Origin of the sequence: Thioalkalivibrio versutus (assembly GCF_001999325.1) — a bacterium.
GTDB classification, from domain to species: Bacteria; Pseudomonadota; Gammaproteobacteria; order Ectothiorhodospirales; family Ectothiorhodospiraceae; genus Thioalkalivibrio; species Thioalkalivibrio versutus.
In genome coordinates, this window is sequence record NZ_MVAR01000031.1 from 1 (window position 1) to 57,671 (window position 57,671).

The 57,671-nt window shown below is 65.2% G+C and carries 51 protein-coding genes, 2 tRNA genes and 2 pseudogenes (1 of these 55 running past the window's edge); 47 read left to right on the top strand and 8 right to left on the bottom strand.

All coding sequences use genetic code 11. From position 1 onward, the window contains the following. Positions 1-197: 197 nt before the first annotated feature. From carA to greA, 3 genes are read left to right on the top strand one after another with little or no spacing between them, the layout of a single operon-like run. Complete coding sequence (gene carA, locus B0684_RS10935) at positions 198-1,331, top strand: glutamine-hydrolyzing carbamoyl-phosphate synthase small subunit (protein ID WP_018176464.1); 1,134 nt, start codon at positions 198-200, stop codon at positions 1,329-1,331. Between the two features lie 60 nt (positions 1,332-1,391). Beyond that, positions 1,392-4,625 carry a carbamoyl-phosphate synthase large subunit gene (gene carB / locus B0684_RS10940; RefSeq protein WP_018146245.1) on the top strand — a complete coding sequence of 1,078 codons (3,234 nt, stop codon included), beginning with the start codon at positions 1,392-1,394 and terminating at the stop codon, positions 4,623-4,625. Beyond that, positions 4,622-5,101 carry a transcription elongation factor GreA gene (greA, locus tag B0684_RS10945; RefSeq protein ID WP_018146244.1) on the top strand — a complete coding sequence of 160 codons (480 nt, stop codon included), beginning with the start codon at positions 4,622-4,624 and terminating at the stop codon, positions 5,099-5,101. Before carB ends, greA begins: the two co-directional genes overlap by 4 nt. A gap of 49 nt (positions 5,102-5,150) precedes the next feature. On the opposite strand, the gene yhbY is transcribed toward greA, so the two are convergent. Beyond that, entirely contained in the window at positions 5,151-5,450 is a 300-nt protein-coding gene (gene yhbY / locus B0684_RS10950; protein WP_018146243.1) for a ribosome assembly RNA-binding protein YhbY, read from the bottom strand. A 68-nt stretch (positions 5,451-5,518) separates the two neighbouring features. On the opposite strand from yhbY, the gene rlmE reads away from it, so the two are divergent. From rlmE to B0684_RS11105, 31 genes are all read left to right on the top strand, one after another. After that, positions 5,519-6,145 (top strand): 23S rRNA (uridine(2552)-2'-O)-methyltransferase RlmE, encoded by a 627-nt coding sequence (gene rlmE, locus B0684_RS10955; protein WP_018167907.1) that lies wholly within the window; start codon positions 5,519-5,521, stop codon positions 6,143-6,145. Between the two features lie 43 nt (positions 6,146-6,188). Beyond that, positions 6,189-8,168 (top strand): ATP-dependent zinc metalloprotease FtsH, encoded by a 1,980-nt coding sequence (gene ftsH, locus B0684_RS10960; protein ID WP_018146241.1) that lies wholly within the window; start codon positions 6,189-6,191, stop codon positions 8,166-8,168. A 104-nt stretch (positions 8,169-8,272) separates the two neighbouring features. Then, entirely contained in the window at positions 8,273-9,160 is an 888-nt protein-coding gene (gene folP, locus B0684_RS10965) for a dihydropteroate synthase (RefSeq protein WP_026305865.1), read from the top strand. Further along, positions 9,160-10,500: a phosphoglucosamine mutase gene (gene glmM, locus B0684_RS10970; RefSeq protein ID WP_018167905.1), complete on the top strand. Its 1,341-nt coding sequence runs from the start codon at positions 9,160-9,162 to the stop codon at positions 10,498-10,500. Before folP ends, glmM begins: the two co-directional genes overlap by 1 nt. A gap of 145 nt (positions 10,501-10,645) precedes the next feature. Then, on the top strand, positions 10,646-11,413 hold the full coding sequence (gene tpiA, locus B0684_RS10975) for a triose-phosphate isomerase (RefSeq protein ID WP_018167904.1): 768 nt from the start codon (positions 10,646-10,648) through the stop codon (positions 11,411-11,413). After that, on the top strand, positions 11,410-11,793 hold the full coding sequence (gene secG / locus B0684_RS10980; protein WP_018167903.1) for a preprotein translocase subunit SecG: 384 nt from the start codon (positions 11,410-11,412) through the stop codon (positions 11,791-11,793). The genes tpiA and secG overlap by 4 nt, the downstream gene beginning before the upstream one ends. Positions 11,794-11,815: 22 nt before the next feature. Continuing rightward, a tRNA-Leu gene (locus B0684_RS10985) sits at positions 11,816-11,900 on the top strand. Between the two features lie 265 nt (positions 11,901-12,165). Then, entirely contained in the window at positions 12,166-12,522 is a 357-nt protein-coding gene (locus tag B0684_RS10990; protein ID WP_018146236.1) for an NADH-quinone oxidoreductase subunit A, read from the top strand. Further along, positions 12,513-12,989: a NuoB/complex I 20 kDa subunit family protein gene (locus B0684_RS10995; protein ID WP_012982122.1), complete on the top strand. Its 477-nt coding sequence runs from the start codon at positions 12,513-12,515 to the stop codon at positions 12,987-12,989. Before B0684_RS10990 ends, B0684_RS10995 begins: the two co-directional genes overlap by 10 nt. Before the next feature lie 17 nt (positions 12,990-13,006). Continuing rightward, complete coding sequence (locus B0684_RS11000) at positions 13,007-13,726, top strand: NADH-quinone oxidoreductase subunit C (RefSeq protein WP_018146235.1); 720 nt, start codon at positions 13,007-13,009, stop codon at positions 13,724-13,726. Continuing rightward, on the top strand, positions 13,719-14,972 hold the full coding sequence (locus B0684_RS11005) for an NADH-quinone oxidoreductase subunit D (RefSeq protein WP_018146234.1): 1,254 nt from the start codon (positions 13,719-13,721) through the stop codon (positions 14,970-14,972). Before B0684_RS11000 ends, B0684_RS11005 begins: the two co-directional genes overlap by 8 nt. Beyond that, positions 14,972-15,502, top strand: coding sequence for an NADH-quinone oxidoreductase subunit NuoE family protein (locus B0684_RS11010; protein ID WP_018167902.1), 531 nt, complete (start codon positions 14,972-14,974; stop codon positions 15,500-15,502). The genes B0684_RS11005 and B0684_RS11010 overlap by 1 nt, the downstream gene beginning before the upstream one ends. A gap of 1 nt (position 15,503) precedes the next feature. After that, positions 15,504-16,784 (top strand): NADH-quinone oxidoreductase subunit NuoF, encoded by a 1,281-nt coding sequence (nuoF, locus tag B0684_RS11015; RefSeq protein WP_018650400.1) that lies wholly within the window; start codon positions 15,504-15,506, stop codon positions 16,782-16,784. A gap of 33 nt (positions 16,785-16,817) precedes the next feature. Beyond that, entirely contained in the window at positions 16,818-19,217 is a 2,400-nt protein-coding gene (nuoG, locus tag B0684_RS11020; protein ID WP_018176460.1) for an NADH-quinone oxidoreductase subunit NuoG, read from the top strand. A 12-nt stretch (positions 19,218-19,229) separates the two neighbouring features. Next, complete coding sequence (gene nuoH / locus B0684_RS11025; RefSeq protein WP_018650399.1) at positions 19,230-20,294, top strand: NADH-quinone oxidoreductase subunit NuoH; 1,065 nt, start codon at positions 19,230-19,232, stop codon at positions 20,292-20,294. Positions 20,295-20,304: 10 nt separating this feature from the next. Then, positions 20,305-20,793, top strand: coding sequence for an NADH-quinone oxidoreductase subunit NuoI (gene nuoI / locus B0684_RS11030; protein ID WP_018146229.1), 489 nt, complete (start codon positions 20,305-20,307; stop codon positions 20,791-20,793). Between the two features lie 15 nt (positions 20,794-20,808). Further along, positions 20,809-21,465 (top strand): NADH-quinone oxidoreductase subunit J, encoded by a 657-nt coding sequence (locus B0684_RS11035; RefSeq protein WP_018146228.1) that lies wholly within the window; start codon positions 20,809-20,811, stop codon positions 21,463-21,465. 89 nt (positions 21,466-21,554) lie between these two features. After that, positions 21,555-21,860, top strand: coding sequence for an NADH-quinone oxidoreductase subunit NuoK (gene nuoK / locus B0684_RS11040; RefSeq protein WP_018141813.1), 306 nt, complete (start codon positions 21,555-21,557; stop codon positions 21,858-21,860). A gap of 6 nt (positions 21,861-21,866) precedes the next feature. After that, positions 21,867-23,876 carry an NADH-quinone oxidoreductase subunit L gene (nuoL, locus tag B0684_RS11045; RefSeq protein ID WP_018146227.1) on the top strand — a complete coding sequence of 670 codons (2,010 nt, stop codon included), beginning with the start codon at positions 21,867-21,869 and terminating at the stop codon, positions 23,874-23,876. 52 nt (positions 23,877-23,928) lie between these two features. Beyond that, a complete protein-coding gene (locus tag B0684_RS11050; RefSeq protein ID WP_018167897.1) occupies positions 23,929-25,443 on the top strand; it encodes an NADH-quinone oxidoreductase subunit M in 1,515 nt (504 codons plus the stop codon). Between the two features lie 13 nt (positions 25,444-25,456). After that, positions 25,457-26,905 carry an NADH-quinone oxidoreductase subunit NuoN gene (gene nuoN, locus B0684_RS11055; protein WP_018167896.1) on the top strand — a complete coding sequence of 483 codons (1,449 nt, stop codon included), beginning with the start codon at positions 25,457-25,459 and terminating at the stop codon, positions 26,903-26,905. A 3-nt stretch (positions 26,906-26,908) separates the two neighbouring features. Beyond that, positions 26,909-27,253, top strand: coding sequence for a DUF2818 family protein (locus B0684_RS11060; RefSeq protein WP_026287928.1), 345 nt, complete (start codon positions 26,909-26,911; stop codon positions 27,251-27,253). A gap of 63 nt (positions 27,254-27,316) precedes the next feature. Continuing rightward, a tRNA-Met gene (locus B0684_RS11065) sits at positions 27,317-27,393 on the top strand. 197 nt (positions 27,394-27,590) lie between these two features. Continuing rightward, on the top strand, positions 27,591-28,046 hold the full coding sequence (gene rimP / locus B0684_RS11070; RefSeq protein WP_018167894.1) for a ribosome maturation factor RimP: 456 nt from the start codon (positions 27,591-27,593) through the stop codon (positions 28,044-28,046). Positions 28,047-28,123: 77 nt separating this feature from the next. Further along, on the top strand, positions 28,124-29,617 hold the full coding sequence (gene nusA / locus B0684_RS11075) for a transcription termination factor NusA (protein WP_018146222.1): 1,494 nt from the start codon (positions 28,124-28,126) through the stop codon (positions 29,615-29,617). Between the two features lie 64 nt (positions 29,618-29,681). Next, on the top strand, positions 29,682-32,447 hold the full coding sequence (gene infB / locus B0684_RS11080) for a translation initiation factor IF-2 (RefSeq protein ID WP_018650398.1): 2,766 nt from the start codon (positions 29,682-29,684) through the stop codon (positions 32,445-32,447). Next, entirely contained in the window at positions 32,447-32,914 is a 468-nt protein-coding gene (rbfA, locus tag B0684_RS11085; protein WP_018167892.1) for a 30S ribosome-binding factor RbfA, read from the top strand. The genes infB and rbfA overlap by 1 nt, the downstream gene beginning before the upstream one ends. 31 nt (positions 32,915-32,945) lie before the next feature. Continuing rightward, positions 32,946-33,917, top strand: a complete 972-nt coding sequence (gene truB, locus B0684_RS11090; protein ID WP_018167891.1) for a tRNA pseudouridine(55) synthase TruB — start codon at positions 32,946-32,948, stop codon at positions 33,915-33,917. A 114-nt stretch (positions 33,918-34,031) separates the two neighbouring features. Next, the gene (rpsO, locus tag B0684_RS11095; RefSeq protein WP_018146218.1) at positions 34,032-34,301 is read left to right on the top strand and encodes a 30S ribosomal protein S15; all 270 of its coding nucleotides are present in this window, start codon (positions 34,032-34,034) and stop codon (positions 34,299-34,301) included. A gap of 122 nt (positions 34,302-34,423) precedes the next feature. Then, a complete protein-coding gene (pnp, locus tag B0684_RS11100; RefSeq protein ID WP_018167890.1) occupies positions 34,424-36,511 on the top strand; it encodes a polyribonucleotide nucleotidyltransferase in 2,088 nt (695 codons plus the stop codon). A 69-nt stretch (positions 36,512-36,580) separates the two neighbouring features. Next, complete coding sequence (locus tag B0684_RS11105; protein WP_018167889.1) at positions 36,581-37,198, top strand: class I SAM-dependent methyltransferase; 618 nt, start codon at positions 36,581-36,583, stop codon at positions 37,196-37,198. Between the two features lie 182 nt (positions 37,199-37,380). Here B0684_RS11105 and B0684_RS11110 read toward each other — a convergent pair whose 3' ends face one another. After that, complete coding sequence (locus B0684_RS11110; RefSeq protein ID WP_018146215.1) at positions 37,381-37,659, bottom strand: hypothetical protein; 279 nt, start codon at positions 37,657-37,659, stop codon at positions 37,381-37,383. 111 nt (positions 37,660-37,770) lie between these two features. On the opposite strand from B0684_RS11110, the gene B0684_RS11115 reads away from it, so the two are divergent. Together B0684_RS11115 and B0684_RS11120 are read left to right on the top strand one after the other, a co-directional pair. Then, entirely contained in the window at positions 37,771-39,219 is a 1,449-nt protein-coding gene (locus B0684_RS11115; RefSeq protein WP_018146214.1) for a circularly permuted type 2 ATP-grasp protein, read from the top strand. Position 39,220: 1 nt separating this feature from the next. Then, complete coding sequence (locus tag B0684_RS11120; RefSeq protein WP_026313083.1) at positions 39,221-40,180, top strand: alpha-E domain-containing protein; 960 nt, start codon at positions 39,221-39,223, stop codon at positions 40,178-40,180. 19 nt (positions 40,181-40,199) lie between these two features. Here B0684_RS11120 and B0684_RS11125 read toward each other — a convergent pair whose 3' ends face one another. Then, complete coding sequence (locus tag B0684_RS11125) at positions 40,200-41,024, bottom strand: proteasome-type protease (RefSeq protein ID WP_018167887.1); 825 nt, start codon at positions 41,022-41,024, stop codon at positions 40,200-40,202. 162 nt (positions 41,025-41,186) lie between these two features. On the opposite strand from B0684_RS11125, the gene B0684_RS11130 reads away from it, so the two are divergent. Then, positions 41,187-41,783 (top strand): histidine phosphatase family protein, encoded by a 597-nt coding sequence (locus B0684_RS11130; protein ID WP_018650397.1) that lies wholly within the window; start codon positions 41,187-41,189, stop codon positions 41,781-41,783. A 107-nt stretch (positions 41,784-41,890) separates the two neighbouring features. After that, a complete protein-coding gene (locus B0684_RS11135; protein ID WP_018176454.1) occupies positions 41,891-42,490 on the top strand; it encodes a histidine phosphatase family protein in 600 nt (199 codons plus the stop codon). 63 nt (positions 42,491-42,553) lie between these two features. Here B0684_RS11135 and B0684_RS11140 read toward each other — a convergent pair whose 3' ends face one another. Next, the gene (locus B0684_RS11140; protein ID WP_018146209.1) at positions 42,554-43,003 is read right to left on the bottom strand and encodes a host attachment protein; all 450 of its coding nucleotides are present in this window, start codon (positions 43,001-43,003) and stop codon (positions 42,554-42,556) included. Positions 43,004-43,238: 235 nt separating this feature from the next. On the opposite strand from B0684_RS11140, the gene B0684_RS11145 reads away from it, so the two are divergent. The 3 genes and pseudogenes from B0684_RS11145 (at position 43,239) to B0684_RS11160 (ending at position 45,178) form a co-directional block, all read left to right on the top strand. Next, positions 43,239-44,276 (top strand): DUF21 domain-containing protein, encoded by a 1,038-nt coding sequence (locus B0684_RS11145; RefSeq protein ID WP_018167884.1) that lies wholly within the window; start codon positions 43,239-43,241, stop codon positions 44,274-44,276. Positions 44,277-44,297: 21 nt separating this feature from the next. Beyond that, positions 44,298-44,627 (top strand): annotated as a pseudogene (locus B0684_RS11150) (hypothetical protein); the annotation flags it as partial. 8 nt (positions 44,628-44,635) lie between these two features. Next, on the top strand, positions 44,636-45,178 hold the full coding sequence (locus tag B0684_RS11160) for a hypothetical protein (protein WP_231362617.1): 543 nt from the start codon (positions 44,636-44,638) through the stop codon (positions 45,176-45,178). 30 nt (positions 45,179-45,208) lie between these two features. Here B0684_RS11160 and B0684_RS11165 read toward each other — a convergent pair whose 3' ends face one another. From B0684_RS11165 to B0684_RS11175, 3 genes are all read right to left on the bottom strand, one after another. Further along, on the bottom strand, positions 45,209-45,595 hold the full coding sequence (locus B0684_RS11165) for a YajD family HNH nuclease (protein ID WP_018650396.1): 387 nt from the start codon (positions 45,593-45,595) through the stop codon (positions 45,209-45,211). A gap of 70 nt (positions 45,596-45,665) precedes the next feature. Continuing rightward, entirely contained in the window at positions 45,666-46,700 is a 1,035-nt protein-coding gene (locus B0684_RS11170; protein ID WP_026313082.1) for an alpha/beta fold hydrolase, read from the bottom strand. Further along, positions 46,690-48,711: a site-specific recombinase gene (locus tag B0684_RS11175; RefSeq protein ID WP_018176448.1), complete on the bottom strand. Its 2,022-nt coding sequence runs from the start codon at positions 48,709-48,711 to the stop codon at positions 46,690-46,692. The genes B0684_RS11170 and B0684_RS11175 overlap by 11 nt, the downstream gene beginning before the upstream one ends. A 266-nt stretch (positions 48,712-48,977) precedes the next feature. Between B0684_RS11175 and B0684_RS11180 the strand changes: the two genes are divergently transcribed. The 3 genes from B0684_RS11180 to B0684_RS11190 all read left to right on the top strand — a co-directional run bounded on the left by B0684_RS11180 (position 48,978) and on the right by B0684_RS11190 (position 51,534). Then, on the top strand, positions 48,978-49,592 hold the full coding sequence (locus B0684_RS11180) for a BMC domain-containing protein (RefSeq protein ID WP_018167879.1): 615 nt from the start codon (positions 48,978-48,980) through the stop codon (positions 49,590-49,592). A 1-nt stretch (position 49,593) separates the two neighbouring features. Continuing rightward, positions 49,594-50,166: an NUDIX hydrolase gene (locus tag B0684_RS11185; RefSeq protein ID WP_018167878.1), complete on the top strand. Its 573-nt coding sequence runs from the start codon at positions 49,594-49,596 to the stop codon at positions 50,164-50,166. Between the two features lie 78 nt (positions 50,167-50,244). Then, positions 50,245-51,534, top strand: coding sequence for a TlpA family protein disulfide reductase (locus tag B0684_RS11190; protein WP_018176447.1), 1,290 nt, complete (start codon positions 50,245-50,247; stop codon positions 51,532-51,534). A gap of 144 nt (positions 51,535-51,678) precedes the next feature. Here the strand turns inward: B0684_RS11190 and B0684_RS13770 are convergent. Beyond that, positions 51,679-51,783, bottom strand: a pseudogene (locus tag B0684_RS13770) (rhodanese-like domain-containing protein); the annotation flags it as partial. A gap of 178 nt (positions 51,784-51,961) precedes the next feature. Between B0684_RS13770 and pgaA the strand changes: the two are divergent. The 3 genes in view from pgaA to pgaC are tightly spaced (at most 9 nt apart) and all read left to right on the top strand, a layout consistent with a single transcriptional unit that may run on beyond the window. Next, entirely contained in the window at positions 51,962-54,358 is a 2,397-nt protein-coding gene (gene pgaA / locus B0684_RS11195; protein WP_018650394.1) for a poly-beta-1,6 N-acetyl-D-glucosamine export porin PgaA, read from the top strand. Beyond that, positions 54,358-56,412: a poly-beta-1,6-N-acetyl-D-glucosamine N-deacetylase PgaB gene (gene pgaB / locus B0684_RS11200; RefSeq protein ID WP_018650393.1), complete on the top strand. Its 2,055-nt coding sequence runs from the start codon at positions 54,358-54,360 to the stop codon at positions 56,410-56,412. Before pgaA ends, pgaB begins: the two co-directional genes overlap by 1 nt. A 9-nt stretch (positions 56,413-56,421) precedes the next feature. Further along, positions 56,422-57,671 carry the 5' portion of a poly-beta-1,6-N-acetyl-D-glucosamine synthase gene (gene pgaC, locus B0684_RS11205; protein WP_018167874.1) on the top strand. Its footprint extends 13 nt past the window's final position, so only the first 1,250 of its 1,263 coding nucleotides appear in the window; the start codon lies at positions 56,422-56,424; its stop codon lies beyond the right edge, outside the window.

A 57,671-nucleotide genomic window follows, 5' to 3' on the forward strand; every position in this document is an offset into this window, starting at 1 on the left:
CGCCGCGCGCGGCGCTCGCGTACACTTGAAGGCGTAATCGTATCCGTCCTCCGAGCACCGAATCGTTGCCGAAAAAGGGGTTCACACCCCGGTAGAGTGGTGCGGACGAGGGCGGGTCGCAGATCCCGAACGAATCGCAGTACCGCCGCCGGCGAATCGCCTGGCGGCCCCGACCCAGACCACCTGGAGGTCCCCCTGTGTCCGCGCCTGCTCTGCTCGTCCTGGAAGATGGCACTGTGTTTCATGGTCAGGCGATTGGCGCCCTGGGCCAGACGGTTGGCGAGGTGGTGTTCAACACCGCGATGACCGGGTACCAGGAGATCCTCACCGATCCGTCCTATCACCGGCAGATGGTCACGCTGACCTATCCGCATATCGGCAACACCGGAACGAACCCGGAGGACGACGAGTCCTCGCGGGCCCATGCCGCGGGCTTGATTATCCGTGATCTGCCGCCGCTGGTGTCCAACTGGCGCTCGCGCGAGTCGCTGCCGGACTACCTGCTGCGTCATGGCATTGTGGCGATCAGCGGGATCGATACCCGCAAGCTGACCCGCATCCTGCGCGAGAAGGGCGCGCTGAACGGCTGCATTCAGGCCGGCGACGTGGACGAGGCCTCGGCCCTGGCGGCCGCGCGCGAGTTCCCCGGGATCAAGGGCATGGATCTGGCGCGCGAGGTGACCACGCGCAGCCGCTACGAGTGGCTGGAAGGGACTTGGCAGCTGGGCGAGGAGCCGGCGCGGGTCGATGCGAAGGCCGCCGACTATCACGTGGTGGCTTACGACTTTGGCATGAAGCAGAACATCCTGCGCATGCTGGCCGATCGCGGCTGCCGCGTGACCGTGGTCCCGGCCGAGACGCCGGTGGACGAGGTGATGGAGCTGAAGCCCGACGGGGTGTTCCTGTCCAACGGGCCGGGCGATCCCGAGCCCTGCACCTATGCGATCGAGGCGATCCGGGATTTCTGCGAGCGCAAGCTGCCGCTGTTCGGGATCTGCCTGGGGCATCAGTTGCTGGGTATCGCCAGTGGCGGCAAGAGCGTGAAGATGAAGTTCGGCCACCACGGGGCGAACCACCCGATCCGGCACGAGGCCAGTGGGCGAGTGATGATCTCGTCGCAGAACCACGGCTTCGCGATCGACGAGGACAACCTGCCGGAGACGCTGACGCCGACGTACCGGTCGCTGTTCGACGGCACGCTGCAGGGCATCGCCCGCACCGACTGCCCGGCGTTCAGCCTGCAGGGCCACCCCGAGGCGAGCCCGGGGCCGCATGACGTGTCCCCGGCGTTCGACGACTTTGTCGAGATGATGCGCACGGCGCGCAGCTAACGCCTTCCCCCCGATTTTCCGACCGAATTTCCGATTTCGACAGCCTGCGAGAGCCGTCACATGCCCAAGCGTACCGACATCCAGAGCATCCTGATCCTCGGGGCCGGCCCGATCGTGATCGGTCAGGCCTGCGAGTTCGATTACTCCGGCGCCCAGGCCTGCAAGGCCCTGCGCGAGGAGGGCTACCGGGTGATCCTGGTGAACTCCAACCCGGCGACCATCATGACCGACCCCGAGATGGCGGATGCCACCTACATCGAGCCGGTGGACTGGCAGACGGTCGCCCAGATCATCGAGAAGGAGCGCCCGGACGCGGTGCTGCCGACCATGGGCGGGCAGACCGCGCTGAACTGCGCGCTGGACCTGTCCCGGGAAGGCGTGCTGGAGAAGTTCGGAGTGGAAATGATCGGTGCCAACGAGGCGGCGATCGATATGGCCGAGGACCGCGACCACTTCAAGGCGGCGATGGCTGATATCGGCCTGGATACGCCGACCGCGATGCTCGCGCACTCCTGGGAGGAGGCGCAGGAGATCCAGCCGAAGATCGGCTTCCCGGTGATCATCCGGCCGTCGTTCACCCTCGGTGGTTCGGGCGGCGGCATCGCCTACAACCGCGAGGAGTTCGAGTACATCGTCAAGAACGGGATCGATCTCTCGCCGGTGAACCAGGTGCTGCTGGAGGAGTCCGCGCTCGGCTGGAAGGAGTTCGAGATGGAGGTGGTCCGTGACAAGGCGGACAACTGCATCATCATCTGCTCGATCGAGAACCTCGATCCGATGGGCATCCACACCGGCGACTCGATCACCGTGGCCCCGGCGCAGACCCTGACCGACAAGGAATACCAGATCATGCGCGACGCCTCGCTGGCGGTACTGCGCAAGATCGGCGTGGAGACCGGTGGCTCCAACGTGCAGTTCGCGATCAACCCGGAGAACGGGCGCATGATCGTGATCGAGATGAACCCGCGGGTGTCGCGTTCCTCCGCGCTGGCCTCCAAGGCGACCGGCTTCCCGATCGCCAAGGTCGCGGCCAAGCTGGCGGTGGGCTACACCCTCGACGAGCTGAAGAACGACATTACCGGTGGTCTGACCCCGGCCTCGTTCGAGCCGTCCATCGATTACGTGGTCACCAAGATCCCGCGCTTCACCTTCGAGAAGTTCCCGCAGGCGGATGCACGCCTGACCACCCAGATGAAGGCGGTGGGTGAGGCCATGGCCATTGGCCGCACCTTCCAGGAGTCGTTCCAGAAGGCGCTGCGCTCGATGGAGACCGGCATGGACGGCCTCGACGAGCGCATCGATCTGACCGCCGATGACGTGACCGATCAGCTGCGCACGAAGCTCGCCAACCCCAGCCCCGAGCAGGTGCTGTACGTGGCCGATGCCTTCCGTGCGGGTTTCTCGATCCAGGATATCTTCGACCTGACCGCGATCGACCCCTGGTTCCTGGCCCAGATCCAGGAGCTGGTGGACGTCGAGAAGGGCGTGAAGGACCGCATCCTGGGCGAGATCAGCGCCGAGGAGATGTACCGTCTGAAACAGCGCGGATTCTCCGACCTGCGCCTGGCGAAGCTTGTGAACGATACCGAGAAGGCGGTGCGCAAACACCGCCATGGACTGGGCGTGCGCCCGGTGTACAAGCGGGTGGATACCTGTGCGGCCGAGTTCGCGACTACCACGGCCTACATGTACTCCTCGTACGAAGAGGAGAACGAGGCGGATCCCACCGACAAGCAGAAGATCATGGTGCTGGGCGGCGGGCCCAACCGCATCGGTCAGGGCATCGAGTTCGACTACTGCTGCGTGCATGCCGCGCTCGCGATGCGCGAGGACGGGTACGAGACCATCATGGTCAACTGCAACCCGGAGACGGTCTCGACCGATTACGACACCTCGGACCGGCTGTATTTCGAGCCGCTGACGCTGGAGGACGTGCTGGAGGTCGTGGCGACCGAGAAGCCGGCCGGCGTGATCGTGCAGTACGGTGGCCAGACGCCACTGAAGCTCGCGCGGGACCTGGAGGCCGCTGGCGTGCCGATCATCGGCACCAGCCCGGACTCCATCGACCTGGCCGAGGACCGCGAGCGCTTCCAGGCCCTGCTGAACAAGCTGGGGCTCAAGCAGCCGCCGAACCGCACCGCGCGCAGCGAGGAGGAGGCCGAGAAGCTGGCCGAGGAGATCGGCTACCCACTGGTCGTACGTCCGTCCTACGTGCTCGGTGGGCGCGCGATGGAGATCGTGCGCGACCGCGAGGACCTGCGCAGCTACATGAAGAACGCGGTGTCCGTCTCCAATGATGCCCCGGTGCTGCTGGACCGCTTCCTGGATGACGCCATCGAGGTCGACGTCGACGCGATCTCGGATGGCGAGAACGTGATCATCGGCGGGATCATGGAGCACATCGAGCAGGCCGGCGTGCACTCGGGCGACTCCGCCTGTTCCCTGCCGCCGTTCTCGTTGTCCATGGAACTCCAGGACGAGATGGTCGAGCAGGTGCGCAAGATGGCACTGGGCCTGAAGGTCGTCGGCCTGATGAACACCCAGTTTGCGATCAAGGGCGACGATATCTACGTGCTGGAGGTGAATCCACGGGCCTCGCGCACCGTGCCGTACGTCTCCAAGAGCGTCGGACGGCCGCTGGCCAAGATTGCCGCGCGTTGCATGGTCGGGCAGACCTTGCCCGAGCAGGGCGTGGGCGATGCGGTCTATCCGGACTATTATTCGGTGAAGGAATCGGTGTTTCCGTTCGCCAAGTTCCAGGGCGTGGACCCGATCCTGGGGCCGGAGATGAAATCCACTGGCGAGGTGATGGGGGTCGGGCGCAGTTTTGCCGAGGCGTTCGCCAAGAGCCAGCTGGGAGCGGGCGTACTGTTGCCGTCCACCGGCAAGGCCTTCGTGTCGGTGCGCGAGATCGACAAGCCGCACGTGGCGGAAGTGGCCCGGCGCCTGGTGGAGTTGGGCTTCGAGGTCCTGGCGACGCGTGGCACGGCGAACGTGCTGGAGGAAGCCGGCATTCAGGTGACGCGCGTGAACAAGGTCACCGAGGGTCGCCCGCACATCGTGGACATGATCAAGAACGACGAGATCAGCTTCATCATCAATACCGTGGAGGGGAAGCAGTCGACCTCCGACTCCTACACCATTCGCCGCGAGGCGTTGATGCACAAGGTGGGCTATACCACCACGATCGCCGGGGCCAAGGCCACCGTACAGGCCCTGGATCACCTGGGGGCGAATGACGTCTTCCGGCTGCAGGACCTCCACCAGGAAAATCTCGGAGGGAAAAGCGCATGAACAAGACGCCCTTGACCGTGACTGGCGCGGAAAAGATGAAGGAAGAGCTGAAGAAGCTGAAGGGCGAGGATCGCCCGCGCGTGGTCAACGCGATCTCCGATGCGCGCGAGCACGGCGACCTCAAGGAGAATGCCGAGTACCACGCGGCACGCGAACAGCAGAGCTTCATCGAGGGCCGCATCCGCGAGCTGGAGTCGAAGCTCTCCAACGCCCAGATCATCGACGTGGCCACCCTGCCGCAGACCGGCAAGGTGGTGTTCGGGACCACCGTGGTGCTGGAGGCGACTGCGGACGGGCGCCAGGTCACCTACAAGATCGTTGGTGACGACGAGGCCGATATCAAGAACAACATGATCTCGGTGTCTTCGCCGATTGCGCGGGCGCTGATCGGCAAGGAAGAAGGCGACGTCGTGACCGTGCAGGCCCCGGGCGGGGAGACGGAATACGAGATCCTGGAGGTTCGCTACGTCAACTGATGACGCGGCGGGTCCCGGTCGCGCTCAGGGGCGCAACCGGGCGGTGGGGTCAGGCCGGGTCCAGGGAGACCTTCGGGTCATCCGGGTTGCGGCGGAACAGGGTGGCGACATAGCCGACGCGTTGCACTCGCGCGGCGCCGGTGCGTTCACAGAGCTCTTCCACGGTGCCGTTGCGGACCTCGCGGTCGCCGATGTTCACCTTGATCTTGACCAGCTCGTGGTGGGTCAGCGCCAGCTCCAGCTCCGCCAGTACGGCATCAGTCAGCCCATTGCGGCCAATGGTCACGATGGGCTTGCGCGGATGGGCGAGGCTGCGCAGATGGCGGCGTTGCGCGTCGGTCAGATTCACAGGAGGCCATTTTTCAGTGTTTAAACATCAAAATTGTAGCATGCCGTCCGCAGCTGCGAGGCCGCTCAATGCCCAAGCGTAGCCGCTCCAGTCAGCGCTGGTTGAAGGAGCATTTCGACGATCCCTACGTCCAGCGGGCCCAGCAGGAGGGTTACCGCGGGCGGGCGGTGTACAAGCTGCAGGAGATCGATGAGCGCGACCGGTTGCTGAAACCCGGCATGCGCGTGGTGGACCTCGGCGCGGCACCGGGCGGCTGGACGCAGTACGCCGCTCGGAAGATTGGCCGCAAGGGCGTGCTGATTGCCACGGACATCTTGCCGATGGACCCGGTGCCGGGCGCGGAGATCGTCACCGGCGACTTCCGCGAGGACGCCGTGCTGGACGCGATACTTGCCCTGGTGGGCGATGAGCGTGCCGATCTTGTGCTTTCCGACATGGCCCCCAACCTGACCGGGACGGGTGCGGTGGATCTGCCGCGTTCGATCCATCTTTGTGAACTGGCGCTGGACTTGGCGACACGCATTCTGAACCCCGGGGGCGCATTTCTGGTCAAGCTGTTTCAGGGTGAAGGTTCTGATGCCTATCTGGCCGAGGTGCGTCGGCGGTTCGGCTCGGTAAAGGTGCGCAAGCCGAAGGCATCGCGGCCACGGTCACGCGAAGTGTACGTATTGGCGCGTGAGCCCCGGGATGTGTAAAGCTGCCAAAAGCTAACGATTAAATGTTCTTCGAGGTGTCGTTTTGAACGGTCTGGCCAAGAATCTGATCATCTGGGCGGTAATTGCCGTCGTCCTGATGTCCGTCTTCAACAACTTCGGCCCGCAGCAGCAGACGCAGGATGTTCGGAGCATTACGTACTCCGAGTTCATCCGCGACGTGCAGGGCGGTCGCGTGGACAACGTGACCATCAAGGGTGAGAAGATCGAGGGTACGACGATCGAGGGCCAGGCGTTTACCACGGTGAACCCGAACGACCCCGGTCTGATCGGCGACCTGCTGCAGAACAACGTGGAGCTGAACGCCCACGAGGAAGCCGAGCGCTCCCTGCTGATGAGCATCCTGATCAGCTGGTTCCCGATCCTGTTGCTGATCGCCGTGTGGATCTACTTCATGCGCCAGATGCAGGGCGGTGGTGCCGGTGGCAAGGGCGCGATGTCCTTCGGCAAGTCCAAGGCCAAGCTGATGTCCGAGGACCAGGTCAAGGTCAGCTTCAATGACGTGGCCGGCTGCGACGAGGCCAAGGAGGAGGTGACCGAGCTGGTCGACTTCCTGCGCGACCCGTCCAAGTTCCAGAAGCTGGGTGGCCAGATTCCGCGCGGCGTGCTGATGGTCGGCTCTCCGGGTACCGGCAAGACGCTGCTGGCCAAGGCGATTGCCGGCGAGGCCAAGGTGCCGTTCTTCAGCATCTCCGGTTCCGATTTCGTCGAGATGTTCGTTGGCGTGGGCGCCTCGCGCGTGCGCGACATGTTCGCCGAGGCCAAGAAGCACGCCCCCTGCATCATCTTCATCGACGAGATCGACGCGGTCGGTCGCCAGCGTGGTGCCGGCATGGGCGGCGGTCACGACGAGCGTGAGCAGACCCTGAACCAGCTGCTGGTCGAGATGGACGGCTTCGAGGGCACCGAGGGGGTTATCGTGATTGCCGCGACCAACCGTCCGGACGTGCTTGACCCGGCGCTGCTCCGCCCGGGTCGCTTCGACCGCCAGGTGGTGGTGCCGCCGCCGGACGTACGCGGTCGCGAGCAGATCCTCAAGGTGCATATGAAGAAAACGCCGATCTCCGACGACGTGCGTCCGGATCTGATCGCGCGCGGCACGCCGGGTTTCTCCGGCGCGGATCTGGCCAACCTGGTCAACGAGGCGGCGTTGTTTGCGGCGCGCTCCAACAAGCGCCTGGTGGACATGTCCGACTTCGAGCGCGCCAAGGACAAGATCATGATGGGCGCCGAGCGCAAGTCCATGGTGATGTCCGAGGACGAGAAGAAGCTGACCGCCTACCATGAGGCCGGCCACGCGATTGTTGGCCTGACGGTGCCGGAGCACGACCCGGTCTACAAGGTCAGCATCATCCCGCGTGGGCGGGCCCTGGGCGTGACCATGTTCCTGCCCGAGGAGGACCGCTACAGCCACTCGAAGACGCGTCTGGAGAGTCAGCTGGCGAGCCTGTTTGGCGGGCGTCTGGCAGAAGAGATTATCTTCGGCAATGACAAGGTGACCACCGGAGCCTCGAACGATATCGAGCGCGCCACTCAGATCGCCCGCAACATGGTCACCAAGTGGGGCCTGTCGGAAAAGCTCGGCCCGCTGGATTACGGTGAGGAAGAAGGGCATCCGTTCCTGGGTGGGCAAATGGGCAAGTCGAAGCCGATGTCCGACGACACTGCGCGCCAGATCGATGCCGAGGTCCGTCACATCATCGATGCGAACTACCAGCATGCGAAGCAGATCCTGGTCGACAATATCGATACGCTGCACGCGATGGCGCGGGCACTGATGAAATACGAGACCATCGACGACAAGCAGATCGCGGACATCATGGCCGGGCGCGAGCCCCGCGAGCCGGCGGATTGGGATAGCGGCGGCGGTTCCGGTGGCTCGGCGCAGGCCAGCGACGAGGCCGAGGGTGGTGCCTCGGATGCCGATGGTGACGCCAAGGACGGCTCCGATGGTCGGGGTGACGATGACAAGGGTGTGGTCGGCGGTCCTGCGCCGCAGTCCTGATCCGTCCACTTCGTGACCGGGCTTGGGTCCGGTCGCCGCCACTGGCCGCCAGGCCCTCGTCCTGGCGGCCTTTTTCGTTGGGTACTCACAGGAGAACGCCGATCGTGCCGACTGACGCACCGGTACTGCAATGCGGGGGGCACGCCCTAGACCTTGGGCAGCCGCGGATCATGGGGATTCTGAACGTCACCCCGGACTCGTTCTCCGACGGTGGCCAGTACGCGCGGGTGGAAGATGCGCTGACGCGGGCCCGCGCCATGGTCGCGGAGGGGGCCGAGATCCTTGACGTGGGCGGTGAATCCACTCGCCCCGGTGCGGCGCCAGTGGCGCTGGAGGATGAGCGTCAGCGGGTGCTTCCGGTCATCGAAGCCCTGCGCGCGGAACTGGATGTTCCGCTGTCCGTGGACACCATGAAGCCGGAGATGATGCGCGAGGCGGTTGCCGTCGGTGCCGGGATGCTGAATGACGTGAACGGCTTTCGCGCCGAAGGGGCGCTGGCGGTCGCGATGGGGGCGGCCCGCGAGCGTGGCGTAGCGCTTTGCGCGATGCACATGCAGGGCGATCCGCAGTCGATGCAGCGGGAGCCGCATTACGACGATGTGGTGGACGAGGTGCGCGCCTTCCTCGAGCAGCGGGTGGCGGAGTTGTTGCGTGGCGGCGTGCCGCGCGGCCAGATCCTGCTGGATCCGGGCTTCGGCTTCGGCAAGACCCTGGAGCACAACGTCGCGCTGTTTCGCGGCCTGCCGCGCCTGGCGGCCTCCGGCTTGCCGCTGCTGGTGGGCGTCTCGCGCAAGTCGATGATCGGTCAGCTGCTGGATGACCGTCCGGTCGCTGAGCGGGATCCCGGCAGTGCCGTGGCGGCCCTGTTGGCGGCACAGGCCGGTGCGCGTGTCCTGCGTGTGCACGATGTCTCGGCGACCCGTGATGCCCTGGCGCTATACTCAGCGTTGCGACCGGATGGTGGCGACGGACAGGACAATCGAGGGAACTGATGGGCAAGTATTTCGGAACCGACGGCATCCGTGGGCGCACCGGCGACTGGCCGATGACGCCGGAGTTTGCGCTGCGCCTCGGGTATGCCGTGGGCGAGGTGCTGGGCGAGAACGGCCACCGCCAGGGGCCGGTCCTGGTGGGCAAGGACACGCGCGTGTCCGGCTACATGTTCGAGTCGGCACTGGAGGCCGGGTTGTCCGCCGCCGGGCTGGACGTTGCGTTGCTGGGACCGATGCCGACCCCGGCCATCGCCTACTTGACGCATACCTTCCGTGCCACTGCGGGCGTCGTGATCAGTGCCTCGCACAACCCATTCCACGACAACGGGTTCAAGTTCTTCACCCCCGAGGGCGACAAGCTGCCGGATGCGACCGAGGCGGCTATCGAGGCGCGTCTCGATCAGCCGGCACAGCCCATCAACAGTGCGCGTCTGGGCAAGGCCGTGCGCATCCAGGATGCCGCTGGACGCTACGTCGAGTTCTGCAAGAGCGCGATCCCGGCGCGTTCCGAGCTGCGCGGGATGAAGATCGTCATCGATTGTGCCCACGGTGCGACCTACAACGTCTCCCCGCACGTGTTCGAGGAGCTGGGGGCACAGGTCGAGATCCTCGGCGCCAGTCCGGACGGCTACAACATCAACGACGGGGTCGGCGCCCTGCACCCGGAGAACGTCGCCGAACAGGTGCGGGCGACCGGGGCGGATCTCGGCATCGCGCTGGACGGCGACGGCGACCGGGTGATCTTGGCCGATGCCGACGGCACCGTGGTCGACGGGGACCAGATCCTCGGTATCCTGGCGCTGGCGCGGCAACAGGCCGGGGGCTTCGACGGCGGTGTGGTCGGGACCCTGATGACCAACCTGGGGCTGGAGCAGGCCCTGGGGGGCGCCGGCATCCCGTTCGTGCGCGCGAAGGTCGGGGATCGCTATGTCCTGGAGGAGCTCCGCCGTCGCGACTGGACCCTGGGCGGCGAGGGGTCGGGTCATATTGTCTGTCTGGAGCACACCACGACCGGCGACGGTACGGTGGCGGCGTTGCAGGTTGCACACCTGATGCACCGTACCGGTCAGCCGCTCTCGGCGCTCGCAGCGGCCATTCCCAAGCTGCCGCAGTGCCTGATCAACGTGCCCGTCAGCGGTGCCGCGGCCGGCTGCCTGGAGGCCGAGCCAGTGCGCGCCGAGGTCGCCGCGGTGGAGGATCAGCTCGGCCAGCGTGGCCGGGTCCTGCTGCGTCCCTCCGGTACCGAGCCCCTGGTGCGGGTGATGGTTGAGGGCGAAGATGTCGACGAGACCCGCTCGGCCGCCGAGCGCATCGCGGACAGCATCCGGGCGGCGATCTGATTGCCGCAACCAAGCCTCGCCTGCGCGCCCCGCGACGGCTTGGTTGATTTGCTACCGGTGCGCCGGTAACATCCCGCCGCTCTAATCATCATGATCGGACCCCGTGTATCTGCGGGGTTCGGCCGATCGCAGGAGGAAGATCCGCATGCGCACGCCGCTGGTCGCCGGAAACTGGAAGATGAACGGTTCGCGGGACGCGAACCGCGCGCTCCTGTCCGCCCTGAAGGGCAGCCTGGGCGACATCCGGGGCGTGGACGTGGCGGTCTGCCCGCCCGCGGTCTACCTCGCCGAAATCGCGAATGACCTGTCCGGTGGCCCCATCGCCGTCGGCGCGCAGGATTGTTCCGACCAGGAAAAGGGTGCCTACACCGGCGAACTGGCCGGCTCCATGCTGGCCGAGGTGGGCTGCCGCTATGTGATCGTCGGGCATTCCGAGCGCCGCGAGCGGCAGAACGAGGACAATGCCTGGGTAGCAGCCAAGTTCGTTGCGGCGCAGGCCGCCGGGCTGACGCCGATCCTGTGTGTGGGCGAGCAGAAGGCCGACCGCGAAGGCGGGCGCACCGAGACTGTGGTCGCCGAGCAACTCGATGCGGTCCTGGATGCGGCCGGAGTCGAGGCGTTCGACCGCGCCGTGATCGCCTACGAGCCGGTTTGGGCGATTGGCACCGGTCTGACCGCCACGCCGGAACAGGCCCAGGAAGTGCATGCATTCATCCGCAATCGTGTTGCGGGTCGCGACCCGCAGGTCGCAGCCGATCTGCGCATCCTCTACGGGGGCAGCATGAAGGCCGATAATGCGGCCGGCCTCCTGGCGCTCGAGGACATCGACGGCGGTTTGATCGGCGGTGCCTCGCTGGATGCCGACGCATTTTCCGCCATTGCCCGCGCCGCGGGCGAGCAGGTCGCGGCATGATTTACGGCCTGCTCCTGGTGGTCCAGGTCGCGGTATCGCTTGGCCTGATCGCGCTGATCCTGATGCAGCACGGCAAGGGCGCCGATGCCGGCGCGGCCTTCGGCAGCGGCGCATCGGCGACGGTGTTCGGTGCGGCCGGGTCGGCGAACTTCCTGAGCCGCTCGACGGCCGTGCTGGCGGTGGTCTTTTTCCTCAACAGCCTGACGCTTGCGTATCTGGCGGCATCCAGCCCGGAGGCCGAGAGCCTGCTGGACCAGATGGAGGCAATGGAAGAAGAGGGCGATGGTCCGCCGGACCTCCCGCCCGAAGTGCTCCCGGGGCAAGAGCCCCCGGGTGGCAGCGGCCCGCAATCCGGCCGGCCGGCCGATGTGCCCGATTGAGATCCGGTACCTGTACGAATTGGCAGATGTGGTGGAATTGGTAGACACGCTATCTTGAGGGGGTAGTGGCGCAAGCCGTGTGGGTTCGAGTCCCACCATCTGCACCAAATACTCGTTGCCCCGGGCCGCTGAATATCTGTCGGCGCCCGGGGTAATTAACAATAAAAACAGCATCTTATAAAATTACGAATACTTGACACCGTTTTTGGGCATCACCTAGACTCCGTGCCCGGTGTACGGCTCTGCCGCGTCTGTGCGGGACCGAGTCGTACCCGCGCTTTCAACCAGCAACGCTGAACGGCTCGCCGGCGCGCTCGATCCACGCGACGCCTCGCGAACCTGCCCGCCTGAGGCGGCGTACGGGAGAGAGAAATGCTGGAAGGTTATTTACCCATCCTGCTGTTCATCGCAGTAGGCATCGTGATCGGCGTCGTGCCGCTGGTGGTCGGTATGGCCGTGGGTCCGCACAAGCCGGACGCGGCGAAAAATTCGCCCTACGAGTGCGGCTTCGAGGCCTTCGAGGATTCGCGGCTGAAGTTCGATGTCCGCTTCTACCTGGTCGCGATCCTGTTCATCATCTTTGATCTCGAGATCGCGTTTCTCTTCCCGTGGGCCGTGTCGCTAGACACCATTGGCCTGTTCGGGCTTCTTGCGATGGCCCTGTTTCTTGTCATTCTGGTCGTCGGTTTCATCTACGAGTGGAAGAAGGGGGCGCTGGAATGGGAATAGAAGGCGTTCTTGAGAAGGGCTTCGTCACCACCTCGGCGGACAAGCTCATCAACTGGGCCCGCACCGGGTCGCTCTGGCCGATGACCTTCGGTCTCGCGTGCTGCGCGGTGGAGATGATGCATGCCGGTGCCGCGCGCTACGACCTCGACCGCTTCGGGATCATCTTTCGGCCGAGCCCGCGCCAGTCGGACGTGATGATTGTGGCCGGCACCCTAGTCAACAAGATGGCGCCGGCTCTGCGCAAGGTCTACGACCAGATGCCCGAGCCGCGCTGGGTGATCTCCATGGGCTCCTGCGCCAACGGGGGCGGGTACTACCACTACTCCTATGCGGTGGTGCGCGGTTGCGACCGCATCGTGCCGGTGGATGTCTACGTGCCGGGGTGCCCGCCGACGGCGGAGGCGCTGCTCTACGGCATTATCCAGCTGCAGAACAAGATCCGGCGCACGAACACGATCGCGCGCTGACGCACCCGGGGTAGCAGATGGCTGAACAAGACAACTGGACCGACGCCCTGCGGGCGGAACTGGGCGATGCCCTGGAAAGCCTGCACGAGGCGAACGGCGAGATTACTGTCGATATCGCACCGGGCTCCTGGCGCGAGGCGGGCGAGAAGCTGCGCGACGCCCTGGGCTTCGAGATCCTGATCGACCTGTGCGGGGTGGACTACCTCGAATACGGGCAGGACGAATGGGGCACCGACTCCGCCACCAATACGGGCTTTTCCCGCGGTGTCGAAGCGGCGACCTCCGGGCGTTTCACCTTCGATGATGCTCCGGAAGATTCCAACTGGGACGGCCCGCGGTTCACCGTGGTGGCCCACCTGCTGTCGCTCGAGCATAACCGCCGCGTGCGGATGCGCGCCTGGCTCAGTGACGAGGAGTTCCCCGAGGTCGAATCCCTCGTGGACGTCTGGGCCTCGGCCAACTGGTTCGAGCGCGAGGCCTTCGATCTGTTCGGCATCCTGTTCTCCGGGCATCCGGACCTGCGCCGCATCCTCACGGACTACGGCTTTGTGGGGCATCCGTTCCGCAAGGACTTCCCGCTGATCGGGCATGTCGAGATGCGTTATGACGCCGAGCAGGCCCGTGTGGTGTACCAGCCGGTGACGATCGAGCCGCGCGTGCTGGTGCCCAAGGTGATCCGCGCCGACCATCGCTACAGCGAGGGCGAGAAGCCGGGCGAAGGAGCCGAGAATGCCTGAGATTCGCAACTTCACCCTGAACTTCGGGCCGCAGCATCCCTCCGCCCACGGCGTATTGCGCCTGGTGCTGGAGATGGATGGCGAGGTGGTGCAGCGGGCCGACCCGCACATCGGCCTGCTGCACCGCGGCACCGAGAAGCTCGCGGAGAGCAAGCCGTACAACCAGTCGATCGGCTACATGGACCGTCTGGACTACGTGTCCATGATGGCTAACGAGCACGGCTATGTGCTCGCGATGGAAAAGCTGCTGGGCATCGAGGCCCCGCTGCGCGCGCAGTACATCCGGGTGATGTTCGACGAGATCACCCGCATCCTGAACCACCTGATGTGGCTGGGGGCGCATGCGCTGGATATCGGCGCCATGGCGGTGTTCCTGTACGCCTTCCGTGAGCGCGAGGACCTGATGGACTGCTACGAGGCGGTCTCGGGTGCGCGCATGCACGCGACCTATTACCGCCCTGGCGGTGTCGCGCGGGACCTGCCCGGCACGATGCCGAAGTATCAACCGTCCTCCTGGAAGTCGCAGGAGGTGGTGGATGACCTGAACAAGATCCGTCAGGGCTCGTTGCTGGACTTCATCGAGGCGTTTACCGAGCGCTTCCCCGGCTGCGTGGACGAGTACGAGACCCTGCTGACCGATAACCGGATCTGGAAGCAGCGCACCGTCGGGATCGGCGTGGTCGACCCGGATCGTGCGAAGCAGCTGGGCTTCACCGGCCCGATGCTGCGCGGCTCGGGAATCGAGTGGGACCTGCGCAAGAAGCAGCCCTACGAGGTCTACGACCGTCTCGATTTCGACATCCCGGTGGGCACCAACGGCGATTGTTACGACCGCTACCTGGTGCGCATCGAGGAGATGCGCCAGTCGAACCGCATCATTCGTCAGTGTGTGGACTGGCTGCGCCAGAATCCGGGCCCGGTGCTCCTCGAGGATCACAAGATCACCCCGCCAAAGCGCGAGGAGATGAAGGCCGACATGGAGGCCCTGATCCACCACTTCAAGCTGTTCACCGAGGGCATGTGCCTGCCGGAAGGCGAGGCCTACGCGGCGATCGAGCATCCGAAGGGCGAGTTCGGGGTCTACCTGGTCTCGGATGGTTCCAACAAACCGTATCGTCTGAAGGTCCGTCCGCCGGGCTTTGTGCACCTGTCCGCGCTGGACGAGATGGCGCGCGGCCACATGCTGGCCGATGTGGTCGCCATCATCGGGACTCAGGACATCGTATTCGGGGAGATCGACCGCTGATGGCTGCCGAACAGAAAACTGTCGCCTTCCACAAGCACGCCGCGAAGAAGGTCGAGCTGAGCGCGCACGAGCGCGAAGAAATCGACGCCTGGCTGGCGCGCTATCCCGAGGATCAAAAGCGCTCGGCCGTTCTGGGGGCTCTGCGTGCGGTGCAGCACGAGGATGGCTATCTCTCCACCGCGAAGATGGATGCCGTGGCCGACTATCTCGGGTTGCCGGCGATCGCGGTGTACGAGGTGGGTTCGTTCTACTCCATGTACGAACTGGAGCCGGTGGGCAAGCACACCATCATGGTGTGCGACAACATCTCCTGCATGCTGCGCGGCGCCGAGCCGATCATCGAGCATCTCGAGAAGCGTCTGGGCATCAAGCGCGGCGAGAGTACACCGGACGGCAAGTTCTACCTGAAGCTGGAAGAGGAGTGCCTTGCAGCCTGTTGCGGCGCCCCGATGATGCAGGTGGACCACAAGTACTACGAGAATCTCACCCCCGAGCGGGTCGACGAGATCCTCGACGGTCTGGAGAAGTAGCATGGCCAACCAGATCTGCTTTGCGACGCGTTACCTGGACAACGCCGCCGCGCTCGAGACCTACAAGAGCGTCGGCGGCTATCAGGCGCTGGAGAAGGTCTACAAGGGCAAGATGGCCCCCGAGGACGTGATCGAGGAGGTCAAGACCTCCAACCTCCGCGGCCGCGGAGGTGCGGGTTTCCCAACCGGTCTCAAGTGGTCGTTCATGCCGCGCAACAGCCCGGGGCAGAAGTACATCGTCTGCAACTCGGATGAATCCGAGCCGGGTACCTGCAAGGATCGCGAGATCCTGATGTACAACCCGCATGCGCTGATCGAGGGGATGGCGATCGCTGGGTACGCGATCGGCGCGACGGTGGGCTACAACTACATGCGCGGCGAGTTCATGGACGAAGTGAACACGCGCTTTACGGCCGCGCTGCAGGAGGCCTACGAAGCCGGCTACCTCGGCAAGGACATCTTCGGCTCGGGGGTGGACTTCGATCTGCATCCGTCGCTGGGGGCGGGCGCCTATATCTGTGGCGAAGAGACGGCGCTGCTGGAATCGCTGGAAGGCAAGAAGGGCCAGCCGCGCTTCAAGCCCCCGTTTCCGGCCAACTACGGCCTGTACGGCAAGCCGACCACGATCAATAACACCGAGTCGCTCGCCTCGATCCCGTCGATCATCCGCAACGGCGGCCAGTGGTTCGCGGATCTGGGTGTGCCCAAGTCCGGGGGCGAGAAGCTGTTCTCGGTGTCCGGGCACGTGAACAAGCCGGGCAACTTCGAGATCCCACTGGGCACTCCGTTCAAGGATCTGCTGGAAATGGCTGGCGGTGTGCTGAACGGGCGCAAGCTGAAGGCGGTGGTCCCGGGCGGATCATCGGTGCCGGTGGTACCGGGCGACGTGATGCTGAAGGCCAACATGGACTTCGATTCCATCGCGCATGCCGGTTCCATGCTGGGTTCCGGGGCGGTGATCGTGATGGACGAGACCGCCGACATGGTGAAGTCCCTGCAGCGGATCTCTCGCTTCTATTTCTCCGAGTCCTGTGGCCAGTGCACGCCCTGCCGCGAGGGGACCGGCTGGCTCTACCGCATGCTTACTCGCATCGTCGAGGGCCAGGGCCGACCCGAGGACCTGGAACGGCTGGACGACGTGGCCAGCAAGATCGAGGGCCATACCATCTGCGCCCTGGGCGACGCCGCCGCCATGCCGGTGCGCAGCTTCGTCAAGCATTTCCGCCACGAATTCGAATACTACATCCAGCACGGCCGGAGCCCGGTGGCAGACGCCGCCTGACGCTCTACCGCGCCATCGCATCAGGAATCGAGCATGAGTCAGGATCAGAAACAAGATCTGGTCAGCATCGAGATTGACGGCCGTACGGTGGAGGCGCCCAAGGGCGCCATGCTCATCGATGTCGCCGATGATGCCGATATCCGCATTCCGCGGTTCTGCTACCACAAGAAGCTGTCGGTGGCGGCCAACTGCCGTATGTGTCTGGTCGAGGTGGAAAAGGCACCCAAGCCGCTGCCGGCCTGCGCCACGCCGGTGATGGACGGCATGAAGGTGTACACCCAGTCCCCGCTGGCGCTACGCGCGCAGAAGGGGACCATGGAGTTCCTGCTGATCAACCATCCGCTGGACTGCCCGATCTGTGACCAGGGCGGCGAGTGCGAGCTGCAGGACGTGGCCATGGGCTACGGCGAGAGCGTGTCCACCTATACCGAAGCCAAGCGCGTGGTGAAGGACAAGGACATCGGTCCGCTGATCGAGACCGAGATGACCCGCTGCATCCACTGCACTCGTTGTGTGCGCTTCGGCGAGGAGATCGCCGGGGTGCGCGAGCTGGGCGCGACCGGACGCGGCGAGCACATGCGCATCGGCACCTACGTCGAGAAGACCGTGGCCCACGAGCTCTCCGGCAACGTGATCGACCTGTGTCCGGTTGGGGCGCTGACCGCCAAGCCGTCGCGCTACAGCGCGCGTGCCTGGGAATACGCGCAGGCGGCGACGATTGCCCCGCATGATGCGGTCGGCTCCAATCTGTTCCTGCATACCGACGACGGCCGTGCGATGCGGGTCGTCCCGCGCGAGAACGACGCGGTCAACGAGACCTGGATCTCCGACCGCGATCGCTTCAGCTACACCGGTCTGTATGCGGAGGATCGACTGACCCGCCCACGGATCAAGGTCGACGGCCAGTGGCAGGAGGTCTCCTGGGAGACCGCATTGAGCTACGCCGTCGAGGGCCTGAAGGAAGTGGCCCCGGCGCGCGTGGGCGCGTTGCTCTCGCCTGCACTCTCGCTGGAGGAACACTACCTGGCGCAAAAAGTGCTGCGGGGCATGGGTGTCACCGACATCGATCACCGCGTGAATCAGCGCGATTTCCGTGACGAGGCGGCGGCTCCGCTGTTCCCGTATCTGGGGGTCGCGATTGGCGAGCTCGAAAACGCGGATGCCGTTCTGCTGGTGGGCAGCAACCCGCGCCGCGAGCAGCCGTTGCTGGCACACCGCCTGCGCAAGGCGGCCTCGCGCGGTGCACATGTGAGCCTGATCAACGACATGCTGCTGGACCTGACCTATCCGGTTCAGGCCCAGCTGGTCGGCGACGAGCATGACCAGGTCCTGGCGCTCGCCGGAATCGCCGGGCAGCTCGCCGCGGCCGGCAAGTCGCTGCCGAAAAAGCTGGAAAAGATCGTCAAGGCGGCCGCGACAGACGACGGCGAGACGCGGGAAGCCTTCGAACGCGCAGCCCGTGCGCTGCTGGACGGGAAGCGGGGCCATGTGCTGCTGGGCGCCGCTGCAATCAACGGGCCAGCCTTTGCCACGTTGCGGGCCCTTGCAGGCTGGATCGCCAAACATACCGGTGCCAGCCTTGGCTACCTGCCGCAGGGCGGGAATGCCGCGGGTGCCTGGCTGGCTGGCGTCCTGCCGCATCGTGGCCCGGGTGGGGCGGAGCTGGATGTCGCCGGTACGAATGCCGCTGAGATGATCGAGCAGGGACGCGATGCATTCGTGATCGCCGGGCTGGAGCCGGGCCGCGATGGGGTCGATCCGGCGGCCTTCCAGGCAGCCCTGGAGCGTGCCGGTCTGGTGGTGGCCCTGAACAGCTTCGCCACGCCTGAACTGGAGGCTGTGGCGGATGTGCTGCTGCCGATCGCCACAAGCTTTGAGCAATCCGGGACCTTCGTGAACGCCGAGGGCCGCTGGCAGAGTTTCCGCGCCGCCTCGCGCGCCCCGGATGACGCCCGGCCGGGCTGGAAGGTCTGGCGCGTGCTGGGCAATCTGCTCGACCAGAGCGGCTTCGATTACCTGGATTCGCCCGCAGTGCGGGACGAGCTGAAGGGCCAGCTGGCGGAAGCCAGCTTCGATACCGGTGTCAACCTCAACAAGGTGCAGGTGGAGGTGCCCGAGGCCGGCGCGGGCGACGGGCTGTACCGTGTGCAGGCGGCCGCACTCTACAGCGGCGATCCGCTGGTGCGCCGTGCCGAGCCGCTGCAGACCAGCCCCGAAGGGCTGCTGGCCGAGAGCGTGCTGGTGCATCCCGAGTCTGCCGGCGAGCACGCCCATGGCAGCCGCGTGCGACTGCGTCAGGGCAAGGCCGAAACGGAATTGACCCTGTTGCTGGACGATTCGGTGCCGCCGGGTCTGGCCGTGACCTTTGCGGGTTCCGCGGCCATGGGGGCCCTCGGCCTGCCGAACACCACGGTCACGCTGGCGCGGGCCTGAGGGACTTAAGACATGTTCGACTGGATGATGAACCTCTTCTACAGCCTTCCGACGGTCATGCAGATCCTGATCGGCATTCAGCTGATCGTGATTCCGCTGATGCTGGCCGTGGCCTACACGACCTTCGCCGAACGCAAGGTCATCGGTTACGCCCACGTGCGCATCGGCCCGAACCGGGTGGGCCCGCGCGGCTGGTTGCAGCCGATCGCGGACGCCCTGAAGCTGTTGACCAAGGAGGTCATCCTCCCGACCAACGCTAATCGCTTCCTGTTCCTCAGCGCCCCGGTGCTTACGATTGCGCCGGCTTTGGCGGCCTGGGCGGTGGTTCCGTTTTTCGACGGCGGGGCCCTGGCGGACGTGAACGCCGGCCTGCTGTATCTGCTGGCCCTGACCTCCCTCGGTGTGTACGGCATTATTATCGCGGGCTGGGCCTCGAACTCGAAGTACGCGCTGCTGGGCTCGCTGCGCTCGGCCGCGCAACTGGTCTCCTACGAGATCGCGATGGGCTTTGCCCTGGTGGGCGTGCTGATGGCTGCCGGCACCCTGAACGTGGGCGGGATTATCGAGGCGCAGTCCGGGAGCGTGTACCACTGGTTCCTGCTGCCGTTGCTGCCGATGTTCTTCGTGTACTTCATCTCCGGGATCGCGGAGACCAACCGTGCGCCCTTCGACGTCGCGGAGGGCGAGTCCGAGATCGTGGCCGGGTTCCATGTGGAATACTCCGGCATGGCGTTCGCGGTGTTCTTCCTGGCCGAATACGCCAACATGATCCTGATCTCGGCGCTGACCGCGATCCTGTTCCTGGGGGGGTGGCTGTCGCCGTTCCAGGGCATCCTGCCGGCCGCCGTGTTCGACTGGCCGGTGATCGGGGCACTGCTGGATCACGGGATTCACTGGTTCCTGTTCAAGACGGCGGTGTTCCTGTTCGCCTTCCTGTGGTTCCGCGCCACCTTCCCGCGCTATCGCTATGACCAGATCATGCGCCTGGGCTGGAAGGTCCTGATCCCGGTGACCATCGTCTGGCTGTTTGTCGAGGGCGTGCTGGTCGCGTTCAACGTCGGCCCGTGGTTCGCCTGAGGAGATCGTGATGAAAGCCGTGCGCCGTTTCTTCAAGAGTTTCCTGTTCTTCGAGCTGCTGCTGGGGCTGCGCCTGACCGGGCGTTACCTGTTGAGCCGCAAGTTCACCGTGCAATACCCGGACGAGAAGACGCCGATGTCGCCGCGCTTCCGCGGACTGCACGCCCTGCGCCGTTATCCCAACGGCGAAGAGCGCTGCATCGCCTGCAAGCTGTGCGAGGCGGTGTGCCCGGCGCTGGCGATCACCATCGACTCCGAGGAGCGCGACGACGGCACGCGGCGGACCACGCGCTACGACATTGACCTGTTCAAGTGCATCTTCTGCGGCTTCTGCGAAGAGGCCTGTCCGGTGGATTCCATCGTCGAGACGCACCTGTTCGAGTACCACTTCGAGAACCGGGGCGAGCAGATCATGACCAAGGACAAGCTCCTGGCCATTGGTGACCGCTTCGAGAAAGAGATCGCGCAGGCCCGCGCGGTCGACGCCCCCTACCGGTAACGCAGGGAACGCCTCATGACCTTCGAGCTTGTCCTTTTCTACCTGTTCGGTGCGATCCTGCTGGGAGGTGCGCTGGCGATGATCAGCGTGCGCAACCCGGTGCATGCGGCGCTGTTCCTGGTGCTTTGCTTTGTTGCCGCCGCGGCATTGTGGGTCATGGCGGAGGCCGAGTTCCTGGGCATCGTCCTGGTGCTGGTGTACGTCGGCGCGGTCATGGTGCTGTTCCTGTTCGTGGTGATGATGCTGGACATCAACCTCGCCAAACTGCGCGAGGGCTTCGCCGAGTATCTGCCGGCGGGGATCGTGGTCGCGCTGGCCATGGCCACTGTGCTGGTGCTGGTGATTACCCGCTACATCACCATGGACGCCCCCGAGCGCGCCGGCCCCGAGTACGCCAACACCGAGGCCCTGGGCGCGATCTTGTACACCGAGTACGTCTATCCGTTCGAGATCGCCGCGGTCATCCTGCTGGTCGCGATCATCGCCGCGATCTCGCTGACCATGCGCAAGCGGCCGGACAACAAGTCGATCGACCCGGGCAAGCAGATGGCGGTCTCCCGCGAAGGGCGGGTGCGCATGGTCGCCATGCCGTCGGAGAAGAAAGAAGCCCCGCGCCGGGGTGCGCAGGGGTCCGGGGCGAACGCCCCGGGCAGGGACGACGGCTCGAAGTAGGCACACCGAGTACACAGGCATCCCGGCCGCGCGCCGGGACCCGGACACCGGGGGCGGGCAACGTCCCCGAAAGAACTCAGGGCTAGAACATGATTACGCTAGAGCACTACTTGGTGCTGGCCGCGCTTTTGTTTTCCATTAGCGTGGCCGGGATCTTCCTGAACCGGAAAAACGTGATCGTGCTGTTGATGTGCATCGAGCTGATGATGCTCGCGGTGAACATCAACTTCATTGCCTTCTCGTTCTTCCTGCAGGACCTCGCGGGCCAGGTGTTCGTGTTCTTCATCCTGACCGTCGCCGCGGCCGAGGCGGCCATCGGCCTCGCCATCCTGGTGTTGCTGTTCCGTAATCGCGGAACCATCAACGTCCAGGACATGGATGCAATGAAGGGATAAACGGCCATGGATACGATCTATCTGCTCATTGTTCTGGCGCCACTGTTCGGCGCGATCGCCGCCGGCCTGTTCGGTCGCCAGATTGGCCGTGCCGGGGCGCACACCGTCACCATCCTGGGGGTGGCGGTGTCGTTCATCCTGTCTGTGGTGGTCTTCTGGGCGCATGTCTTCGGGGATGCCGGGGTCTACAACGAGACCCTCTACACCTGGCTGGTGTCGGACGGCATCCAGTTCGAAGTCGGGTTCCTGGTCGACAACCTGACCGCCATGATGATGCTCGTGGTCACCTTCGTCTCCCTGATGGTGCACATCTACACCATCGGGTACATGAAGGACGATCCAGGCTATCAGCGCTTCTTTGCGTACATCTCGTTGTTCACCTTCTCCATGCTGATGCTGGTGATGGCGAACAACTTCATGCAGCTGTTCTTCGGCTGGGAGGCCGTGGGGCTGGTCTCCTATCTGCTGATTGGCTTCTGGTACAAGCGCCCGACCGCGACCTACGCGAACATGAAGGCGTTCATCGTGAACCGCGTCGGGGACTTCGGTTTCCTGATCGGCATCGCCGCGCTGGTGTTCTATACCGGCAGCCTGAACTACACCGAGGTGTTCGCCGAAGGCCAGGCGATGAGCGAGGCCACGATCACCATCTGGCCGGGCTGGACCTTCGGCCTGCTGGACCTGGCGCTGATCTTCCTGTTCATCGGTGCGATGGGGAAATCCGCCCAGGTGCCGCTGCACGTCTGGCTGCCGGACTCCATGGAAGGCCCGACGCCGATCTCCGCGCTGATCCACGCGGCCACCATGGTGACCGCGGGCATCTTCATGGTCGCGCGCATGTCGCCGCTGTACGAGTTCTCGGTCGCGGCGCTGTCGTTCATTCTCATCATCGGCGCGATCACTGCGTTCTTCATGGGCCTGATCGGGCTGGTGCAGAACGACATCAAGCGCGTGGTCGCGTACTCGACGCTGTCCCAGCTGGGTTACATGACCGTGGCTCTGGGTGCGTCGGCGTACGCCGCGGGGCTGTTCCACCTGATGACCCACGCCTTCTTCAAGGCGCTGCTGTTCCTGGCTGCCGGCTCGGTGATCATCGCCATGCACCACCTGCAGGACATGCGCGCGATGGGCGGCCTGCGTCGGTACATGCCGATCACCTACGTGACGGCGCTCATCGGGTCCCTGGCGTTGATCGGCTTCCCGTTCTTTTCCGGGTTCTTCTCCAAGGACGCGATCATCGAGGCGGTGGGCTATTCCGAAACCCCAGGGGCCACGTTCGCCTACTGGCTGGTGCTGGCCGGGGTGTTCGTCACCGCGCTATACACCTTCCGCATGTTCTTCATGGTGTTCCATGGCGAGGAGCGCTATGACCAGGCACACAAGTACATGCCGGACCACGGCGACGAACACGACGATGAGCATGGCGATGACCACCACCACGGTCCGTTGCAGCCGAAGGAGTCGCCGTGGGTGGTGACCGTGCCGCTGATCCTGCTGGCGATCCCGTCGGTCGTGGCTGGCTACTTCATCGGTCCGATGTTGTTTGGCGACTTCTTCGCCAACAGCCTGTTCGTGTTGCCGGAGCAGGATGTGCTGGCGACCAAGGGCGAGACCTACACCGGGGTCATCGGCTTTGTACTGCACGGTCTGATGCTGCCGGCGTTCTGGCTGGCAATGGCCGGCCTGGCGACCGCCTGGTACCTGTACATGAAGCGCCCGGAACTGCCGGCGTTGATCGCCGAGCGCCTGAAGCTCGGGGTGCGCATCCTCGAGGACAAGTACGGCTTCGACCGCTTCAACGACTGGTTCTTTGCCGGCGGGTCGGTGCGTCTCGGGCGGGCGCTGTGGCGCTATGGTGACGCGCTGATCATCGACGGCTTGCTGGTCAATGGCACGGCGCGCTCGATCGGCTGGATCTCGTCGCGTGTCCGCCACATGCAGTCCGGCTTCCTCTACCACTACGCGTTCGTGATGATCATCGGCCTGCTGGTCCTGATGTTCGCCTTCGTGATCTGAGCGGCTTCGACACCCATGCGCTCGAAGCCCATCGCTGTTTCAAGGAACGACCATGTTTGCTGACTGGCCTATCTTGAGTCTGTTGATCTGGCTGCCGATTCTCGGTGGCTTCCTGGTGCTCGCCGCCGGGCGCGACGCGCCCCATGTGGCGCGTCGGCTCGGGCTCGCGGTGGCCGTAGCGACCTTTGTCGTCAGCCTGCCGCTCTGGTTCGTGTTCGAGCGGGGGACCGCCGAGATGCAGTTCCAGGAGCTGGCCTCCTGGATCCCGGCGTTCAACGTGAACTACCACCTGGGTGTGGACGGCATCTCCATGCCGCTGATCCTGCTGACCACGCTGATCACCGTGGTCGTCGTGGTTGCCGCGTGGGAATCGGTGAAGGACCGCATCGCCTACTACATGGCCGCGATGCTGGTGATGGAAGGCCTGATGATCGGCATGTTCGCATCGATGGATGCGGTGCTGTTCTACGTGTTCTTCGAGGCGATGCTGATCCCGATGTTCCTGGTGATCGGGATCTGGGGCGGTCCGCGACGTGTCTACGCCACCCTCAAGTTCTTCCTCTACACCTTTCTCGGTTCGGTGTTCATGCTGGTCGCGCTGATCTGGATGTACATCCAGTCCGGCAGCTTCCTGATCCAGGATTTCCATGCCCTGCAGATCGGCCTGACCGCGCAGATCCTGATCTTCCTCGCGTTCTTCATGGCGTTCGCGGTGAAGATCCCGATGTTCCCGGTGCATACCTGGCTGCCGGATGCCCACGTGGAAGCGCCCACTGGCGGCTCGGTGATCCTGGCCGCGATCATGCTGAAGATCGGGGGCTATGGCTTCCTGCGCTTCTCGCTGCCGATCACCCCGGATGCCAGCGCCGTGCTCGACACCATGATGATCGTGCTGTCGCTGATCGCCATCGTCTACATCGGCCTGGTGGCGCTGATCCAGAGCGACATGAAGAAGCTGATCGCGTATTCGTCGATCGCGCACATGGGCTTCGTGACCCTGGGCTTCTTCCTGGCCTTCTACATCTACTCCAACACCGGTGACTGGGAAGGCGCCTCGCTGGGTATCGCCGGCGGCATGGTGCAGATGATCTCGCACGGCTTCATCTCGGCGGCGATGTTCCTCGCGGTGGGGGTGCTGTACGACCGCCTGCACAGCCGGCAGATCGCCGACTACGGCGGTGTGGTGAACACCATGCCGTGGTTCGCCGCGTTCTTCGTGCTGTTCGCCATGGCCAACACTGGCCTGCCGGGCACGTCCGGATTCGTCGGCGAGTTCATGGTCATCCTGGCCGCGTTCAAGGCGGATTTCTGGATCGCGTTCCTCGCCGCGACCACCCTGATCCTGGCCGCTGGCTACACCCTGTGGCTGGTCAAGCGCGTGATCTTCGGCGCGGTGGCCAACGAGAACGTGGCCGGTCTTTCCGACATGAATCGCCGCGAGTTCTTCCTGATGGGCGTGCTGGCCTTCTTCACGCTGCTTCTGGGCGTATGGCCGGCCCCGCTGCTGGATGTGATGAACGCGACCATCGACCACCTCGTGGCGCATATCGCGCAGTCGAAGCTCTGAAGGGGCGCCTGACATGAATTTCGAGATCCCCAATTTCCTCCCCGCCGTGCCCGAGATGTTCGTGCTCGGGATGGCGTGCCTGATCCTGGTGATCGACGCGTTCCTGCCGGATTCGCGGCGTGATGTCACCTACGGCCTGGTGCAGGCGACCCTGGTCGCGGCGGCGGGTCTGACACTGTGGATGATGGGGCCGGAGACGGTCCTGACCTTCTCGGATACCTTCGTGAAGGACCCGATGGCCGACATCCTGAAGGTGGCGGTGTACGTGACCAGCTTCCTGGTCTTCCTGTATGCCCGTCCGTACCTGATGGAGCGCGGTATCCACAAGGGCGAGTTCTACGTGCTGGGCCTGTTCGCGGTGCTCGGCATGATGATCATGATCTCGGGGCACAACCTGCTGACCCTGTACCTGGGCCTGGAGTTGCTGTCGCTGTCGTCCTACGCGCTGGTCGCGTTCTGGCGCGACAACTCGCGCGCCACCGAGGCGGCCATGAAGTACTTCGTGCTGGGTGCGCTGGCATCTGGTTTGCTGCTCTACGGCATGTCCATGATCTATGGCATGACCGGTTCGCTGGATATTGCCGTGATCGCCGCCGAATTGGTGGCTGCGGACGAGAGCATGAACGTCCCGCTGGTCTTCGGCCTGGTGTTCCTGGTGGTCGCCATCGCGTTCAAGCTGGGGGCAGTCCCGTTCCACATGTGGGTGCCGGACGTCTACGACGGCGCGCCCACGGCGGTCACGCTGTTCATCGCCACGGCGCCGAAGATTGCGGCTTTCGCCTTCCTGATGCGGCTGCTGGTGGAAGGCATGGGGCCACTGCACGCTGACTGGCAGGGCATGCTGATTATCCTCGCGGTCCTGTCGCTCGCAGTGGGCAACGTGATCGCGATCGCCCAGACCAGCATCAAGCGCATGCTGGCCTATTCGACGATTGCCCATATCGGGTTCCTGTTCATGGGGATCTTGGCGGGCACCGACAGCGGGTACGCCTCGGCCATGTTCTACGTGATCGTCTACGCGATCACGGCCGCCGGTGGTTTCGGGATGATCGTGTTCCTGTCGCGCAAGGGGTACGAAGCGGACCAGATCGATGATTTCAAGGGGCTCGCCAAGCGCAACCCCTGGTTTGCGTTCATCATGCTGCTCCTGTTGTTCTCCATGGCCGGTGTACCGCCGACCGTCGGCTTCTACGCCAAGCTGGCGGTGATCCAGGCCGCCGTGGGCGCGGAACTGGTCTGGCTGGCGATCGTCGCGGTGATCTTCTCGATCATTGGCGCCTTCTACTACCTGCGTGTGGTCAAGATGATGTTCTTCGACGACCCCCAGGAAGGTGCCGAGGAGCCGGTCCAGCCGTCCGGTGCGCTGGCCGCTGCGCTTAGCATTAATGGGCTTGCGGTGCTGCTGTTGGGAATTTTCCCGGGTCTGCTGCTGTCTTTAACCCACTACGCAATTATCGGGTAACTCGTGACACAGTGGATTCCGTTTGATGTTCTAGTCTGGGGGTTTGTGGTGGTGGCGTTTATCAGCGCCAACCTGCCCTGGCTCAGTGATCGTATCGGCCTGATGGTGGTGCCGGAGAGTGGCATCAAGGGGCCGTGGACCCGCATTGGCGAATGGCTGGTGCTGTATATCGTGATCGGCGCCATCGGGAAGGGGCTGGAGTTCCAGGCGACCGGCGGTATCCATCCGCAGGGTTGGGAGTTCTACGTGATCACCCTGTCGCTGTTCGCGATGTTTGCCCTGCCCGGATACATCTGGCGCTACGACCTGCGTCCACACCTGCGGGCTGGCCAGCGCCGGGCACGGTAGTAAATAATCGGCGACAGCCCTTGCGGGGCGGGTCGCCGCTTTGGTATAGTTCTGCGTCTCGGATGCGGGGTGGAGCAGTCTGGCAGCTCGTCGGGCTCATAACCCGAAGGTCGCAGGTTCAAATCCTGCCCCCGCTACCAATTGTCAGAGAGGCCCCGTACGGGGCCTTTTTGTTAAGGGTCTTCGCCCGGTGTGGTGAATCGCCCTTGGGCCGCGCTCCCGCGCGCCTCGCAGCACCCAAGGTGTTGCTGTCATCTGGAGAGGTGTACGAGGGGCGTTCGGCGCCCTTTTTTTGTTTCCGGGTCCCGCCAAAGGGACGGAGTCGATCGAGACGCCCTTGTCGCAGAAGGCTGAACAACTGAAAACACTGCTGACCCCGGTTGTCGAGGGGGAAGGCATGCAGCTGTGGGGGCTGGAGTATCACTCCGGTTCCACGCCGCCTGTCGTGCGGATCTATATCGATGGCGAGAATGGCGTCACGGTGGACGATTGCGCGCGCGTCAGCGATCAGGCCGGTGCGGTCATCGAGGTCGAGGAGGCTCTGAAGGGGAACTACACCCTGGAGGTGTCCAGCCCCGGTATCGAACGCCCTCTGTTTACCCCCGAGCAGTTCCGGACCTACATCGGTCATCCGGTGAAGGTGCGTCTGGCATGGCCGGAGCATGACCGCCGCAATTTCCGTGGCGTACTGCTGTCGGTGGAAGATCCGATGATCGAGGTGGAAGTGGACGGCATGGCCTACGAGCTGCCGCTGGCCGCGATCCACAACGCGCGTGTCCTTGAGCAGCTATAAAAAATAGCTGTAGTCCAGGGCGCTGCTACGCTTTTTGTTGAATCGGCAGGCAACTGCCGAGTGCGGAGAGGCAAGACATGAACAAGGAGATCCTGCTGGTCGCTGATGCCGTGGCGAACGAGAAGGGAGTGGAGAAGGACATCATCTTCGAAGCCCTGGAATCGGCCCTGGCGATGGCGACCCGCAAGTACCACGGCGGCAAGATGGACGTGCGCGTGAGCATCGACCGCGAGGAGGGTGATTACGAGGCCTTCCGGCGCTGGACCGTGGTGGACGACGAGGACCCCGAGTTCGAATCCCCGGAATACCAGACGCTGCTGTCCTATGCCCAGCAGAAGAATCCGGATGCCCAGGTCGGCGACGTGATCGAGGAGCCGGTCGAGGCCGTGGACTTCGGTCGCATTGCGGCCCAGGCCGCGAAGCAGGTCATCGTGCAGAAAGTACGCGAAGCCGAGCGAGCCAAGGTCGTCGCGGAGTACCAGGATCGCGTTGGCACGCTGGTCATGGGGATCGTCAAGCGTACGGATCGCAATGGCACCTATGTGGACCTCGGGAGCAACGCCGAGGCCCTGATCCCGCGCGAACACATGATCCCGCGCGAGACCGTGCGTACCAATGACCGGCTGCGCGGCTATCTCAAGGAGATCCGCCCCGAGGCCCGTGGCCCGCAGTTGATCCTCAGCCGCACCGCGCCGGAGTTCCTGATGGAGCTGTTCAAGCTCGAGGTGCCCGAGGTCGGCCAGAACATTATCGACATCATGGGCGCGGCCCGTGACCCGGGTATGCGTGCCAAGATTGCGGTGCGCTCCAACGACCCGCGTCTGGATCCGGTCGGCGCCTGCGTCGGCATGCGCGGCTCGCGTGTGCAGTCGGTGTCCAACGAGCTGGCCGGCGAGCGCATCGACATCATTGTCTGGGACGAGAATCCGGCTCAGTTCGTGATCAATGCGATGTCGCCGGCGGAGGTCCTGTCGATCGTGGTCGACGAGGACAAGCAGTCGATGGATATCGCGGTCGAGGAAGACAAGCTGTCGCTGGCCATCGGCCGTGGCGGCCAGAACATCCGCCTGGCCTCCCAGCTGACCGGCTGGGAACTGAACGTGATGACCGAGGAACAGGCGGCCGAAAAGAGCGACGCCGAGGCCCAGCAGTTGGTCGCGTTCTTCATGGAGGCCCTGGATGTCGACGAGGAAGTTGCCAGCATCCTGGTTCAGGAAGGCTTTACGACCCTGGACGAAGTGGCCTATGTGGAAGAGGCAGAACTGCTGGCGATCGAGGAGTTCGACGAGGCCATGGTCGAGGAGCTGCGCAATCGTGCGAGCGACGCGCTCCTGACCAAGGCCATCGCGGCCGAGGGTGGCGATGGCTATCAGCCCGCGGAGGATCTCCTCGGCATGGAAGGCATGAGCCCGGCGCTGGCGAACAAGCTGGCGTCACATGGCGTGTGCACCATGGAGGACCTGGCGGAGCAGGCATCCGACGACGTGGTCGAGATGACCGGCCTGGATACGGAAGAGGCGTCGGCGCTGATTATGACGGCGCGCGCCCCGTGGTTCGAAACCGGGGAGTAAGCCCCGGTCGCTCGTCTCGCGGACGCGTATCACAGGCTGTCGGTTGGCCTGAAAAGAATCTGGAATGGAGGTAGGCGCCATGGCGCAAATGACAGTGCAGCAATTCGCGGAATCGGTGGGAACACCGGTTGACCGCCTCATGGTTCAGCTCAAGGAGGCGGGCGTCGAGGTCGATGGTCCGGAAGCGGCGATCACCGATGCCGAAAAGCGCAAGCTGCTCGATCACCTCCGTCAGGCGCATGGCGAGGGCGACGCAGGGCGCGTGACCCTGAAGCGCCGGACCCAGGCGCAGACCCTCAAGGTCAGCTCCGGCCAGGGGCGCTCCAAGACGGTTAACGTCGAGGTGCGCAAGAAGCGGACCCTGAAGCCCAAGCCCGCCGAGGCACAGCCCGAGGCCCCGGTGGAAGAGCCGCCGGTAGCCGAGGAGCAACAGGCCCCGGCGCCCGAGGCCCCGGAAGAAATCCGTGCCGCCGGCCCGGCGGAAGAAGCGGCCCCCGAGGCCCCGGTCGAGGACGAGACCTCGGTCGCCGAAGAGGTGCCGGTCGAGGAGCCCAAGGCCGAAGAGCCGGTCGTCGAGACCCCGGCCGAGCCGGAACCCGAGCTGGCCGAAGAGGCCCCAGTCGAGGAGCCCGCTGCCGAACCGGAGCCCGTGCCCGAGAAGCCGAAACGTCCGCTTAGCCGTACCGAGCAGCTGGCGCTGCAGGTGGAGGCCGAGCGCGAAGCCCAGCGCAAGGCGTCCGACGCGCGCAAGCAGGAAGCCGTTGAACGCGAAGAACGCCAGAAGCGTCGGGCGAAAGAGCTCGAGGCCCAGGAGGCCAAGCGCGAGAAGGAAGAACAGACACGGTTGGAGCGCGAAGCCGCAGCCCGGCAGGCCGCTCCGGCGGCTGCTGCCCCGGCAGCCGATGCCAAGGCCGGCAAGGGCGCCCGCAAGGGTGGTCGCAAAGACGAGCGCAAGGAACTGCATGTCGCCGGGGACCGCCGCGGTCGCCGCAAGAAGGGCGAGAGCCGCAAGGCCCAGTCCGCAGCGGCTCAGGCCGTGACCAGCAAGCACGGCTTTGCCAAGCCGACCGCGCCGGTGGTGCGGGATGTCGAGGTGCCGGAAACCATTACCGTGGCCGACTTGGCCCAGGCGATGGCGATCAAGGCGCCGCAGCTGATCAAGGCCCTGATGGGCATGGGCGTGATGGCGACCATCAATCAGTCGATTGATCAGGACACCGCGATGCTGGTGGTCGAGGAGATGGGGCATAACCCGATCGCCGCGAAGGAAACCTCGGTCGAGGACGAGATCGATACCGGTCTCGAGCAGAATGCCGAGGCCCGTCCGCGGCCGCCGGTGGTGACCGTGATGGGTCACGTCGACCACGGGAAGACCTCGCTGCTGGACTATATCCGCAAGGAGAAGGTCGCCTCTGGCGAGGCAGGCGGGATTACCCAGCACATCGGCGCCTACCACGTGAAGAACAACCACGATGGCGTGACCTTCCTGGATACCCCGGGGCATGCCGCGTTTACCGCAATGCGTGCCCGCGGCGCCCAATCCACCGACATTGTGATCCTGGTGGTTGCGGCGGATGACGGCGTGATGCCGCAGACCATCGAGGCGATCCAGCATGCGAAGGCTGCGGGCGTGCCGATGGTCGTGGCGGTCAACAAGGTCGACAAGCCCGAGGCCGAACCGGATCGGGTCATGAACGAACTGGCCCAGCACGAGGTCATCCCCGAGTCCTGGGGCGGCGATACCCAGTTCATTCAGGTCTCCGCCCATACCGGCCAGGGGATCGACGATCTGCTGGAGTCCCTGGGGCTGCAGGCCGAGGTGATGGAGCTGAAGGCCCCGGACGAGGGTCCGGCGCGTGGTGTGGTCATCGAATCGCGCCTGGAGAAAGGCCGCGGTCCGGTGGCGACCATTCTGGTCCAGTCCGGCAAGCTCAAGCACGGCGACATCGTGCTCTCGGGCAAGGAATACGGCCGCGTGCGGGCGATGTTCGACGACACTGGTGTGGCCGTGAAGGAAGTCGGCCCGTCGATGCCGGTCGAGGTCCTGGGCCTGTCCGGGGTGCCGGACGCTGGCGACGAGGTGTTGGTGGTGGCCGATGACAAGACGGCCCGCGAGGTCGCAGAACATCGCGACACCAAGCAGCGCGAGCGCAAGCTGGCCGCGCAACAGGCGTCGAAGCTGGAGAACATCTTCAACCAGATGCAGGACGGCCAGATCGCGACCGTGAACATCCTGATCAAGGCGGATGTGCAGGGCTCGGCCGAGGCCCTGCGCGAGTCGCTGATCAAGCTGTCCACCGACGAGGTCCGCGTGAAGGTGGTCTCCGCCGGGGTGGGCGGGATCTCCGAGTCCGACATGAACCTGGCGATGGCCTCCGAGGCGATCGTGATCGCGTTCAACGTGCGTGCCGATGCGGGCGCGAAGCGCCTCGCGGCGGAGAACGAGATCGACGTGCGCTACTACTCGGTGATCTACGAGGCGATCGACGACGTGAAGCAGGCGCTGTCCGGTCTGCTGTCGGCCGAGATCCGCGAAGAGATCGTCGGCCTGGCGCAGGTGCGCGACGTGTTCAAGGCCTCGGGCTTTGGTCAGGTGGCCGGCTGTCTGGTGATGGAGGGCGCGGTCAAGCGGGGCAACCCGATCCGCGTGCTGCGCGACAACGTCGTAATCTACGAGGGCGAGCTGGAGAGCCTGCGTCGCTTCAAGGACGATGTGAACGAGGTCAAGGCCGGTACCGAATGTGGTATCGCGGTGAAGAACTACAACGACGTGAAGGCGGGTGACCAGATCGAGGTCTTCCAGCGCGTCGAGGTGGCCCGGACGCTCTGATGCCCGGTAACCGCGACTTCCATCGTTCCGACCGTGTCGGGGAGCAGATCCAGCGCGAGCTGGCCGAGCTCATCCGCATGGAGGTCAAGGACCCGCGGGTCGGCATGATCACGCTGGCCGGGGTCGAGGTGTCGCGCGATCTGGCGTATGCCCGAGTGTATTTCACCCAGCTCGGCGGGGCCGAGAAGGGTCAGGAGGCGCAGAAGGGCTTGAACAGCGCCGCCGGTTTTCTGCGTCGGGCCCTGGGGCAGCGCATGCGTCTGCGCTCGGTGCCGCAACTGCGCTTCATCTATGACGATACGCCGGAGCGCGGTGCGCACCTGTCGTCACTGATCAACCAGGCGCTGGCCGAGGATCGGGCGCATCATGCGGACGATCCCGAGGCCCCGGATGGGGACGGCGCGGCAGATGACGGTGGCTCCGACGAGCGACGCGATCCGGACGAGGGACCGGAACGCGGGGCCTGAGCCCGGGCGTTTTCGGCCGGGCGTTTCATCCATGGCGAGCAAGCGGCGCGAGGTCGACGGCATCCTGTTGCTGGACAAGCCGCGGGGGCGCAGCTCCAACCAGGCGCTGGGCCGGGTCAAGTATCTGTTGCAGGCGAAGAAGGCCGGTCATACCGGGGCACTGGACCCGCGGGCGACGGGCCTTTTGCCGTTGTGCTTCGGGCAGGCCACCAAGGTCTCTGGCTGGCTGCTGGATGCGGACAAGCGCTATGTCGCCGAGGCGCGCCTGGGGGTTGAGACGGACAGCGCGGACCTCGATGGCGCAGTGATCCGCGAGGCGGCGGTGCCGCCCATCGAGCCGGCCACCCTGCGCGAGCTGGAGCGGCGGTTCAGTGGCGACCAGGCGCAAGTCCCGCCAATGGTCTCGGCCCTAAAGCATCAGGGCAAGCGCCTGTATGAGCTCGCGCGTCAGGGTGTGGAGGTGGATCGCCCCCCGCGTCCGGTGCAGATACATTCCCTGGAGATCGAGCAGATCGCGGCGGACGGCCTGCGTTTGACGGTGCATTGCTCCAAGGGGACCTATATCCGTTCGCTGGTTGCCGACATCGGGCATGCGCTCGGTTGTGGAGCGGCGGTGGATACGTTGCACCGGGTCGGGCACGGCCACTTCGACGCCGCCGCGATGGTCTCGCTGGATGCCATTGAGGCGGCCTTCGAGGCGGGCGGGGTCGCCGCCATCGAGGCCTTGCTGCAACCGGCGGAGGCGGCGCTGGCGCACTGGCCGTCGGTCACGCTCGACGCCGCCGCCAGCGCCGCCATGCGCCATGGCAACCCGGCCGCGCCGACCGCCGTGGTCGGGCAGGCCCCAGGGGCGGCGGATGCGCCGTACGAAGGGGATACTGGCTGGCCCCTGGTGCGGATTTTTGATGATGGTGGCCGCTTCCTGGCGGTCGGTGTTCGCGACCCCGACGGGCAGATCCGGGCGCGCCGTTTGTTCGTGCCGGCGGCGCACGCGCCGGCCTGAGCGTGCCCGGTCTCTTTCTGTTCACGTCGTCGTGCGTCGTGCTACCATTGCCCGCCTATCGCCAGCGCCACTGGTCGGTTAACGGTTTAGAAATTTTTCAGGAGTCAGGTTTTCATGTCGCTCACCACCGAAGAAAAATCGGCCATCGTCGAGAAGCACAAGCGCGATCCCAACGACACCGGTTCGCCGGAAGTCCAGGTCGCGCTGCTGACGGCCCGCATCCAGCATCTGATGGGGCACTTCGACAAGCACAAGCAGGATCATCACTCGCGCCGCGGCCTGTTGAAGATGGTCAGCACGCGCCGCAAGTTGCTGACCTATCTCAAGCGTCATGACCAGGAGCGCTATCAGGCCCTGGTTCAGGAGCTTGGGCTGCGCCGCTAAGGCCGGCATGACGGGCCCGCGCCATTGGTGCGGGCCCGTTCGCTTTCGGGCCGGCACCAATGGGTCGCGAGAGCGAGAATTCAGGCATCAAAGTCGCAAGAACACGGGAAACGGGAAATAACGTGGCATACAAGAAGTCATTCCAGTACGGAAACCATACGGTCACCTTCGAAACCGGTGACATCGCTCGTCAGGCCAGTGGCGCCGTCATCGTCAATATGGCCGAGACCGTGGTGCTGGTCACCGTGGTGGCTCGCAAGGAAGCCGACCCGGGCCGAGACTTCTTCCCCCTGACCGTGAACTACCAGGAGCGCACCTACGCGGCCGGCAAGATCCCGGGTGGATTCTTCAAGCGCGAGGGGCGCCCGAGCGAGAAGGAAACCCTGACTTGCCGCCTGATCGACCGACCGATCCGTCCGCTGTTCCCGGAAGGCTTCAAGAACGAGACCCAGGTGGTCGCGACGGTTATGTCGATCAACCCCGAGGTGGATCCCGATATCCCCGCGATGCTCGGGACCTCGGCCGCGCTGGCGCTCTCCGGCGTGCCCTTTGCCGGGCCGATTGGCGCCGCGCGAGTCGGTTACCGCGCCGGTGAATATCTTCTGAACCCGACCTACAGCGCCCTGGCGGATTCCGACCTTGATCTTGTCGTGGCGGGTACCGAGAACGCCGTGCTGATGGTCGAATCCGAGGCCAACCAGCTCTCCGAAGAGGTGATGCTGGGTGCGGTGATGTACGGCCACGAGCAGATGCAGGCCGCGATCCAGGCGATCAAGGAACTGGCGGCCGAGGCCGGCAAGCCCGCGTGGGAGTGGCAGCCGGCAGCGTCGCTCGAATCGCTCGAGGAGCAGATCCAGGGGGTGGTCGGCGAGGAACTGGTGGAGGCGTACCAGATCGCCGAGAAGCAGGCGCGCACGCAGCGCATTGGCGAACTGCGCGGCAAGGCCGTGGAGGCCCTGGTCAGTGAAGACGAGTCCGGGCCCAGCCTGGATGACGTGAAGACGGCCTTCCACGACCTGGAGTACCGCCTGGTCCGTGATCGTATCCTCGACGGCAACCCGCGCATCGATGGCCGCGACACCAAGACGGTGCGCCCGATCCACGTGGATACGGGCGTGCTGCCGCGCGCGCACGGCTCCGCCGTGTTTACCCGGGGCGAGACGCAGGCAATGGTGGTGGCCACCCTCGGCACCGATCGCGATGCCCAGATCATCGACGCCCTGGAAGGCGAGCGCCGCGACCGTTTCATGCTGCACTACAACTTTCCGCCTTACTGCACCGGCGAAACCGGCTTTGTCGGGACACCCAAGCGCCGCGAGATCGGGCACGGGCGCCTCGCCAAGCGTGGCGTGCAGGCGGTGATGCCGAACGAGGCGGACTTCCCCTATGTGCTTCGCGTGGTCTCCGAGATCACCGAATCCAACGGGTCCAGCTCCATGGCCTCTGTCTGCGGTACCTCGCTGGCGCTGATGGATGCCGGCGTGCCGCTGAAGGCCCCGGTTGCAGGTATTGCGATGGGCCTGATCAAGGAAGGCGATCGCTTCGCCGTGCTCTCCGACATCCTCGGCGACGAGGACCATCTGGGGGACATGGACTTCAAGGTGGCCGGCACCAACGACGGCGTGACCGCGTTGCAGATGGACATCAAGATCGACGGGATCACCCGCGAGATCATGGAGCGGGCGCTGGCCCAGGCCCGTGAGGGCCGCATGCATATCCTCGGATGCATGAACGAAGTACTGCCGCATCATCGTGACGAGATGTCCTCGCACGCGCCGCGCTTCATCACCATGAAGATCAACCCGGACAAGATCCGCGACGTGATCGGCAAGGGCGGGGCGACCATTCGCGCACTGACCGAAGAGACCGGCGCGACCATCGACATCCAGGACGACGGCACGGTGAAGGTCGCCTCCACCGATCAGGCGGCGGGCCTCGAGGCCAAGCGCCGTATCGAAGAGCTGACCGCGGATATCGAGGTGGGGCGCCAGTACACCGGGAAGGTGGCGAAGATCATGGACTTCGGGGCGTTCGTCTCGATCCTGCCGGGCCGTGACGGTCTGGTCCACATCTCGCAGATCTCCGATGAACGTGTCGAGAGCGTCGGCGATTTCCTCGCGGAAGGGGATTCGGTGACGGTGCGGGTCCTGGAAGTGGACAAGCAGGGCCGCATCCGTCTGAGCATGAAGGCGGTCGAACCCGAGTCCTGATCGGACTCGCTTCGATCACGGGCGCTGCTTTTCCCGGCGTCCGGCCATTCAGATTCGGGACGCGTGGGCATGGACCTCGTCAGTATTCGCAAAAGTTACCGGCGCTACGCTCGCCACTACGACGCCACCTTCGGTCGAGTGTTCGCGACCGGGCGCGCCAGCGCGCGGGAGACCCTGGCGCCGGTCTCGGGCAAGCGCATCCTGGAGGTCGGGGTCGGCACCGGGATCTCGCTGCCGGATTACCCGGATGACTGCGAGGTGGTGGGGATCGATGTATCCCGCGAGATGCTGGAGGTTGCGCGTGGGCGCCTGAACGGTGGTCTGCCGGCAGTATCTGGCCTGTGCGAGATGGATGCCGAAAAGCTCGGCTTCGCCGATAATAGCTTTGACGCGGTGGTCGCGATGTATGTGGCAACCGTGGTGCCCAACCCCGATGCCCTGTTCGCCGAGATGTGGCGAGTCTGCCGCCCCGGGGGGCGCTTGCTGGTGGTCAACCACTTTGCCTCGCAGCAATGGTTGTTGCGCGGCGTCGAGCGCTGCCTGCGGCCGCTGTCGAAGGCCGTTGGGTTCCGGCCGGACATGGAATACGAGGACTTCGTGCGCGTGACCGGGCAGGAGCCCTGCATGGTCGCCCCGGCGAGCCTGTTCGGCTACTGGAAACAGGTCGAATTCCGCAAGCCTGTCTGAACGTTCGTCCTCGCATGGCGCCGCCACGAGCCCCGTGATGGCGAGGAGCGCAGCGACGAAGGAAGCAACCTCCGTCCGCACCCCCCTGCGTTTTGTTCGGTTCGGTTGCCTGGCCGCCCAGGAAGGCCGCCATGTCGCTACATTCCTTGCGATGGCAGGGCTTGTGACAAGGCCATGGTTGGTCAGCGGCGGGTGAACAACGGCAGCTCGTGGCGCCGCGCATTGGCGGCGAGAAACTGCCCGCGGCCATCCCGCTCGGCATCCAGCCCGGCCTGTTCCGTTGAAGGTTCCCCCAGGATTGTTGCCAGGAAGACCTCCAGTTCCCGCCCGTCCACCCGCAACCTGCCGAAGGGCGTGCCGTCGGCGGCCGCATACCAGAACAACCGTGGCTGCCAGTTGCATCCCTGGATCTTTGGGTGGCGGTAGAGTTCGATCAGGCGCTGTTCGAGTGCGTCGGACATGGGAACCTCGGTCGGGGCGGGCCGGACGAAACGCTGTGGGCAGAAACGTCGACTGTCGCCAAAAGGCGTTACTGTAGAACAACACCATCCCCGCGTCAGAGGACCCGACGAATGGCCATCGACTGGAAGCAATACGATTCCGCCCCGTTTTACGACGAACTGATCGAGAAACCTGGCCAGCCACGCCCTCCGGCTCGGGCACTCGCGGAATACCTGGCCTCGCTGGACGCGGGCGAGATCCACAGCCGCAAGCAGGCCGCGGACAGCGCGATTCTCGAGATGGGTATCAGCTTCACGGTCTACACTGAAGGCGAGAACATCGACCGTGCCTGGCCGTTCGACATCATCCCGCGGGTCATTGCGCGCAAGGAATGGGATCAGGTCACGGCCGGCCTGGAGCAGCGCCTGAATGCCCTGAATCTGTTCATTGACGATATCTACAACGAGCAGCGGATCTTCCAGGACAAGGTGATTCCGCGCTACGTGCTGAACCAGTCAAAGAACTTCCGCGAACAGTGTGTTGGCATCAAGCCGCCGCAGGGCGTCTGGGCACACATCTGCGGCTCGGACCTGGTGCGCGACGGCTCGGGGCAGTTCTACGTGCTGGAGGACAACCTCCGCGTGCCCTCCGGCGTGTCGTACATGCTGGAGAATCGGCAAGTCACCAAGCGGGTGTTCCCGGAGCTGTTCGAGAGTTCCAGCATCCTGCCGGTGGATGAATATCCCACCCAGCTGTTCGACATGCTCGCCTCGATCTCGCCGCGTCCGCAGGACTACCCGGAGATCGCGGTGCTGACGCCGGGGATCTACAACTCGGCCTACTTCGAACACTCCTTCCTCGCCCAGCGCATGGGCGCGGAGCTGGTGGAGGGCGCGGATCTGGTGGTCGGCGACGACGACTGCGTCTACATGCGCACCATCGATGGTCTGGAGCGCGTCGACGTCATCTACCGGCGCATCGACGACGAGTTCCTGGATCCGGAGGTCTTCAATCCGGATTCGATGCTGGGCGTGCCCGGGCTGATGCGCGCCTGGCGCCAGGGCAACGTGGGGCTCGCCAACGCGCCGGGCGCGGGCGTGGCCGACGACAAGGTGATGTATGCCTTTGTGCCGGACATTATCCGCTATTACCTGGATCAGGAACCGATCATCCCCAATGTGCCGACCTATCTCTGCGTCAACGAGAAGGATCGTGCCTACGTGCTGGATCACCTTGACGAGCTGGTGGTGAAGCCGGCCAACGAGTCTGGTGGCTACGGCATGCTGGTCGGCCCGCACGCAACCAAGAAGCAACGGGCCGAGTTCGCGCAGCTGATCAAGAAAGACCCGCGCAATTACATCGCCCAGCCGACGCTGGACCTTTCGGTGGCCCCGACGCTGTGCGGTGACGAGATCGAACCGCGGCACCTGGATCTGCGCCCGTTCGTCCTGCAGGGGGTGCGCACCGACGTGACCGCCGGCGGGCTGACCCGCGTGGCGATGCGCAAGGGCTCGCTGGTGGTGAACTCCTCGCAGGGCGGGGGCAGCAAGGACACCTGGATCGTGGACGAGGAGAACTAAGATGCTCTCGAGAGTCGCAGAACGCGTGTACTGGATGGCGCGCTATGTGGAGCGTGCCGAGAACACGGCGCGCATGGTCATGGCCTTCAATCTGCTGGCGCTGGACATGCCGAAATCGGTGCAGCTGTCCTGGAAGGGGCTGGTGGACGTCACCGGTAACGAGGCCCTGTTCGACAACCACTACCAGCGCGAAGATGAACGTAACTGCGTGAAGTTCCTCTTGGCCGATGCCGACAACCCCAGCTCCATCCTCAACTCCCTGCGCGCCGCGCGCGAGAACGTTCGCACCACGCGCGATCTGGTGCCCTCCGAGGCCTGGGAGGTGATGAACGAACTCTATCTGTTCGCGCGCGACCATATCGACCAGGGTATCGGCAAGCGCGGGCGTTTCGAATTCCTCTCGGACGTCATCCAGCGCTGCCAGACCCTGACCGGGCTGCTGGCCGGAACCATGAGCCACGATGCCGCCTACGACTTTATCCGCCTGGGACGCAACCTGGAGCGGGCCGACATGGGGACGCGGCAGATCGACGTTGGCGCACTGCGTCACCTGAAGAAGGATGGCGAGGATCCGGGGCCCTACGAGGGACTGCTGTGGACCAGCATCCTGCGTTCGGAGAGCGGCTTCCAGATGTATCGTCAGCATGTGAAGCGGCGTATCAACGGCGTGGATGTGGTTCGCTACCTGTTGCAGGACACCGCCTTCCCGCGGTCGGTTACCCACGCCCTGACCCAGGTACAGGACGCGCTGGAAAAACTGCCGAACAACGAACTGCCCCTGCGCCTGGTGATCCAGGGGCGCCGTCACGCGGCCGATGCGCACGTGGACGAATTGATCAAGGAAGAGGCCCTGCACGCCTTCATCGACGTGCTGCAGCGGGATATCGGAGATATTCACGGCGCGAACGCCGAGACCTGGTTCCTGGCCTCGCCGGCGCAGGTGCAGACTCAGGCGGCGTAGCGTCGCCGCGCTGCCGTGTTCAGCGCCGCGGCTTTTTCGTCTTGGTCGAGGAAGACCCCGCCGTCTTGCCGGAGCCGCGGCTGACGCGCGTCCCGCGCAGCTTGCGTTCGTGGGCGGATTCCCAGTCGAAGCGCGGCAGGTCGGTGAAGGCCTTCTTGATGTTCATGTCCCAGGCCTGGGTGAGCGACCGCAGGTAGTCGTCGTCCGTCTCCAGGCACAGGTAATGGTCGAAGGTCAGGGTGCCGCGCTCATAGACCATCACCTCGATCGGTGGCCCCACGGTCAGGTTCGAACGGATCGTCGAGTCGATGGAGACCAGGGCACAGCGCGCGGCATCGCCCAGCGGGGTGGTCGGGTCGATGATGCGGTCCAGAATCGGCTTGCCGTATTTGCTCTCGCCGATCTGCAAGAAGCGTGTCTGCTGCGAGGTGGTGATGTAGTTGCCCTGCGGGTAAACCATGAAGATCGCCGGCGCGTCCTGGCCGATCTGGCCGCCGATGATCAGCGTGGCCTCGGCCTTGATGCCGGAGCGGGACAGTGCCTCGGAGTGCTTTTCCGCCTCTTCGCGGTTGAGCCGGCCCAGATAGTCGGCTGCATCCGACATGCGCTCCACGGTGGCCAGGCTCTCGTCGGCACCTTCTTCCATGTCCCGTTTGAGCTGCTGTACCACGGATTGCGTAGTGGCGAGGTTGCCGGCAGCGAGGACCACAAAGACCCGCTGACCCTCGATCTCGAAGGTGTGCATCTTGCTGTAGGTGCTGACCTGGTCGACGCCCGCATTGGTGCGGGAGTCGGAGGCGAAGACGAGACCGTCGTCCAGATCGATGGCGACACAATAGGTCATGGGGACGCGGGTTTCCGGGCAAGGGGGTGACGGCATACTAGGGCTGGGGTCGGGGGGCGTCAACGCGCCGGGCGGATGGTTGCGCCCAGAATATGCATCGAACCGATGCCCTTGGATGACGGTCTCTTGCTTCGTTGAACCCCGTTCTCACTGGAGGTCCCGATGCTTCGGCGCTGGTTCTTGTTCTTGATCATCCTTGGATTCTCCCCCGTAATCGCGAGCGCCGGCACACTGGCCCCGGATGCGCTGATCGAGCGCATGCAGGCGGGTGGGCTGGTGATCTACTGGCGGCATGCGGCCACCGACCGCAGCCAGCGGGACACCGACCTGTCCGACATGAGCCGTTGCGAGGGGCAGCGCAATCTCGACGACCGCGGGTACGAGCAGGCACGTCAGGTGGGCGAGGGCTTCGAACGCCACGCGATCCCGGTCGAGCGCATCCTGAGCTCGCCCTTCTGCCGCAATGTCGACAGTGCCCGGATTGCCTTCGGCGAGGACTCCTGGGAGGTCCGTGACGACCTGTTCAATGTGCCGCCAGTGCGTGACCGTCAACGCCAGCAGGAGCTGGTGGATGCATTGCGGCGCTATCTGGTGACGGCGCCGGGGGATGCCGGGAAGAACGTGGTGATCGTGGGCCACAACATCAATCTTCAGCAGGCCGCCCGGGTTCGCATCGACGAGGGTGAAATCGCCGTGTTCGAGCCCGGCAGCGACTCGCCCCGGGTACTCGGGGTGCTGACGCCCGACGACTTCGACTGAGCCCCGGGAGACTGGGAGGCGCGGGCCCGGTGGGTGTCGGGTACCGCGGCCGCAGAGCGTCCGCACACAAGGGAAACACCGAATCCATCACTCGCGAGGAGGACGGCATGCGAAATGGGATACTGAGCGCAATCCTGGCCCTGTTGCTGGTGGCGTTCGCTACCGCAAATGCGGGGACGCTGGCACCGGATGCGCTGATCGAGCGTATGCAGGCGGGTGGGCTGGTGGTGTACTGGCGGCATGCGGCGACCGATCGTTCGCATGACGACTACGACCTGTCCGACATGGACGATTGCGAAGGACAGCGCAATCTGAGTACGCGCGGGCGCGAGCAGGCGCGCCAGGTGGGCAAGGGCTTCGATCATTACGCGATCCCGGTGGAGCAGGTATTGACCAGCGAGTTCTGCCGTAACTGGGAGACCGCGCACTATGCCTTCGGTGACTACGAGATTCGGACCGAGCTCTACAATCTGCCGATTATCCAGGACGATGAGCGCCGCGAGGACCTGATCGAAGGCCTTCGGGGGCATCTGAATACTCCGCCCAGGGATCCGAAGCAAAACATCGTCGTTGTGGGCCACGATCTCAACCTGCGCCACGCCGCGGATGTGGAAATCGAGGAGGCGGAAATGGCGGTGTTCGAGCCACACGCCGACGGCCCGCGCCTGCTGGGCACGCTGAAGCCGGACGATCTCGGCAAGCGATGAGGGGCGTTGGAGCCGACCGGTCGCCCCTGGCCCCGCTATGCGGGGCCAGGGCTGGAATGGTGCCTAGTAGAGGAAGTCGGGCAGGTGCTTGCGCAGGGTGGTGGCGTCGGTCGACTTGGTGATGTTCTTGGCGACCTCGGCGGTGACGCTATGGGCGACGGTCGGGTCCAGCATTTCGCGCAGGGCGCCCAGGAACGAGGGTGCGGCGACGATCACCAGTTTTTTGAAGGTGCCGTCGTTATGGGCGGACTTGAGGCGTTCGGCCACCTGACGGGCAAAGCGGTTGCGCTCGTTGGCGGCCGGGTCGGTGCTGTCCTGCATGGCGTGGCGGGCGTCCCCGCTGGCGCTGCTCCAGCTGCGCCCGGGACGATCCGAGACGAGATCCTGATTGTGGGCGCGGGATTCGCTGTGCGAGAGCGTCTCGCTCTCGTGCATCCCCTGGCAGGCACGGCCCTCGCAGGTGAAGATGCGGGCTCGTGCGGCGTCGGCGACAACGATCCAGACAGTATCCATGCAGATCCTCCTGTAGCGTATTCGGTGGCCCGACCGGCCGTTTCCTGACGTACCGGGCCGCTGTGGTGCCGGCCCGACAGGCATCGGCCCCATCTCCAAGTGTAGATGTTTTGCCGGTTTGCGGGTGCGGCTTGGCACGACGAAACGAACGTTCCGTGCGGGCGCGCACGGCTTGCCACGCGGTACCCTGAAGCCTCTCCCGTTCGTGCGCCGTGTTGCCCAAGGAAAAGACCCCATGAGCGTCCTCACCTGGCTGGGTATCCTCGTCTGCCTGTCCCAATCGGCGATTCTGTCCGGACTCAATCTCGGACTGTTCTCGCGCAGCAAGCTGGAGCTGGAGGTCGAGGCGCAGAAGGGTGACCGGCGCGCGGAGCGCCTGCTGGCCCTGCGCGCCGATGCCAACTTTGCCCTGGTGACCATTCTCTGGGGAAACGTCTCCGTCAACGTGCTGCTGGCGTTGTTGTCGGGTTCGGTGATGGGCGGCGTGGCGGCATTCCTGTTCTCTACCGTGGTGATCACGATCTTTGCCGAGATTCTGCCGCAGTCCTACTTTTCGCGGCATGCCCTGCGGGTCGCCGGGGCGCTGTATCCACTGCTGCGCTTCTACCAGATCCTGATGTACCCGGTGGCACGGCCCACTGCCTGGGTGCTGGACCGCTGGCTGGGGGGCGAGGAGATTCGCTTCTTCCCCGAGCGGGACCTGCATCACCTGATCGACCTGCACATGCAGGCCCACGGCAGCGAGATTACCCGGGTCGAGGGGCGGGGCGCGCGGAATTTCCTCGAGCTGGACGACATCCTGGTGCAACACGAGGGCCAGGCGCTGGCCCCGGACAGCGTGATCACGCTGGGCTTCGAGGCCGGGCGTCCGGTGTTCCCGGCGATCGAGTCCCGTACCGATGATGCGTTCCTGCGTCGACTCAATGGACCGGGTCGCAGCTGGATGGTGGTCATCGATCCCGAGGGCGAGCCGCGCACGGTGATCCGGGTCGCGGATTTTACCCGCGAGGCGCTGTTTGCGCCGGAGCGGTTCGATCCCCACCATCACTGCCATCACCCGCTGGTCGTGCGTGATGGCAGCCACCGGCTGGGCAGCCTGGTACCCCATTTCCGGGTGCGCCCGGCCAGCAGCGGTGACACGGTGGTTGGGGACGACGTGATCCTGCTGTGGACCGATAGTCAGCGCCGGATATTGAGTGGGTCGGATATCCTTGGGCGCCTCTTGCGCGGTGTCGGCCGGGAGGCCCCTGCGGACACGCCGGCGCCGGTTTGATTGTGATACCGGGGGGGGCGAATGGAGTTCAGGATCGTGGGAGGGGCGGGGATTGCCCCCTATCTGGAGGATGTTGCACGCCTGCGCATCGCAGTCTTCCGCGAGTGGCCATATCTCTACGACGGGAGCGCGGAGTACGAAGAGCGGTATCTGCAGGACTACGTCGGCTGCCCGGACAGTACGCTGGTACTCGCGCTGGAAGGTGATCGCGTCGTGGGGGCCTCCACTGCGCTGCCGCTGGCTGCGGCCGAGGCGGAATTCCAGGCCCCGTTCCTTGAGCAAGGACTGGACCCGGCGGCGTATTACTACCTGGCGGAATCGGTACTGGAGCCGGACTTCCGCGGCCAGGGAGACGCTGATTGAATCGCGCGCTCGCGCTCGAGTCGCTTTTGCGTGCGAACAAGGCGCGGCGACTGCCGTGCAGTCATTCTGCACAAGGGAGCCGCAACGCTGTTCGCGCGCCCGTTCTCGTCAACAACGGGCGGCCGAGCCCCTGCATTCAATCGCTTGTGGGGTTGGTGCCCCCTGTTCCCCGATCCTGCGTTGCGCCGCTTGCGGGTAGAACCACTACCCGCTGCACGACGCGCCTTGTCTCGGAAAACAGGGGGCACCAACGCGAGAGCGCGATTCAATCAGCGTCTCCCTCGGGGGCGGGGCATCGGTTCTTCGACGAGCGCGAGGCGGCAGCGCGGCGCCTGGGCTTTGCCCATGCCACCTTCTGCGCGGTGGTGCGCCCGGAGGATCACCCGCGACGCCCGGCCGGTTACCGGTCCCTGGACGGGTTCTGGAAAAAGCGCGGCTACCGGCGCGCCGAGGGGCGGGTTGGCCACTTCCCGTGGCCGGATATCGGCGAGAGGCAGGAGAGCCTCAAGCCATTGCAGTTCTGGTGGCGCCGGCTCTGACCCGATGCCGACATCCAGCCCGCAGTCGTTTTACGTTTTCGGGTCGTCGCCGCCCCGGTTGTTGTCGTCAAGCAACCCGGCCAGTCCGGCAAAGGGGTTGTGGGTAGCCGAGGAGGTGCTCGCCGTATTCCCGCTGCCCGGAGTGGCGTCGGTGTAGCGCTGGTGTTCATTGTCGTGGCAGTACAGGCACAGCAGCTCCCAGTTGCTGCCGTCGGATGGATTGTTGTCGTGGTTGTGGTCGCGGTGGTGCACGGTTAGCTCGCGCAGATTGACGCGGGTGAATTCGCGCCCGCAGCGGCCGCATACCCACGGATACATCTTCAACGCTTGCTCGCGGTAGCCCTGTTCCCGTTCCGCCTGGTCGCGGCGGCTGCGGGCAACCAGGTCGTCGAGGCGGTTGGGGGTCGAGTGGCTCATAGGGCGTTCTCCGAAGGTTGGCTGGGTCCACCGTAGCGCCAGCGCGCGGTGGTGGCCAGAGAAACCCGAGTCAGTGCTTTTCGCGCAGGTACTGCGCCAGGGCGTCGGGCGAGCGTTCGTGGCCCGAGGGGAGGCTTCCCTCGGGGTCCCGCAGCCAGGCGGCGATGTCGTCGAACGTGGTCTCGGCCCCGGTATACCGGGTCAGCATGTGATAGCCCTCGGGGTAGAGCGCGGCCCGATGGTCATCGGATCCCTGGGCGGTCAGGGCCTCCAGCAGGCGCGCCAGGGGCAAGGATGGCACCAGATCGTCGCGCGCTCCGTACAGCGTCAGGCTCGGTGGGGGCAGAGCCGGGCCCGCCTCCAGCGCGTGGGTCATCAGGGTGGTCAGGCCGTCCAGGGCATCGATGCGGGCATCACGCAACACCAGCGGGTCGTCACGCATCTGTTGTAGCACCGCGGGATCATCGGTGGGATGGATGTCGAGGTCAGCGGCCATCTCGCCGTCCAGGCGCCAGCCGGGCGCCAGGCGCGCCCCGAGCCACAGGCCGAAGCGCTGATACCAGGGCATGTCGCCACGGCTCCAGACCGCCGGGGCGATCAGGACCGTGCCGGCGACCCGGGGCGATGCAGTGGCGGAATCGGTCGTTTCCTCCATGGCCAGAAGCGCGACAGCGCCGCCCATGCTCTTGCCGATGAGGTAGGGCGTCTGGTCGGGGTAGCGCTCTTGCAGCAGCCGGAGTGCGGTGCGGGCGTCCTCGGCCAGCAGTCGGTGACCGGACCAGTAGCCGGCGTTGCGCGTGGCTCCGAAGCCGCGCTGGTCATAGGCATACACCGCATTGGCGTGCCCGGCCAGCGCCTCGCCCAGCGCCTGCATGCTGCCACCGTGGTCGTTGAAGCCGTGCAGGGCCAGCACAACCCGCTCGGGGGTGTCCGGCCCCCAGCGGTGCAGCGGCAGCCGGTCGCCATCCGCCGTGTGGATCACCTCGGAGGCGATCAGCGGGGTGCGGGTCTCGTCACCGGACGGGCTGGGTACCGTCCCGGCACAGCCGGCGAGCGATAGCGCGAGTGTCGGCGCCAGCAGACGCAAGGCCCTGCTAACGAGCATCGGACTCGTCGTCGCCTCCGTTGGTCGTGGTCTGCGCGCCGGGCGGGAACAGGAATTCGCCCGGACGTTCGCGCAGGTGGCGACCATAGGCGCGAACGACGCGGCCAAAGGTCCCGATGCGCACGCCACGGGCGCGCAGCGCAACGTACAGCGCGAGCCCGAAGCTGACCCACAGGTTGACTGCCCCGATCAGCAGCACGAACACCAGAAACAGGACGAACATGCCCAGCCCGGGCGCTTCGCTGGCGGTGACATAGCCGAGGTTGGCCGAGGCAAAGGCGACGTGCTGGATGTCCAGTGGCAGGTTCAGCAGGTAGCCGACATATCCGGTCACTCCCAAAAGCACGCCGAACAGGAAGTTGCCGATCAGTGCACCGTAGTTGTGGCCGATCCAGTCGGCCAGGCGGTGGCGCGCCCCGGTCGGCAGCAACCGGCGCAGCAGCGGATGCTCGCGCAGGCGGCCGGGCAGGTCGAGGTAGGCGCAGCGGTTGTCGAAGAAGCCCGCAATCAGGCCGGAGACGAACAGCCAGACCCCGGCGATCGCGGCAAAGAATAGCGCCAGGCCCATGATCGGGTGCAGCCCGTCCACCAGGTAGTCGACCTCGCGACCGGACAGGACCGGAGCGTTGAACAGACCCGCCGCAAACAGACCGATCAGGATGGCGGTCGGCAGCGCGATGCCCACGTTGCCGAGTACGGCGGCGAACTGCGAACGGCCCACCCGCATCAGGAGATCTGCCATGGTTCGTGGATCGGCTGTGCCGCGTTCGCTTTCTTCGATGGCGGCGGCCAGACGCGCGGCGGTCATTGCCGGCTGCTTGGTGGCCACGGTGAAATGCAGGATGTGGATCAGCACAAAGCCGAGGCCGTAGTTCAGGCTCACCCACAGGGTGTTGACCGCGTGGGACAGTCCCAGGGATTCGATCTGGATTTTGATCAGGGCCATGACCGCGATGATCAGCCCGGCGCCGGCTCCGGAGCGCAGCATCTGGAAGTATTCGCCGCGCGACTGCGTGATGTAGTGCTCGCCGGTGTCGCTGACTTGCTGGGTGATGCTGCGCGAGACCAGCTTGATGTTGTCCTGCCACAGCGCGCGTACGCCGTGCTGGCGGGCGCTGATGGTGATGAGTTCGCGGAACACCCCGACCGAGGCCGCGCGCGTGTCGCGGTCCGCGTCCGGCTCCAGCAGGTCCAGTAGCTTGTGAATGCGGCCGAGGGTCTGGTCCAGACGTTCCAGAAGGTGGGTGAGCGACAGGCTGTTGCCATGGGTGATGGCCAGCTGGCGCAGGCGCGCGATCTGCTCGCTGCACTGCTCCAGAAGCACCCGCGCGTGGCGGTCGTCCATGCGTTCGCGGTTGGGGTCCTCCAGGGTGGCGCGGTAGTCACGCACGTAGGCGGAGATCTCGCGCTCCTGGGCGACAAAGGCCGAGTTGTGCTCGGCGATCGATGGGTCCAGGCGCAGCAGTTCCGGCTCCAGCTCCTCCGCGGCCACCCAGATCGACAGCATCTCCAGGGCGTAGAGGATTTCTTCGCGTGCCCGTTGCAGGACCCCGGGGTGTTCCCCGGTCAGGCAGCCCAGGGCCTCCAGCAGGCGCCACCAGGCATCGTCCGGCAGGGCCGCAACCCAGGCGGCGTCATCGGTCTGGTGAAACACGTGATAAAGCACGTCTTTCAGGTCGCGCCGGTCCATCGGGCGCGGATTGATCCGCTCGTAGATCAGCTCCGCGGCCTCGCGGAAGAAACCCTTGCGCGAGAACAGCCCGATCCCGGTGTACAGCGTCAGGTGCCGGGCGTCCTCCAGCCCGTCCTCCAGGCGCTCACGCAGCCGGTCCTGCAGGCGCGGGTTCTCGCCCAGGGCGAGGGTTAACTGCTCAATACGGGAGATCACCGGCGCGACATTGCGCGGGTCCTCCGGGCGCAGCCAGTCCACGAGCTGGCGCAGGGTCTCGGCCAGATCGAGATCGGCGTCTTCCACGCTGGCGAGGAGGTGTTCCGCATCCTTCTTCGGCATGACAATCCCTGTGGCTGCGGGGTTGGCGTTGCATTATACGAGCGTCTTCCCGGGACGTGTGGCCGCCCGAAGGCCGGCCCGTGAAGGCACTCAACGTTGAGCTTGGGGCGCGCTGCGTTCACAATACGTCCTCCAATTCTCCCGCGTGTGCACGCGAGCCCGCCCATTTCGGGGCGGCTTGCATGAGGCGTGCGCGGATTCCCGCGCGGGTTCGGGCCGCGACGTGCGGGAACCATGGGCCGCAGGCCCTGGCCCAGAGCGAATCGATGATCCAGCTGCGCACCTACGTCTACATGGATTCCCTCCAGCCGCAGCTGGCGGAATACATGGCTACGGTCTCCCAGGGCTTCCTGCCCGTTCCGGGAGACTCCTGCCTGTGGGTGGAAGTGTCCCCGGGGATGGCGGTGCACCGCCTGACCGACGTCGCACTCAAGGCGACCAACGTGCACCTCGCGCAGCAGGTGGTGGAGCGCGAATTCGGCTCCATGGTGATCCACCACCGCGACCAGAGCGATGTGCAGGAGGCCGGCCGCGTGCTGCTGGCACGCCTGGGCGCCAGCCAGGACGATCGCCAGCCCTGCCGCATCCCGTGGCAGGAGACCATCCGCGGGATGACCCCGGATCACACCGTGCTGATCAACCGCCAGAACCGTCGCGGCAACATGATCCTGCCGGAACAGAGCATGTTCATCCTCGAGGCGGAGCCGGCGGGGTACATCATCTATGCCGCGAACCAGGCCCTGAAGGCCGCCAACGTCTCGCTGATCGACGTGCGTGCGGTGGGGGCCTTTGGCCGACTGACCCTGGCCGGCAGAGAGGGCGATGTGGACGAGGCCGCGCGCGCGGCGATCCACGCGCTGCACAACCCCGCCGGGACCTGAGATGCATCGCGCCCAGCTGCTGGACCTGCTCGCCCGACACCAGACGACCTTCATCGAGGAGGCCGGCTACGTCCGCCGCGCCCTGGAGTTCGTCAGCGAGCACCCGGACTGCTTCCACTGCGATCTCCTGCCCGCGCATGTAACCGGTTCCGCCTGGGTGGTCAGCCCCGATCGTGAGCAGGCCCTGTTGCTGCTGCACGGCAAGCACCACCGCTGGTTCCAGCCCGGCGGGCATGCCGACGGCCAGGCCGACATCCTGCAGGTGGCGCTGCGCGAGACCCACGAAGAGACTGGCCTCGCCCCCGAGCAGATCCGCCTGGTGGAAGAGGATGTCTTCGATCTCGACATCCACACCATCCCGGCCAGCCCGCATTTCCCGATGCACGAGCACATCGACGTGCGCTTCCTGCTGGAGATCGACGACCGCCTGCCGGTGCCCGGCAGCGACGAGTCGAACGACATCCTCTGGGTGCCGCTGCAGCACGTCTCGCGCTACAACAACTGCCGTTCCCTCTGGCGCATGGTGGAGAAGACCCGACGCCTGCGTACCTACCAGCACACCCACCTGCGCTGATCCTGCCCCGGCTTCGGCGCCTCCGTGCGCCGTTCCCGCGAACGCGAGTGGGCGCTATAGTCGCGGTCGGTTCCCTTGATGGATGCCCGCGTGTCGATACGATCCCTGCCGCGTTTGGCCTTGCTGCTGTCTCTGCTTCTGCTGCTTCCGCCAGCGGGTGCCGGCGAGGTGGAATCGCACACCGTCACGGTGACCGATCCCGCTGGCGTGGACCTGGAGGTCACCGTGTACCCGGCCGCCGGCGATCGAGTCTACCTCTGGCTGCTGCCACAGGCGGGCGAACACGCCAACCATGCGCGCCTCGGCCGCGAGCTTGCTGCGATGGGTGTCGAGGTCTGGCAGGTCGATCTGCTGGATGCCCATTTCCTCCCGCGCACCAACGAGAGCATGCGCAGCCTGGATGGCGTCAGCGTAGCGGCGCTACTGCGCGCGGCGCACGAGCAGACCGGCAAGCAGGTGATGCTGGTGGCCTCGGGCCGCCCGGCGATCACCGCCCTGCGCGGCATGCGTCAGTGGCAGGAGGACGGCCCCGAAGAGGCTTACGTACTCGGTGCGGCGCTAGCCTTCCCCAACCTGATGGTCGACACGCCGGTGGCGGGTGCCCCCGCCGAGTTCGTCGATGTGGTGCGCGCCACCAGTCTGCCGGTCTTCCTGCTGCAGCCCACCCAGGGCGTCTATCGCTGGCACCTGGACGACATCCTGGCCGACCTGCGCCGTGGTGGTAGTGCCGTGTTCGTGCAGACGGTCCCGCATGTGCGCGACTTTTATTACCTGCGCCGTTCCGATCCCGAGCCGGAGGAACAGGCCGCGGCCGAGCGCCTGCCTGCGCAACTGCTGCAGGCAGGCCGGCTACTGGCCAGCGTCCCGCGCCCGCTGGCGGCCGCGCCGCTGCCGGAGGCCATCCGTGCGATCGAAGTCGGCCGCGGGCTGGTGGAGCGTGATCGTCCACGGCCGGTCGCGGACTTCACGCTGACCGATCACCTGGGTGACGAGCAGTCGCTGTCCGATTACGACGGCCAGGTGGTGCTGCTGAATTTCTGGGCCAGCTGGTGTCCGCCCTGCGTGCACGAGATCCCGTCGATGAACCGCATGGCCGAGACCCTGGGCGAGGGCTTCGCCATCGTATCGGTCAATTATCAGGAAAGCGCCGAGCACATCACGGCCTTCATGCAAGAGGTGCAGGTGGATTTCCCGGTCCTGATGGACTTCGACGGACGAGTAGCTGCCGACTGGCGCGTTTTTGCCTTCCCCAGTTCGTTCATTCTCGACCGTGACGGCCGCGTCCGCTATTCGGTCAACAGCGCCATCGAATGGGACGACCCCGACGTCATTGCCACCGTCGAGGCCCTGATGGCGGAGCCGAAGTAGCTGATTCGCTGCCTGGCGGAGTCACCGCCGATTCGCCACCCATTCCGTCCTTGCGAGCACCGCGAAGTAATCGGGTGGGGCTGTGCCCTGGTCTGGCCGAGGGCTTCGCTGCGCTTGCAACGACGAGGCAGGCGTCCTCTCGGGTTAGCCGTCGGTCTCGCCCTCGACCGTGGTCAGGCCGAAGGCGTGCCACATCTGCATGCCGCCGCGGTACCACTTGAGGCGCTCGGCCGGGTAGCCGAGGAGGCCCCCGAATCGGCTTCCGGAAGGATTGTTAATATCCGGTCTCCTGCATGTTGTATGTGATAGCCTTCACAAAAATGAAAGGTCGCGGGTTAGGGGGCTGATGGACAGGGGAGTGGAGTATGACCGGGCGCGCATGCCCAGGGTCTTTGTCGGGAAGTGGGCACGGGTCACTTGCGGCGTTGTGCTGCCATGGATCCTGTCGGTCCCCGGCTACGCTGCAACTCTGGACCAGGAGCGCGAACAGGCCGTTGCACTTGCCCAGGAAGGACGGGTGTTCGAGGCCGCCGAGCGCTTGCGTGCGCTGGAGGCCCGCTCCCCGAATCAGCCCCGCCTGCAAGCGGACCTGATTGTTGTGTTGCGTCTGGTCGGGGATAACGCGGCGATCGTCTCTCGAACCCAGGACCTCGATCCCGAGTCCGTCCCGGACTATGCCCACATGAGCTGGGCCTTCGCCCTGCGTGACGAAGGCGAATTTGCGGCAGCGGCGGCTATCCTGCGCGACTCTAGGAAAAGGCTGGGTAGTTCCGCGCAGATCCTTTTCGCCGTGGCCAGCGCCGAGGCAGGTGATGCAGCAACGGCGCGCCAGGCCCTTGCGGAAATCGACCCCTTGCCCGAATCGGTTCAGGAGCTGGCTCTGATGGCGTATGGCTTGCGCCAGTCGGATACACCGCGTCAGGCCCTGGCAATGGCCAATCGTGCGCGCGCCCGCGATCCGCAGCATCCTCTGGCTTTTCAGGAGCAGACACTGGCCTTGTGGACGCTTGGGGCCAGCAACCGGGCGTTTGCCGCGATGCAGGAACGCCCGGACCTGTTCGAGGTCGATGTTCGCTATCAGGCCGAGGCGGATGCGATCGCGGCGGATATCCGGCAGGCACTGGATATCCGCTCCAAGCTGGAGGCCGAAGGCCGCCACGAAGAGCGGGACCGGGAGCTGAATCGGGTCCTGGCCAGCGCGGACGAATTTCTTTCGCGCATCCCGGAGGCGCATCCGCAGCATTTGCGGGTCCGTTTCGATCGAATCGCCTTGTTGCGGGAACTCGAGCGAATGCCGGAGACGGTTGCGGCGTTCGAGGCACTACCGGAGCGCACAATCGCCCCGGCCTATGTGCGTCGAGCGGCGGCCGATGCCTACCTGGCTGAAGAGCAGCCCGAAACGGCCCTGCCCCTGTACGAGTCCCTGGTTCCGGAGGACGAGCCGCCGGAGGTCTCGTTGCTGCTGGACCTCTATTACACGCACATCGCGCTCGAGGAATATTCCGCGGCGGCGGATCTGCTTGAGCGCGCCCAGCGCCACACGCCGGTCTGGCTGGATATCGATCCGGATCGTGATCCGATCCCCAACTGGGAGCGGGTCGACGTCGATCAGCTTCGGGTGTATGACGCGGCCTATCGCCAGGATCTCGATCGAGCCTGGGAACGCAGTGGAGAACTGGTCCGCCAGGCTCCGGCCCACGCCGGCCTGCGGAACACCCAGGCGCGCATGGCTCGCTGGCGCGGCTGGCCGGCGCGCTCGCGGGACATCACCGAAGTGGCGGAGCGCTGGGCGCCCGATGCACGGGATACGCGACTCAATCGGGCGGAGAATGCGCGCGACCTGGGCGAGCACGACACCTGGGTCCGGGAAGTCGAGTCCCTGCGGGCCGATTATCCCCGCAGTACGGATGTTCAGCGCCTGTCCGAAGAGCTGGAAGACCGTGGCCGCCCCTCCATCGAGAGCGAGGTCGTTTTTGGCCGGACATCGGGTGGCGAAGGGCTGGTAAGCGGTGATCGCGACCGGGAATGGCGTACCCGACTGAATTCGCCCTGGTCCGATCATCCACTTCGGGCCTTTCTGGAACATCGCTACACCACGGCGTCATTCGGCGATATCGATGGACGCTATGACCGCATTGGTGCGGGCATCGAGTGGGACGCGCGGCGCCAGCAGGCCTGGTTGCGCTTCGATCGTGATCTCAAGGGGGATGCCAATCCCGGGATCGCGGCCGGATGGTCGCGGTGGCTCGGTGACCACTGGCGGATCGGCGTCGAAGCGGACAGCTACTCGATGGAGACGCCCTTGCGGGCGATCGATGCGGGTCTGAAAGGCTGGTCGGCCTCGGCTTCCGTGGACTGGCGGGCCCACGAATCCCTTTCGGCGTATGCCAACGTGGGCCTGTTGTCGATTGATGACGGCAATCGCCGGAGCTCGCTGGGCGGGGGCGTCACACGACGAGTGTATGCCAGTGCCCACCACACGACCGATGTGGGCGCCGATTTCTTTTTCCAGAACAACAGCCAGCCGGGCGGACCCTATTTCAACCCGGAGCAGTCGGCCAGCACCTCCGTTCGGGTGGACCACGACTGGATTACCTGGCGTGACTACGACCGGGCCTTTACGCAACATTTTCACGCCGCGGTCGGTACGGGCTACCAGTCCGGGTTTGGCAGTGACCCGACGGTGGCGCTGCGCTACGAGCATCGCTGGGATCTGGATCGTCGCTGGTCCGTCGACTACGGCCTCGGCTGGGGTTCCACCACCTACGATGGTGACCGGGAAGACCGGCTGTTCGGGCTTGTGCGCCTGCGAGGGACCTTCTGATGCGTCGTCTTATGATCATCCTGCTGATGCTTGCGGGGGTATCGCATGGCCTAGTGCATGCGCAGGACGCCTTCACCATCCCGGATGGGCACTTCCTCGCGCTTTCCTATCACGATGTACGCGACGACGTGCAGCCGGGGAGGGATGCGGACCCGTACGCCGTCAGCACGCAGCGGCTGGTGGAATGGTTTGACTGGATGGAGCGGCAGGGGTGGCGGCCGGTTTCGTTGCAGCAGATCGTTGATGCCCGCGAGGGAAGGGAGCCGCTGCCGGCCAATGCGGTGCTGCTGACCTTCGATGATGGTCTGGCCAGTGTCTACAGCCACGTGTTCCCGTTGTTGCAGGCCTATGAGTATCCGGCGCTGGTCGCGCTGCAGACCGGTTGGTTGGAGACCGTCTGGGCGGGCGAGGATGTCACCTACAACCCCGAGACATTCGCGGATGTCGCGAGCCCCGAGCCGGCAGCGGATCAGCCCCCGCCCGGGACCGTCACGTACAACGAAGCGCCGCTCGGAGCCGAGGGCTTTCTGGCGCTGTCCGAGTTGCGCGAGATGCAGGCATCGGGGCTGGTGGAATTCGCCAGTCACAGTCACGACCTGCATCGCGGCATCCTGGCCAACCCGCAGGGGAACGAGCAGCCAGCGGCCATTACGCGTCGTTATGACCCGGAAATCGGCCGTTACGAGGACCACGACACATTCCGTCAGCGGATCCTCGATGACATGCGGGCCAGCAATGCCTCGCTGGAGGCGATGGTAGGTGTTGCGCCGCGCGCCATCGTCTGGCCCTACGGCGCTCACAGTGCGGAGGTGGACGCACTGGCGACGGAGGCCGGGATGCCCTGGTCGATCTCGCTAGGCGCGGACCCGGTCAACCACCCGGAACAAGCGCGGGTCAACCGCTTGCTGATCAGTGGAGATCCGCGGCCGGTACAGATTGCGCAGAGCGCGCGTCCCGAATCCGCGACACGTGCGACATCGCCGCAGCCACAGCGGGTGGTCCATGTGGATCTTGACTACGTCTACGATCCCGATCCGGAGCAGACCAATCGCAATCTCGGTGTACTCCTGGACCGCATCCAACGGATGCAGGTCCGCACGGTCTACCTGCAAGCCTTTGCCGACCCGAACGGTGATGGCAACGCGGATGCGTTGTACTTTCCGAATCGGCACCTGCCCGTGCGTGCCGACCTGTTCAATCGCGTCGCCTGGCAGCTGCGGACGCGGGCCGGCGTGCGCGTGTATGCCTGGATGCCACTGCTCTCCTTTGATCTGCCCGATCAGGACCTCCATGCCGAACTGTCGGTGCAGCGGCCCGGGCCCGAAGGTGCCCCCGTGCCGGCGGATCGTGACTATCGCCGCCTGAGTCCGTTTCTTCCTCAGTCCCTGGAGATTGTCGGCGAGATCTACGAGGACCTCGGGATGGCGGCAAGCGGTATTGCCGGGGTGTTGATCCACGACGACGCCTACCTGGCAGCCGACGAGGACCTGGCGGCCTGTCAGGACGGAGCGCGCTGGCCCGGAACGGACCGCCCGCTCTCGGATTGCACTCTGCGGCCGGAGGAGAAGACCCAGGCCCTGATCGATTTCGGGGAAGAGGTGATCGGCCGGCTGCGCTATTTCACCAATCTGTCTCTCGAATTTCGCACCGCGCGCAACCTGTATGCGCGGGTGATTCTCGAACCGGAAGCCGAGGAGCGGTTCGCCCAGGCGCTGCCCGCTGCGGTCGAGGCATACGACGAGGTCGCCATCATGGCCATGCCCTGGCTGGACGGGACCGAGCTTCCGCCGGATGTCTGGCTGGCCCGACTCGCGGATGCGGTGGACGAGCAGATCGGGGGCTTCGAGGACGTTGTATTCGAGTTGCAGGCGCGTGACTGGCGAGGCGAAGGCCGCTGGCTGGAAGCGACGCTCTTGCGCGACTGGATGGAGCAGCTTGTGCGGCGCGGGGTGCTGAACTTCGGGTACTACCCGGACGACTTCCTGCGGGATCAGCCGGAATTCGGCCCCACGTTCGAGGGCATGTCTCTGAATGCCTTCCCTCATCCGCGATAGGGAGTCGGCATGACCTTCAACGCCCTGACCAATTTTGCCTTCTTCTACCCGCTAATCATGGCCTGGGTCTGGATCATTGGGGGCGTCTGGTATTACCTCCGCTGGGAGCGCCGCAAGGGGGCCGATCCCGATCATCCGCCCGACAGTGGCAGTCTGGCTGCGTGCAGCATCATCATTCCTTGCTTCAACGAGGCAGAGGTGATTCGCGACACGATCCATTACGCCCATGCGAGCGAGTACCACGACTTCGAGATCATCGCCGTCAACGATGGCAGCAGCGATGCAAGCCCCGAGATTCTCGAACAATTGACTCACGAGTATCCCCGTCTGCGCGTGGTGCACCTGGCCAGCAATCAGGGCAAGGCCGTTGCCCTGCGGACCGGGGCACTGGCGGCGCAGAACGACTTTCTGATCTGCATCGACGGCGACGCGTTGCTGCATCCGAACGCCGTGGCCTGGATGATGTTCCACCTGACTTCGGGTCCCCGAGTGGGCGCCGTTACCGGTAACCCGCGCATCGTCAATCGCAGCAGCCTGCTGGGCAAGCTTCAGGTTGGGGAGTTCTCGGCCACTATCGGTCTGATCAAGCGCGCCCAGCGAGTCTACGGGCGCATATTCACCGTCTCGGGCGTGATCGCGGGTTTTCGTCGCACGGCCCTCGATCGGGTCGGGTACTGGAGCAGCGACATGGTCACCGAGGACATCGATATCTCCTGGCGGCTCCAGCTCGACCACTGGGACATACGATACGAGCCCAATGCGCTGTCTTACATCTACATGCCGGAGACTCTGGCAGGACTTTGGCGTCAGCGCCTGCGCTGGGCTCAAGGGGGGGTGGAGACGGTGCTCCGCCACGGCGCCAGTCTGTTCCATTGGCCCAAGCGGCGGCTATGGGGCGTGGCCCTCGAGTATGGGGTCAGTATCGTCTGGGCCTACGTCATGTTTGTCATCATCCTTGTGGCCTTTCTGGGTCTGGTGATCGAGCTTCCGGAAGGCTGGATCCAGCCGGGGCTGCTGCCGCAATGGGCGGGCGTAATTCTCGGACTGACCGCGCTGATGCAGTTCCTCGTCAGTTTGATGATTGATCGTCGCTACGAGGTCGATGGCCGGTTTTTCCGCAATTATTTCTGGGTGATCTGGTATCCACTGGCGTTCTGGCTGTTGTCCATGGTCACCACGGTCGTGGCGGTCCCGCGCGCCCTTCTCAAGCGTTCCGGAGAGCGTGCTCGATGGATCAGCCCGGATCGCGGGCTGCGGCC

Bases quoted from the DNA above. Each gene is read 5' to 3' on its own strand.
- B0684_RS11175 (WP_018176448.1), bottom strand. From the start codon at position 48,711: ATGCCGAAGAAGGATGCGGAACACCTCCTCGCCAGCGTGGAAGACGCC.
- B0684_RS11135 (WP_018176454.1), top strand. From the start codon at position 41,891: ATGCGAAATGGGATACTGAGCGCAATCCTGGCCCTGTTGCTGGTGGCG.
- B0684_RS11110 (WP_018146215.1), bottom strand. From the start codon at position 37,659: ATGTCCGACGCACTCGAACAGCGCCTGATCGAACTCTACCGCCACCCA.
- glmM (WP_018167905.1), top strand. From the start codon at position 9,160: ATGGGCAAGTATTTCGGAACCGACGGCATCCGTGGGCGCACCGGCGAC.
- B0684_RS11125 (WP_018167887.1), bottom strand. From the start codon at position 41,024: ATGACCTATTGTGTCGCCATCGATCTGGACGACGGTCTCGTCTTCGCC.
- B0684_RS11010 (WP_018167902.1), top strand. From the start codon at position 14,972: ATGGCTGCCGAACAGAAAACTGTCGCCTTCCACAAGCACGCCGCGAAG.
- nuoN (WP_018167896.1), top strand. From the start codon at position 25,457: ATGAATTTCGAGATCCCCAATTTCCTCCCCGCCGTGCCCGAGATGTTC.
- B0684_RS11145 (WP_018167884.1), top strand. From the start codon at position 43,239: ATGAGCGTCCTCACCTGGCTGGGTATCCTCGTCTGCCTGTCCCAATCG.
- B0684_RS11120 (WP_026313083.1), top strand. From the start codon at position 39,221: ATGCTCTCGAGAGTCGCAGAACGCGTGTACTGGATGGCGCGCTATGTG.
- truB (WP_018167891.1), top strand. From the start codon at position 32,946: ATGGCGAGCAAGCGGCGCGAGGTCGACGGCATCCTGTTGCTGGACAAG.
- B0684_RS11115 (WP_018146214.1), top strand. From the start codon at position 37,771: ATGGCCATCGACTGGAAGCAATACGATTCCGCCCCGTTTTACGACGAA.
- B0684_RS10995 (WP_012982122.1), top strand. From the start codon at position 12,513: ATGGGAATAGAAGGCGTTCTTGAGAAGGGCTTCGTCACCACCTCGGCG.
- B0684_RS11050 (WP_018167897.1), top strand. From the start codon at position 23,929: ATGTTTGCTGACTGGCCTATCTTGAGTCTGTTGATCTGGCTGCCGATT.
- B0684_RS11005 (WP_018146234.1), top strand. From the start codon at position 13,719: ATGCCTGAGATTCGCAACTTCACCCTGAACTTCGGGCCGCAGCATCCC.
- B0684_RS11180 (WP_018167879.1), top strand. From the start codon at position 48,978: ATGATCCAGCTGCGCACCTACGTCTACATGGATTCCCTCCAGCCGCAG.
- B0684_RS10990 (WP_018146236.1), top strand. From the start codon at position 12,166: ATGCTGGAAGGTTATTTACCCATCCTGCTGTTCATCGCAGTAGGCATC.
- nuoF (WP_018650400.1), top strand. From the start codon at position 15,504: ATGGCCAACCAGATCTGCTTTGCGACGCGTTACCTGGACAACGCCGCC.
- B0684_RS11165 (WP_018650396.1), bottom strand. From the start codon at position 45,595: ATGAGCCACTCGACCCCCAACCGCCTCGACGACCTGGTTGCCCGCAGC.
- B0684_RS11190 (WP_018176447.1), top strand. From the start codon at position 50,245: ATGGATGCCCGCGTGTCGATACGATCCCTGCCGCGTTTGGCCTTGCTG.
- B0684_RS11130 (WP_018650397.1), top strand. From the start codon at position 41,187: ATGCTTCGGCGCTGGTTCTTGTTCTTGATCATCCTTGGATTCTCCCCC.
- B0684_RS11185 (WP_018167878.1), top strand. From the start codon at position 49,594: ATGCATCGCGCCCAGCTGCTGGACCTGCTCGCCCGACACCAGACGACC.
- B0684_RS11170 (WP_026313082.1), bottom strand. From the start codon at position 46,700: ATGCTCGTTAGCAGGGCCTTGCGTCTGCTGGCGCCGACACTCGCGCTA.
- B0684_RS11105 (WP_018167889.1), top strand. From the start codon at position 36,581: ATGGACCTCGTCAGTATTCGCAAAAGTTACCGGCGCTACGCTCGCCAC.
- B0684_RS11140 (WP_018146209.1), bottom strand. From the start codon at position 43,003: ATGGATACTGTCTGGATCGTTGTCGCCGACGCCGCACGAGCCCGCATC.
- B0684_RS11035 (WP_018146228.1), top strand. From the start codon at position 20,809: ATGACCTTCGAGCTTGTCCTTTTCTACCTGTTCGGTGCGATCCTGCTG.
- tpiA (WP_018167904.1), top strand. From the start codon at position 10,646: ATGCGCACGCCGCTGGTCGCCGGAAACTGGAAGATGAACGGTTCGCGG.
- nuoG (WP_018176460.1), top strand. From the start codon at position 16,818: ATGAGTCAGGATCAGAAACAAGATCTGGTCAGCATCGAGATTGACGGC.
- rbfA (WP_018167892.1), top strand. From the start codon at position 32,447: ATGCCCGGTAACCGCGACTTCCATCGTTCCGACCGTGTCGGGGAGCAG.
- B0684_RS11000 (WP_018146235.1), top strand. From the start codon at position 13,007: ATGGCTGAACAAGACAACTGGACCGACGCCCTGCGGGCGGAACTGGGC.
- pgaB (WP_018650393.1), top strand. From the start codon at position 54,358: ATGCGTCGTCTTATGATCATCCTGCTGATGCTTGCGGGGGTATCGCAT.
- infB (WP_018650398.1), top strand. From the start codon at position 29,682: ATGGAGGTAGGCGCCATGGCGCAAATGACAGTGCAGCAATTCGCGGAA.
- rlmE (WP_018167907.1), top strand. From the start codon at position 5,519: ATGCCCAAGCGTAGCCGCTCCAGTCAGCGCTGGTTGAAGGAGCATTTC.
- secG (WP_018167903.1), top strand. From the start codon at position 11,410: ATGATTTACGGCCTGCTCCTGGTGGTCCAGGTCGCGGTATCGCTTGGC.
- nuoI (WP_018146229.1), top strand. From the start codon at position 20,305: ATGAAAGCCGTGCGCCGTTTCTTCAAGAGTTTCCTGTTCTTCGAGCTG.
- greA (WP_018146244.1), top strand. From the start codon at position 4,622: ATGAACAAGACGCCCTTGACCGTGACTGGCGCGGAAAAGATGAAGGAA.
- nuoH (WP_018650399.1), top strand. From the start codon at position 19,230: ATGTTCGACTGGATGATGAACCTCTTCTACAGCCTTCCGACGGTCATG.
- rpsO (WP_018146218.1), top strand. From the start codon at position 34,032: ATGTCGCTCACCACCGAAGAAAAATCGGCCATCGTCGAGAAGCACAAG.
- nuoK (WP_018141813.1), top strand. From the start codon at position 21,555: ATGATTACGCTAGAGCACTACTTGGTGCTGGCCGCGCTTTTGTTTTCC.
- nuoL (WP_018146227.1), top strand. From the start codon at position 21,867: ATGGATACGATCTATCTGCTCATTGTTCTGGCGCCACTGTTCGGCGCG.
- nusA (WP_018146222.1), top strand. From the start codon at position 28,124: ATGAACAAGGAGATCCTGCTGGTCGCTGATGCCGTGGCGAACGAGAAG.
- carB (WP_018146245.1), top strand. From the start codon at position 1,392: ATGCCCAAGCGTACCGACATCCAGAGCATCCTGATCCTCGGGGCCGGC.